The sequence below is a fragment of the Nostoc sp. 'Peltigera membranacea cyanobiont' 210A genome (assembly GCF_002246015.1).
GTDB lineage: Bacteria > Cyanobacteriota > Cyanobacteriia > Cyanobacteriales > Nostocaceae > Nostoc.
In genome coordinates this window covers 354,602-412,272 of sequence record NZ_NOLJ01000001.1, presented here as the reverse complement: position 1 = coordinate 412,272, position 57,671 = coordinate 354,602, and the positions used below count along the sequence as shown (strand labels likewise).

Annotated in this window: 48 protein-coding genes and 1 pseudogene (1 of these 49 cut by a window edge); 26 read left to right on the top strand and 23 right to left on the bottom strand. The window is 42.5% G+C overall.

Going from position 1 to position 57,671, the window contains the following annotated elements:
• Both CDG76_RS01745 and CDG76_RS01740 read left to right on the top strand, forming a co-directional pair.
• A protein-coding gene (locus CDG76_RS01745; protein WP_094347383.1) for an amidase crosses the window boundary here: on the top strand, nucleotides 1-1,158 show its 3' portion. The gene continues 246 nt to the left of window position 1, outside the view; the window shows 1,158 of its 1,404 coding nt (coding positions 247-1,404); the start codon falls outside the window, past its left edge; the stop codon is at nucleotides 1,156-1,158.
• 2 nt (nucleotides 1,159-1,160) lie between these two features.
• Nucleotides 1,161-1,859: a Crp/Fnr family transcriptional regulator gene (locus tag CDG76_RS01740; RefSeq protein WP_094347382.1), complete on the top strand. Its 699-nt coding sequence runs from the start codon at nucleotides 1,161-1,163 to the stop codon at nucleotides 1,857-1,859.
• Nucleotides 1,860-2,099: 240 nt separating this feature from the next.
• On the opposite strand, the gene CDG76_RS01735 is transcribed toward CDG76_RS01740, so the two are convergent.
• The 6 genes from CDG76_RS01735 to CDG76_RS01715 all read right to left on the bottom strand — a co-directional run bounded on the left by CDG76_RS01735 (nucleotide 2,100) and on the right by CDG76_RS01715 (nucleotide 5,671).
• Nucleotides 2,100-2,591 carry a hypothetical protein gene (locus CDG76_RS01735; protein ID WP_094347381.1) on the bottom strand — a complete coding sequence of 164 codons (492 nt, stop codon included), beginning with the start codon at nucleotides 2,589-2,591 and terminating at the stop codon, nucleotides 2,100-2,102.
• A gap of 21 nt (nucleotides 2,592-2,612) precedes the next feature.
• The gene (locus CDG76_RS01730; protein ID WP_094347380.1) at nucleotides 2,613-2,957 is read right to left on the bottom strand and encodes a cupin domain-containing protein; all 345 of its coding nucleotides are present in this window, start codon (nucleotides 2,955-2,957) and stop codon (nucleotides 2,613-2,615) included.
• A 92-nt stretch (nucleotides 2,958-3,049) separates the two neighbouring features.
• The gene (locus tag CDG76_RS01725; protein WP_094347379.1) at nucleotides 3,050-3,826 is read right to left on the bottom strand and encodes an SAM-dependent methyltransferase; all 777 of its coding nucleotides are present in this window, start codon (nucleotides 3,824-3,826) and stop codon (nucleotides 3,050-3,052) included.
• Between the two features lie 83 nt (nucleotides 3,827-3,909).
• The gene (locus CDG76_RS35725) at nucleotides 3,910-4,059 is read right to left on the bottom strand and encodes a GNAT family N-acetyltransferase (protein WP_143854003.1); all 150 of its coding nucleotides are present in this window, start codon (nucleotides 4,057-4,059) and stop codon (nucleotides 3,910-3,912) included.
• A gap of 122 nt (nucleotides 4,060-4,181) precedes the next feature.
• Nucleotides 4,182-5,048 (bottom strand): aldo/keto reductase, encoded by an 867-nt coding sequence (locus CDG76_RS01720; protein ID WP_094347378.1) that lies wholly within the window; start codon nucleotides 5,046-5,048, stop codon nucleotides 4,182-4,184.
• A gap of 422 nt (nucleotides 5,049-5,470) precedes the next feature.
• Complete coding sequence (locus CDG76_RS01715) at nucleotides 5,471-5,671, bottom strand: heavy-metal-associated domain-containing protein (RefSeq protein WP_094347377.1); 201 nt, start codon at nucleotides 5,669-5,671, stop codon at nucleotides 5,471-5,473.
• A gap of 879 nt (nucleotides 5,672-6,550) precedes the next feature.
• Here CDG76_RS01715 and CDG76_RS01710 point away from each other — a divergent pair.
• Nucleotides 6,551-6,814 (top strand): DUF3146 family protein, encoded by a 264-nt coding sequence (locus CDG76_RS01710; RefSeq protein WP_094347376.1) that lies wholly within the window; start codon nucleotides 6,551-6,553, stop codon nucleotides 6,812-6,814.
• A 40-nt stretch (nucleotides 6,815-6,854) separates the two neighbouring features.
• Here CDG76_RS01710 and CDG76_RS01705 read toward each other — a convergent pair whose 3' ends face one another.
• From CDG76_RS01705 to ntcA, 3 genes are all read right to left on the bottom strand, one after another.
• Entirely contained in the window at nucleotides 6,855-7,310 is a 456-nt protein-coding gene (locus CDG76_RS01705; RefSeq protein WP_094347375.1) for a Holliday junction resolvase RuvX, read from the bottom strand.
• A 275-nt stretch (nucleotides 7,311-7,585) separates the two neighbouring features.
• The gene (locus CDG76_RS01700; RefSeq protein WP_094347374.1) at nucleotides 7,586-9,076 is read right to left on the bottom strand and encodes a DUF3084 domain-containing protein; all 1,491 of its coding nucleotides are present in this window, start codon (nucleotides 9,074-9,076) and stop codon (nucleotides 7,586-7,588) included.
• A 168-nt stretch (nucleotides 9,077-9,244) separates the two neighbouring features.
• Nucleotides 9,245-9,916, bottom strand: coding sequence for a global nitrogen regulator NtcA (gene ntcA, locus CDG76_RS01695; protein ID WP_094347373.1), 672 nt, complete (start codon nucleotides 9,914-9,916; stop codon nucleotides 9,245-9,247).
• A 379-nt stretch (nucleotides 9,917-10,295) separates the two neighbouring features.
• Between ntcA and fabI the strand changes: the two genes are divergently transcribed.
• The gene (fabI, locus tag CDG76_RS01690) at nucleotides 10,296-11,072 is read left to right on the top strand and encodes an enoyl-ACP reductase FabI (RefSeq protein ID WP_094347372.1); all 777 of its coding nucleotides are present in this window, start codon (nucleotides 10,296-10,298) and stop codon (nucleotides 11,070-11,072) included.
• 81 nt (nucleotides 11,073-11,153) lie between these two features.
• Nucleotides 11,154-11,795 carry an imidazoleglycerol-phosphate dehydratase HisB gene (gene hisB / locus CDG76_RS01685; protein WP_094347371.1) on the top strand — a complete coding sequence of 214 codons (642 nt, stop codon included), beginning with the start codon at nucleotides 11,154-11,156 and terminating at the stop codon, nucleotides 11,793-11,795.
• A 150-nt stretch (nucleotides 11,796-11,945) separates the two neighbouring features.
• On the opposite strand, the gene dnaK is transcribed toward hisB, so the two are convergent.
• Both dnaK and grpE read right to left on the bottom strand, forming a co-directional pair.
• Entirely contained in the window at nucleotides 11,946-13,904 is a 1,959-nt protein-coding gene (dnaK, locus tag CDG76_RS01680) for a molecular chaperone DnaK (RefSeq protein WP_094347370.1), read from the bottom strand.
• Nucleotides 13,905-14,131: 227 nt separating this feature from the next.
• Complete coding sequence (gene grpE, locus CDG76_RS01675; RefSeq protein ID WP_094347369.1) at nucleotides 14,132-14,878, bottom strand: nucleotide exchange factor GrpE; 747 nt, start codon at nucleotides 14,876-14,878, stop codon at nucleotides 14,132-14,134.
• 490 nt (nucleotides 14,879-15,368) lie between these two features.
• Here grpE and CDG76_RS01670 point away from each other — a divergent pair, with 490 nt between their 5' ends.
• From CDG76_RS01670 to CDG76_RS01620, 11 genes and pseudogenes are all read left to right on the top strand, one after another.
• The gene (locus CDG76_RS01670; RefSeq protein WP_094347368.1) at nucleotides 15,369-17,372 is read left to right on the top strand and encodes a GspE/PulE family protein; all 2,004 of its coding nucleotides are present in this window, start codon (nucleotides 15,369-15,371) and stop codon (nucleotides 17,370-17,372) included.
• A gap of 119 nt (nucleotides 17,373-17,491) precedes the next feature.
• Nucleotides 17,492-18,622, top strand: a pseudogene (locus tag CDG76_RS01665) (type IV pilus twitching motility protein PilT); the annotation flags it as partial.
• A 156-nt stretch (nucleotides 18,623-18,778) separates the two neighbouring features.
• Nucleotides 18,779-20,005 (top strand): type II secretion system F family protein, encoded by a 1,227-nt coding sequence (locus CDG76_RS01660; protein ID WP_094347366.1) that lies wholly within the window; start codon nucleotides 18,779-18,781, stop codon nucleotides 20,003-20,005.
• A 121-nt stretch (nucleotides 20,006-20,126) separates the two neighbouring features.
• Complete coding sequence (locus tag CDG76_RS01655) at nucleotides 20,127-20,687, top strand: hypothetical protein (RefSeq protein WP_094347365.1); 561 nt, start codon at nucleotides 20,127-20,129, stop codon at nucleotides 20,685-20,687.
• Nucleotides 20,688-21,163: 476 nt separating this feature from the next.
• Nucleotides 21,164-22,258 (top strand): serine/threonine-protein kinase, encoded by a 1,095-nt coding sequence (locus CDG76_RS01650; RefSeq protein ID WP_094347364.1) that lies wholly within the window; start codon nucleotides 21,164-21,166, stop codon nucleotides 22,256-22,258.
• A 545-nt stretch (nucleotides 22,259-22,803) separates the two neighbouring features.
• Entirely contained in the window at nucleotides 22,804-24,831 is a 2,028-nt protein-coding gene (locus tag CDG76_RS01645; RefSeq protein ID WP_094347363.1) for a serine/threonine-protein kinase, read from the top strand.
• A 404-nt stretch (nucleotides 24,832-25,235) separates the two neighbouring features.
• Nucleotides 25,236-26,840 carry a sensor histidine kinase gene (locus tag CDG76_RS01640; RefSeq protein ID WP_094347362.1) on the top strand — a complete coding sequence of 535 codons (1,605 nt, stop codon included), beginning with the start codon at nucleotides 25,236-25,238 and terminating at the stop codon, nucleotides 26,838-26,840.
• Entirely contained in the window at nucleotides 26,818-27,486 is a 669-nt protein-coding gene (locus CDG76_RS01635) for a response regulator transcription factor (protein WP_094347361.1), read from the top strand. Before CDG76_RS01640 ends, CDG76_RS01635 begins: the two co-directional genes overlap by 23 nt.
• A gap of 34 nt (nucleotides 27,487-27,520) precedes the next feature.
• Nucleotides 27,521-27,826 (top strand): type II toxin-antitoxin system HicB family antitoxin, encoded by a 306-nt coding sequence (locus CDG76_RS01630; protein ID WP_094347360.1) that lies wholly within the window; start codon nucleotides 27,521-27,523, stop codon nucleotides 27,824-27,826.
• Nucleotides 27,826-28,242, top strand: coding sequence for a type II toxin-antitoxin system VapC family toxin (locus tag CDG76_RS01625; protein WP_094347359.1), 417 nt, complete (start codon nucleotides 27,826-27,828; stop codon nucleotides 28,240-28,242). The genes CDG76_RS01630 and CDG76_RS01625 overlap by 1 nt, the downstream gene beginning before the upstream one ends.
• A gap of 40 nt (nucleotides 28,243-28,282) precedes the next feature.
• Nucleotides 28,283-28,780, top strand: a complete 498-nt coding sequence (locus CDG76_RS01620) for a HAMP domain-containing protein (protein WP_223265098.1) — start codon at nucleotides 28,283-28,285, stop codon at nucleotides 28,778-28,780.
• 3 nt (nucleotides 28,781-28,783) lie between these two features.
• Here the strand turns inward: CDG76_RS01620 and CDG76_RS01615 are convergent, their stop codons facing one another.
• Nucleotides 28,784-29,767 carry a methyltransferase domain-containing protein gene (locus tag CDG76_RS01615; RefSeq protein WP_094347358.1) on the bottom strand — a complete coding sequence of 328 codons (984 nt, stop codon included), beginning with the start codon at nucleotides 29,765-29,767 and terminating at the stop codon, nucleotides 28,784-28,786.
• Between the two features lie 196 nt (nucleotides 29,768-29,963).
• Here CDG76_RS01615 and CDG76_RS01610 point away from each other — a divergent pair, with 196 nt between their 5' ends.
• The 3 genes from CDG76_RS01610 to CDG76_RS01600 all read left to right on the top strand — a co-directional run bounded on the left by CDG76_RS01610 (nucleotide 29,964) and on the right by CDG76_RS01600 (nucleotide 32,311).
• A complete protein-coding gene (locus CDG76_RS01610; RefSeq protein ID WP_094347357.1) occupies nucleotides 29,964-31,157 on the top strand; it encodes an NAD(P)/FAD-dependent oxidoreductase in 1,194 nt (397 codons plus the stop codon).
• Between the two features lie 157 nt (nucleotides 31,158-31,314).
• Nucleotides 31,315-31,959 (top strand): HAD-IA family hydrolase, encoded by a 645-nt coding sequence (locus CDG76_RS01605; protein WP_094347356.1) that lies wholly within the window; start codon nucleotides 31,315-31,317, stop codon nucleotides 31,957-31,959.
• A gap of 127 nt (nucleotides 31,960-32,086) precedes the next feature.
• The gene (locus CDG76_RS01600) at nucleotides 32,087-32,311 is read left to right on the top strand and encodes a hypothetical protein (protein ID WP_190240725.1); all 225 of its coding nucleotides are present in this window, start codon (nucleotides 32,087-32,089) and stop codon (nucleotides 32,309-32,311) included.
• 277 nt (nucleotides 32,312-32,588) lie between these two features.
• On the opposite strand, the gene CDG76_RS01595 is transcribed toward CDG76_RS01600, so the two are convergent.
• Complete coding sequence (locus CDG76_RS01595) at nucleotides 32,589-34,169, bottom strand: group II intron reverse transcriptase/maturase (protein WP_094347231.1); 1,581 nt, start codon at nucleotides 34,167-34,169, stop codon at nucleotides 32,589-32,591.
• 500 nt (nucleotides 34,170-34,669) lie between these two features.
• Between CDG76_RS01595 and CDG76_RS01590 the strand changes: the two genes are divergently transcribed.
• Nucleotides 34,670-34,921, top strand: coding sequence for a carbohydrate-binding module family 14 protein (locus CDG76_RS01590; RefSeq protein WP_094347355.1), 252 nt, complete (start codon nucleotides 34,670-34,672; stop codon nucleotides 34,919-34,921).
• Between the two features lie 289 nt (nucleotides 34,922-35,210).
• Nucleotides 35,211-36,071 carry a Tab2/Atab2 family RNA-binding protein gene (locus CDG76_RS01585; RefSeq protein ID WP_094347354.1) on the top strand — a complete coding sequence of 287 codons (861 nt, stop codon included), beginning with the start codon at nucleotides 35,211-35,213 and terminating at the stop codon, nucleotides 36,069-36,071.
• A 238-nt stretch (nucleotides 36,072-36,309) separates the two neighbouring features.
• On the opposite strand, the gene CDG76_RS36925 is transcribed toward CDG76_RS01585, so the two are convergent.
• Nucleotides 36,310-36,465 carry a hypothetical protein gene (locus CDG76_RS36925; RefSeq protein ID WP_190240724.1) on the bottom strand — a complete coding sequence of 52 codons (156 nt, stop codon included), beginning with the start codon at nucleotides 36,463-36,465 and terminating at the stop codon, nucleotides 36,310-36,312.
• A gap of 15 nt (nucleotides 36,466-36,480) precedes the next feature.
• On the opposite strand from CDG76_RS36925, the gene CDG76_RS01580 reads away from it, so the two are divergent.
• Nucleotides 36,481-37,794, top strand: a complete 1,314-nt coding sequence (locus CDG76_RS01580; RefSeq protein ID WP_094347353.1) for a TldD/PmbA family protein — start codon at nucleotides 36,481-36,483, stop codon at nucleotides 37,792-37,794.
• A 240-nt stretch (nucleotides 37,795-38,034) separates the two neighbouring features.
• Nucleotides 38,035-40,662 carry a chloride channel protein gene (locus CDG76_RS01575; RefSeq protein WP_094347352.1) on the top strand — a complete coding sequence of 876 codons (2,628 nt, stop codon included), beginning with the start codon at nucleotides 38,035-38,037 and terminating at the stop codon, nucleotides 40,660-40,662.
• A 24-nt stretch (nucleotides 40,663-40,686) separates the two neighbouring features.
• On the opposite strand, the gene CDG76_RS01570 is transcribed toward CDG76_RS01575, so the two are convergent.
• The 4 genes from CDG76_RS01570 to CDG76_RS01555 all read right to left on the bottom strand — a co-directional run bounded on the left by CDG76_RS01570 (nucleotide 40,687) and on the right by CDG76_RS01555 (nucleotide 45,641).
• Nucleotides 40,687-40,878, bottom strand: coding sequence for a hypothetical protein (locus tag CDG76_RS01570; protein ID WP_094347351.1), 192 nt, complete (start codon nucleotides 40,876-40,878; stop codon nucleotides 40,687-40,689).
• 29 nt (nucleotides 40,879-40,907) lie between these two features.
• On the bottom strand, nucleotides 40,908-42,053 hold the full coding sequence (locus CDG76_RS01565) for a glycosyltransferase family 4 protein (protein ID WP_094347350.1): 1,146 nt from the start codon (nucleotides 42,051-42,053) through the stop codon (nucleotides 40,908-40,910).
• Nucleotides 42,050-43,312 (bottom strand): O-antigen ligase family protein, encoded by a 1,263-nt coding sequence (locus tag CDG76_RS01560; RefSeq protein ID WP_094347349.1) that lies wholly within the window; start codon nucleotides 43,310-43,312, stop codon nucleotides 42,050-42,052. The genes CDG76_RS01565 and CDG76_RS01560 overlap by 4 nt, the downstream gene beginning before the upstream one ends.
• A 256-nt stretch (nucleotides 43,313-43,568) precedes the next feature.
• Complete coding sequence (locus CDG76_RS01555; RefSeq protein WP_094347348.1) at nucleotides 43,569-45,641, bottom strand: serine/threonine-protein kinase; 2,073 nt, start codon at nucleotides 45,639-45,641, stop codon at nucleotides 43,569-43,571.
• 650 nt (nucleotides 45,642-46,291) lie between these two features.
• On the opposite strand from CDG76_RS01555, the gene CDG76_RS01550 reads away from it, so the two are divergent.
• Complete coding sequence (locus tag CDG76_RS01550; protein ID WP_094347347.1) at nucleotides 46,292-47,533, top strand: peptidase; 1,242 nt, start codon at nucleotides 46,292-46,294, stop codon at nucleotides 47,531-47,533.
• Between the two features lie 115 nt (nucleotides 47,534-47,648).
• Here CDG76_RS01550 and CDG76_RS01545 read toward each other — a convergent pair whose 3' ends face one another.
• The 5 genes from CDG76_RS01545 to CDG76_RS01525 form a co-directional block, all read right to left on the bottom strand.
• Nucleotides 47,649-49,529, bottom strand: coding sequence for an ABC transporter ATP-binding protein (locus CDG76_RS01545; protein ID WP_094347346.1), 1,881 nt, complete (start codon nucleotides 49,527-49,529; stop codon nucleotides 47,649-47,651).
• A gap of 39 nt (nucleotides 49,530-49,568) precedes the next feature.
• On the bottom strand, nucleotides 49,569-50,555 hold the full coding sequence (locus CDG76_RS01540) for a glycosyltransferase family 2 protein (RefSeq protein WP_094347345.1): 987 nt from the start codon (nucleotides 50,553-50,555) through the stop codon (nucleotides 49,569-49,571).
• Between the two features lie 132 nt (nucleotides 50,556-50,687).
• Nucleotides 50,688-51,899: a glycosyltransferase gene (locus CDG76_RS01535; RefSeq protein WP_094347909.1), complete on the bottom strand. Its 1,212-nt coding sequence runs from the start codon at nucleotides 51,897-51,899 to the stop codon at nucleotides 50,688-50,690.
• A gap of 82 nt (nucleotides 51,900-51,981) precedes the next feature.
• Entirely contained in the window at nucleotides 51,982-53,169 is a 1,188-nt protein-coding gene (locus CDG76_RS01530) for a glycosyltransferase family protein (RefSeq protein ID WP_094347344.1), read from the bottom strand.
• Nucleotides 53,170-53,248: 79 nt separating this feature from the next.
• Nucleotides 53,249-54,496, bottom strand: coding sequence for a glycosyltransferase family protein (locus tag CDG76_RS01525; protein WP_190240723.1), 1,248 nt, complete (start codon nucleotides 54,494-54,496; stop codon nucleotides 53,249-53,251).
• Nucleotides 54,497-54,807: 311 nt separating this feature from the next.
• Here CDG76_RS01525 and CDG76_RS01520 point away from each other — a divergent pair, with 311 nt between their 5' ends.
• Nucleotides 54,808-55,431: a 4Fe-4S single cluster domain-containing protein gene (locus tag CDG76_RS01520; RefSeq protein ID WP_094347342.1), complete on the top strand. Its 624-nt coding sequence runs from the start codon at nucleotides 54,808-54,810 to the stop codon at nucleotides 55,429-55,431.
• 392 nt (nucleotides 55,432-55,823) lie between these two features.
• Nucleotides 55,824-57,413: a B12-binding domain-containing radical SAM protein gene (locus CDG76_RS01515; RefSeq protein WP_094347341.1), complete on the top strand. Its 1,590-nt coding sequence runs from the start codon at nucleotides 55,824-55,826 to the stop codon at nucleotides 57,411-57,413.
• Nucleotides 57,414-57,671 lie beyond the last annotated feature (258 nt).

Below are 57,671 nucleotides of genomic sequence, written 5' to 3'. Positions count from 1 at the left end.
GACCTGAATGCTGTAGCAGGTATTACCTGTACTTATGGAAATCCAGCATTACTGAATAATATCCCTAACTATGATGATGGGGTTGTAACGAGAATTAAGCAAGCTGGATTTACTATTCTTGGTAAAACAGCTACTTCCGAATTAGGTTCATTCCCTTACAGCGAACCTACGGGTTTTCCCCCAGCCAGAAATCCGTGGAATTTAGAATACACCCCTGGCGGTTCCAGTGGTGGCGCAGCAGCGGCGGTAGCAGCGGGATTGTGTGCGATCGCTCAAGGTTCTGATGGCGGTGGTTCAATTCGGGGGCCTGCGGCTTGTTGTGGTTTGGTGGGACTCAAACCATCCAGGGGCAGGGTAAGTAAAGCACCCGTAGGCGAACGCCTCGCTGGAATTGCCGTCAACGGGCCAATCGCCCGGACTGTTGCTGATGCTGCTGCCCTTTTGGATGCCATCTCTGGTTACATGACAGGCGATCCTTACTGGTTGCCAGATCCCGAACCATCATTTCTCGCCGCCACTAAGACAAAACTCGGTGCTTTGCGAATTGCCTTTGACACTAGTATTTCTCCTTTGGGAGAAGCTGACGCTAACTGTCAGCAAGGTGTCCGCCAAACAGTCCAGTTATTAGAAAAACTCGGACACCACGTTGAACAAAAATCCCCAGATTTTAGCGGTTTAGTTGAACCCTTTCAAATCGTTTGGCAAGCTGGAGTAGCGGCGGCGGGACTTCCTGCTGAAGCTTTGCAGCCATTGAATCGCTGGCTATTTGCACGCACAGGTTCCGTTGGAGAATACCTGCAAGCAGTTTCCCAAATGCAGGTAGTGGCACGTCAAATTGTGGCATTTTTCGATACTGTGGATGTGCTGGTATTGCCAGTTTATCTACATTCACCTATCCGCGTTGGGGAATGGGCTTCGCTGAGTCCAGAAGAGACATTCCAAAATATTATTGAGTGGGTTGCCCCTTGTCCGCCTGCGAATGCAACTGGACAACCTGCGATCGCAATTCCTGTCGGCTTTGATAGTAAGGGTTTACCCATCAGTGTGCAGCTCATTGGTAAACCTGCCGCTGAAGCCACAATCATCAGCCTAGCAGCACAATTAGAAGCGGCTAACCCTTGGATTCATCATCGTCCAGCCTTGGCAATATCGGGCTAATCATGCAGGCATCCCTGGAACAACTTTCTCAAATTATTGTGTTTGCAGGTTTAGAAACAGCAGAGAAGATCGGTTTGCAACCTTACACTCAGGTACAAGGCTATCGCAAAGGAGAGATTATTCTCCATGAAGGCGATCGCTTACCAGCAAAACTTTATGCTGTTGTCAGCGGATCGATTCAAGTTACCAAAACAGCAACAACGGGGAAAGAAACAATTCTTCGCGCGTTAGCTGCTGGGGAAATTTTTGCGGCTCCTGCTTTGTTGGGAAATGGAATTTCTCCGGCAACTGTCACTGCTGAATCTGATTGTGAAATCCTTACTGTAGAGCGGGATGCTTTATTAAAAGCTATTGGCGAAAATCCTGAAATCGCCTTACGAATGCTGATGGTTTTTAACAGTCGGATTCAGCAATTACATGAAACAGTCCACGGATTAGTTTCTGAAAGAGCGATTGTTCGCCTTGCGAGATTGATTCAATATTTTGCTGCTGAATCTGGAACTGAATCTAGTCCACAAGGCGAGTATTTAAAAGTCAAATTATCTTATTATCGGATGGCTCGAAGTAGCGGCATTACTTACGAAGAATGCGTGCGATTAATTAAAAGTCTCAAGTCAGTAATTGCTTATCGTCGGGGTGGGACGATTACGATCCTTGATGTTGATAAATTAGATGCGATCGCATCTGGAGATATAGATTAGTAGGGGCGCACATCTGTGCATTGGTGTCAACTTAACGCTAAATCCGCTTGGTAACAACGTTTTGCCCTCACCCCCAGCCCCTCTCCCCAAGGGAGAAGGGAGCAATTCCCCTTCTCCCTTGGGAGAAGGGGTTAGGGGATGAGGGCGTGAGGGATTTGCAAAATGCCTGTCCGATATAGTTTTCGGCTTAAGTTGACACCGATGCACAGCTGCGCGCCCCTACACGCGGGGGACAGCAATTTATACTGCTACAGCTACTCTATCTTGTTCGCGTGCAGCAACAACTAAAACTAGACATAGAGCCGCGATCGCTTTTTGCCATTCCTGCCGAACTTGCGCATCTTCGACACCTTCAAACATACCTATCAAGCGGGGAATAGAAGCTTCTAAAGCCGGACGAGGTACTGGACGGTGTAACTCAACTAAATGAGCTAAACTTTCTTGATTATGGACGAAACCAATTACCCATGTTGTAGTGTGATCGGGACTATCAGGAACCCGCTTGACTCCTAACTCATTTTTTAGCCAGTTATAAAAAGGTGGTAATTCCTTAGCTAAAACTCCTCCTGCTGTGGGCAAAGTTTCTTTAAGCAAATTGGTATCTAAGCTGTTTAGTTCTTGTTGCAATTCAGGCGAATTGAGAACTTCAGTTAAAGGCTGTGATAGTATTTCTTCCAACTGAGTTTCAGAAAAACTTAAATTTTGAGCAAAACTTAAAAGTAGCGATCGCATTTTTTTAGACTCCAGAATTAACTAATTTTTATCTGTGACTTTCTCAGAAAGTGTGAGCAAAAATGTCAGATTTTCTTCAGCTTTTAAGGCATGAGGTGCGTTAGCAGGTATAAAGACAAAAATACCAGGTTCAAGTGTAATATATTCTCCAGATAAACTGAGTAGACCTCTGCCTTCAATTACATTGATGGTGGCATTCCGAATAGAGGTATGCTCAGAAATATCAGTGTTAGCTGCTAGGCAAAATAGAGTGTATTGACAAGCGTTATCTTTCAGCAGTACTTTGCTGAAAACTCCCGCACTGGGATATTCAATTTGTTCTCGTAGTTGAGTAATAAAAGATGGGCTAGTTATGATTTTGGTCATAGTATTTTGGGATGATGAACCGTAAAGAAGGTTGATAATCGTTCAAGGATTATCAGTATTTATCAGGCGATGGTTTTGGTGAATAAATTATGTTACTGGGCAACAGCACACGAAATGATGTAGCCTAATTCGTGTTGGTATTTATGAAAAACTTGGTGAATTTCTAAAACCCGGTTGCGGATATCTCTCTGCGTCAAGATATTCCACAAAATTCGAGTTGTGTTAAAAAAACCTTCATCTTGAAATATCCGCCCTAAATTCAATAAATTCATTGACTCAGTTTGGCATTTCTGTACTTGCAATCCTGCTGTTGCAAAAGCCGTAATCCACTTGGATTCTGATAGTGGCGCAGAATTAACTCGAATTACTCTTGCTAAGTCAGCATGAATTTGTTCTTCTTTATCACTGGCTAACAGTTCATGGGAGAGAAATTTACCTCCCAGCTTTAATCGATTATGAATTTCAGCTAAAATCTTTGCTTTTCCTAATGGGGATTGCATTGTGAGAATAGCTTCTGCCAATACATAATCAAACTTTCCTGGGATTGCCTCTAGGTTGAAAATATTACCTTCAATAATTTCAACTTGATTTTCTAACCCAGCAGCGCATATATTAGCACGCGCAAGAGCTACACTATCAGGATTTTTTTCAATGCCTACTACTTTGACATGGTAGTTTTTTGCTAAAGCGATCGCACTATATCCAAAGCTAGAACCTAGCTCTAAAACTGTCTCTCCAGGCTGAAAGTTTGCCCACTGAAATAATTTTTCGGTGGCTATTCGTCCACCAGGACGCAAATATTTTTTACCGGCTGCTGCTAATACTTCGTGTCCTGTAGCTGTTTGGAAATCGAGGATAGTGTTGGTCATTTGTGCGACCCTCCGAACTTGTCTTATCCTCAATTTCTCAGTAATTTATCATATTGTCTCTGAGGTAGCTCATAGAAGCAATATTAGTTCGCTTTCCACTCATGCTCAAGGATAGCGTAAAGAAAGTTGTCGTACCATCTGCCTTTGATTAACTCTTTTTCCCGCAGATGACTCTCACGACGCATACCAATTTTTTCTAATAGCTTTACAGAAGCAACATTAGCCAGTGGCATGATTGGCGTTGCTAAATTCAGGTATGAAAATGATTTTGCGTGATTTCAAAATTTTTGTAAAAACGTTACATTGCAACGTCTTTATAACCAAATCCATACATTTAATTAGCAACGCCGAATAATTAAGTTGCCCGATCAATTTTTTGCACTTCTTCGTCAGATAGTTTCACGTTGATAGCACGTGTTGAGTCTTCAATACTAGAAACCTTGCTAGCACCAGGAATAGGCAAAATAGCAGGTGACTTAGAACGCAACCACGCTAGAACGATATTATACACCGACACGCCTTTTTCTTTCGCTAAATTAGCGATCGCAGGGATATCTTGCAAGTCCTGATGGCGACGCCTACCACCAAATGGACTCCAAGGTAAAAAAGTCAATCCTTGCTGTTCGCAATATTTTAATACGCCATCATTTTCTGGCTGTCGTTGCCAAGGGCTGTATTGATTCTGCACCGAGACAATATCCACCACATCGCGCGCCCGCTTAATTTGTTCAACGGAAAAGTTAGAAACTCCCACAAACCGAATTAAACCAGCTTCCGCTGCTTCTTTAACTGGCGCAAGGGATTTTTCAATAGTGTAATTAGTATCGGGAGAATGGTATTGCCAAACATCGATGGGTTTAGTACCACCCAACGCCTCAAAACTGACTCGAATTGTTTGGCGCAAATGTTCTGGGTTGCCGTTGCTTGTCCAGTTGCCATCGGGACGCATCAATCCGCCCTTAGTTGCTACAATCACTTGGCTAACATCGCCTTTGTAATTACTAAGTGCCTTGTGAATTAGCTGCTCATTGTGGTGTTTATCTGACTCATCTTTGCAGTAAGAATCGGCAGTGTCAATAAATGTAATACCCAAATCCAAGGCACGATGAATAACTTGGATTGATTGCGATTCAGGAGGACGATTAGCAATTGACATGGGCATACCACCCAAACCAATCGCACTCACAAAGATACCAGTTTTTCCTAGCTGTTTGGTTTCCATGCTTCTAGCTCTAGCTTTCTGCACCAATTATCTATCAGTTCGTTATTCATTAGAAATCCTCCCTAGTACTTAGACTTGAGGATAAGTGAATGTAATTTTTCTTTCTGCTAGGTGTGAGAATATCACATTATTTGACAGACAACCGTCGTTGCCTCTAACTTCTACCTAATAATGAGTACTAACATAAGATTTAGTGTTTAATTTTATTTAAGTCATGTTTGATTGCAGTTTTGGTGAATTTAATTCTTATTCACGCTTGCTAATATTTAGATCCGTTTGCCATCTTAGTAGAGGAGGAATAGTTACAATCGAGTAGAGTACTTATTCATATTTACGCCCTGAAAACGGACGTAAATATCATTAAGTTATTCTGCTGGCTAATTTATTCTCTCTAAATTTTCTAATAAATTTAGAGAAAATAATTAATAGCCCTCTATAGTATAACCAGCAGATTGAACCATCTGTTTAATTGACTCTTCAGAAGCCGCAGCATCTACAGTTACAATTTTAGTATCAACATTTACATCTACTTTGGCATCAGATTCCATAGTCAGAATAGATTTAGTTATTTTTTTGGCACACTCATCACCTTTAATATCTGGAACTTTCAATTGAATTGCCATTACTTACCTCATTACGTAAACTGAAAATTACCTTTAATAAATATAATATCGATTTTAAGAGTGAGCGCACATCTTACTTGAGTTAGGGAATTGAACATCACAAAAATAGTAACAACTAATAGTTATATCTAAATCATTATTGACAAATTATTTAGGCAGCAAAACCAAAATAAAATACCAAAATATATAAAGTTATTTATGAAAATGCACTTAGTGCTACTAACTTATAAAAAGCCGCTCGTTTAGTTTCTTCTGAAGACTCCATCAGACATTCCCTCTGTTTTTCTAGGCGTTACTGTTCGACGTAGTTGTTCTTATAGGATTGCCCGATCGTACAAGCGTCTATGCGTAATTCACGAAACCTTTTTATCTGTAGTTTTTAATTTATTGTATGCCTCAGGTACTTTTGCCCAACATTGGGAGTACATATTAATTCAAAAAACAGCTATCTTGGGGCATAAATATACTGTGGGTTCCCAATAAAGACTTTCAGCGACACAATTATGATAAGAATGTTAGACACTGCTAATTTGGGTATTTAAGCTAGAGAACGATTCCTGAAATGTACCAGTAGTTGAAATGCGATCGCTAGAAGCAACGAAAAAATTAGCATTTCTCGTTTGATTTATTTTCCAATCTTTATGACGAACTATGATCCTCGAAGTAAAACTCGCTAACGCAACTCTTGGAGACGCTACGCGTAGCTTGCTTACGCTATCGGTGGCACAACTTCAGGATGCTGAAGTAATCTTACTCATCAACACAACCTAGTAAACTACAAATACCCACTTTGTCAGTTTGTCTAATTAAGCTATGTTTGGTAAATAAAGTAAGTAGCCTAAATAATCGGCTGTTATTCCACACTTGACATAAAGCATTGTGAGTGCAAAACGTCTGCCAGAAACCACTGCCCATGTCAGAATTACCCGCCAATCCTGGCAACACGGCTTCCTAGAAGGCGAAGTGAATGCGGGTGAGTTTGAGTGGCATTTCCAGTGGCATTTTCGCCGGGGAGAACTTGCCGTCAAGCCTTCCCAAGGCCGCGCCTTAATCAAAGAACCCCTCGGTCGATTTTTGGAGCAACAAGATTATCAGCTAGAGCCTGGAGGAGACTATGCTTTTACGATTCGGGCGGAACTTTAAAAGTTTGGAGTTAGGAGTTTGGAGTTAACGATCTAATTCCTCACTCCTGACTGCTTAGTGTTGATTCCGTGAGGCGATTTAAGTATCTTTCGATTAAGAGGATGGCAACGATGTCATCTATGGGTCTTGGAGGCTGTCGTAGACCCTGTGGCAATAGCTTGATTAGCCCTTTGGGCGGGAACATTTGCCAATAGCGATCGCGTGCTTCTAAGGTTGTGTAGCGCTCATCCACTAAAATAATACTCAGGGGTTCTGTCAATTCTTGATATAATCTCTGTCTCCACTGTTTGGCTGTAGTTTGGTCGCCCATGACCATCAAAGAGATCGGAAACCTTTGACGCAGTGTCTCAATGGTAGCGATCGCCTCTTTTGCTAGCACGACTTGATGATAATACAGTTGCCGATCGAGTCCCATCACCGCTAAACCACACTTATCTCGACCTGGATCAAACCCCAATATGACTGGTTGCGTTGCTGAAAATTCACGGAAATTCATAATAAATTAAAAATTAAAAATTAGAAATGTACCCTTACACGGATCTTGCTACACGTAGTGTCTGCTAAATAAAAATGCAGCTACAGCAACTATTCTGGCTGCTGTTCAATAGACCTCTTGCATAAATCAAAAATAAGAAAGAACCCCACCCCGCCAAAGCTATGCTTTGTCTCCCCTCCCGAAGAGCGGGGAGGGGTTGGGGGTGGGGTGTTAGGGACTTTTGCAAGAGGTCTAATATGTTTAAATCTTACTAATAACAGCGTGCAAATAATTTTTTAAGTACTAAAAATAATTTTTCCGTTAACTATTGCCACCAATTTTACTCTCAATGGCCCGGCTGTATAAGTATCCTCTGCTGCGATCGCTTTGATCTCCAAGGGTTGATTATACTGTCTTAGTTGGCTGACAAAGCGCAGAAAAGTCCCCTCTACTTGCACATTTTCGACAATTCCGGCATTACGGGCACGAAATTGGGAAGCAGAAATTAGTATTTCTAGCCGTTGCTGTAACTGATAAGATGTCATGGTTTTGGAATCAGCAGTAGTTGTGGCTAGCACCGCGCCTCCCGAAAAAACTAGTTGATTCTGGGCTGTATCCGCGAAAAATTCTATCTGCTTTTCTCCCCTGACGTAATTACCAGCAGAGAAAATTCGCACGACGTATTCTTTACCATCCTCAATCTGCTTGCTTAATTGATCGACCCTATCCTGGGTTACGCGCAGTAACTCTACATTTGCCGGATTTGCACCAGGCTCGCTTAATTCTAGGTTGGCGTTGCGATTGGCTTCTTGTAAAAGTTGTCCCACTGCCTGACGAGCAGCAGCAGGTTGAGTAACACGAATTACAGCAGCAGACAGAACTTGACCACGAACTAAGGCCAGCTTACCCAAACGCAGGTCGCGGTAGGACTGATAATATTTTTCCAGTCTGGCAACTTCCTGTTCTAGTTGCTCCTGTTGTGCTTCCAACTCTTTGAGGCGAGATTCCCGCTTGGCAATCACTTGCTCTCGTGCTGCAACTTCTACATTACGTTTTTGAATTAGTTGATCCAGTTGGGAAATTTTTTGATCGCGCACTTCTATAGCTTCTTGACGATTAGCAAGTTCGCGATCGCGTTTTTCAATTGCTGTTTTGGCTTCGTCAATGGCTTTTTTCGCTTCCGCGTAAAGTCGTTGGCGTTCTGTCTTCAGTAGTTCAACTGCCGCCTGTAGCTCCTTTCTCTGATTGGAAACGCTTTGCAACTCAGCTATGGCTTTTTGGTACTGAGTTACAACTTGTCCTAGCTGTCCTTGAGTGCGTTGGAGTTGAGTTTGAGTTTGGGCTTGTTGACTAATGGTGCGGTTTAACTGAGCTTGTGTTTGCCTCTGTTTGGCATTTGCCGCCTGCAAGGATTGATTAATTGCCTGCAAATCTTGTTGTGCCTTTGCTTGGGCAATTCTTGCTTGGTTTAGCTCACCTTCTACCTGACTTTTCTGAGTTTCTGCGGTTTTTAGCTGTTCCCGCTTCTGTCTGAGGTCTGTTTGAATATCTTCTAACTCAAAGACTCCTTTTCGCAAGCCTTCGTCAGCAGCGAATAAAATCCCTAAAGTTGATGCTGAAATTAAACCACCAGTAAAAATTGTTACTAGTACGGCAGTGTTTTTCGGACGAAGCTTAAAAAGTGAGAGGCGGGCTTTGCCAACTCGTGTGCCGATGCGATCGCCAACGGTGGCAATTACGCCTCCCAGAATCAAAATTGCTGCGATGAGGATGTATCCGGTGGTCATCTTTAGCTACCGAAATCCTTCCAGATACAGCCTACTACTTTTAAGCATTGTCTGTGGAGAAGTGGAAATTGGCAATAGCTGAAATTATTCAATTTTAGATTTACCTCTAGCTATTAGTGTCATCTTTCAAAATACAACACGCGCCGACTCCCCTTTCTCCAATTGTTTTTATGTGAATTGCCTACTTAAGGTAACAGGTTTATGCACAGTAATCTTCTTTTTGTGAATAGAAATCATCTTTTTCTCACGCAAATCTCCCAGTAGCCTGGTGACGGTAACACGAGTTGAACCAATTGCTTCTGCGATCGCTTGATGAGATAACTTCAGATCAATTGTGATCCCATCTGCACAAGGAACGCCAAAATCTCGACAAAGAATTAACAAAAAACTCACCAACCTAGAACCCATATCTCGGTGGGCGAGAGTTTCAATCATCATCTCTGTTTGTAAAATTCGCGAAGACAGACCTCGCAGCATTAACATTGATAATTCGGGATTTTCCTTGAGTGCTAGCTCCACCTGTTCAATTGGTGCCGACAGTAATTCTACAGGAGTAAATGCAACCGCATGGTAAAACCGATCCGACTTATTTCCTGTCAGCAATGACAATACACCAAAAACACTATTTTCCCGCAGCAACGCTACCGTTATTTCCTCTCCTGCCTCGTACACCCTGGAAAGTTTTACAGCACCTTTCAAAAGAAAATAAACTCGTTCGGCAGGATCGCCAGGAAAAAAGATCGTTTTATTGCGTTCAAACGTTTCCACAACTGGCGGAAACGCCCCGGTCGCCATCTGACGAAAAACATTTGCTAGGGCTTTATCTTGTGTCACGATCATCTCCCTTCCCCTACCCAATGCCGGAAAAACAAAAACTGATTACCTAAGAATACACCCGAAAAATGAATAAAGCACCGTCAACCTTTCTGTACTTTCCTATACTCAAACTAATCTCTTCATAACTCTTTGTTTATAATGATACATAATTGTTGATCCTTTCAGCTACTAATTGTTGATAAGTAGTTCCAATAGCTATATTCAAAAGGTTTTTTGAAGAACAAATAAAGATATCTTGCGAATATCTTTATAAAAAATCAAGATTTTTGTCACTGCAAACACCCTTAGCAATATTCATTTTTGTCAACCCTGTATAAAACAAAGACTAAACGTGCCTCAGATTCTAGTATGCTCCTAATGATCGATCGCATTAACAATTTTTATGCTAAATCTGACTGGAAAAAATGCCCTTGTTACAGGTATTGCCAATAACCGCTCGATCGCCTGGGGCATCGCCCAACAGCTGCACAAAGCCGGAGCAAACCTGGGTATTACCTACCTGCCGGATGAACGCGGCAAGATGGAGAAAAAAGTTGCGGAGTTGGTAGAACCTCTAAACCCCAGCTTATTTCTTCCCTGTAATGTCCAAGATGAAGACCAAATTAAATCTACCTTTGAGACAATCCGCGAACAATGGGGAAAGCTAGATATCCTCATCCATTGTCTAGCCTTTGCCAGCAAAGACGATTTAACTGGAGATTTTAGCCAAACCTCTCGTTCTGGCTTCAACACCGCCTTAGAAATTAGTACCTACTCGCTGGTGCAGTTAAGTGGTGCAGCCAAACCTTTGATGACAGAGGGAGGTAGCATCGTCACCCTGACATATTTAGGTGGTGTTAGGGCAATCCCCAACTACAACGTTATGGGAATTGCCAAAGCGGGGTTAGAAATGAGTGTGCGTTACCTAGCTGCTGAACTAGGTCCACAAAATATTCGCGTGAATGCCATCTCCGCAGGCCCCATCCGTACTTTGGCATCTTCAGCAGTGGGTGGGATTTTGGATATGATTCATCATGTAGAAGAAGTAGCTCCCCTACGACGCACCGTCACTCAGTTAGAAGTAGGCAACGCTGCGGCTTTCTTGTGTAGTGATTTGTCCAGTGGGATTACCGGACAAATTCTCTATGTAGATGCAGGATATGAAATTATGGGAATGTGACGCGATAAAGTTAAGAGTTAGGAGTTATGAGTTATGAATTTTTAACTCCTAACTTCTAACTCCTAACTCTTTCCACTCCCCATGCAAACAACCAATCGCCAAGTTAATTCAAACTACGATCGCTTAACCGAAACCCCTCGCATTGCCACTGTTCACCGCAGCACTGGTGAAACTAATGTGCAAGTTACCATCAACCTGGATGGTAGAGGAACTTGTACAGCAGCAACAGGTGTTCCGTTTTTGGATCACATGTTGCATCAAATTGCCTCCCACGGCCTGATTGATATAGATGTCCAAGCCAAGGGAGACTGGGAAATTGACGATCATCACACTAATGAAGATGTAGGCATTACTTTAGGGCAAGCTTTCAACCAAGCATTAGGTGACAGAAAAGGTATTGTCCGCTTTGGTAATTTTCTTGCACCACTGGATGAAGCCTTAGTTCAGGTAGCGCTAGACTTTTCTGGACGGCCTCACCTCAGCTACGGCTTGCAAATTCCTACTCAGCGGGTAGGAACCTATGACACCCAACTAGTGCGAGAATTTTTTGTGGCTTTGGTAAACCATAGCCAGATGACATTGCACATTCGGCAACTGGATGGCATTAATTCCCATCACATTATTGAAGCGACATTTAAAGCCTTTGCAAGAGCAACACGGCTGGCAGTGGAAATTGACCCCCGACGTGCTGGCTTAATTCCCAGTTCTAAGGGAGTTCTATGAAAGGAGTCAAATTTGGGATTTGGGATTTGGGGGCTGGGTACGGGGTCTGAAGAGTTACAGGTGTAGAGGAGGAAAGGGTTCAGAGAAGAGGAATTTTCGCTCTGCGTCCCTAGTCCCTAGTCCCCAGTCCCCAGTCCCCAGTCCCAACCCCTAATCTATCGCCTCATAATCAGCCTGAGCGGTACTTTCTTCGTCAAAATCAAAGTTGAATTGTGGTATCAGCGTGCCATTCATTGGTGAGTCTACTTCTGGGGTAAAGTGACCAGATGAACCCCCCTCAATCTCATCAGTTTGGTTGTTCGCTCGATTGTAAACATCAGCACCAATTGCAAACAAGGTTTGTTGGAAGTCGTCTAAGCGCTGCTTAAATTCCACTGTGGAAATGTTGGAGTCAATCATTGCCGCTTGGAGTTGTTCAACTTTTTCACTGGCCAAGGTTTTCATCTGGTCGCCGATAAAGTTGCTATTATCCTTGATCGTAGATTCATAACTGAACAACAAATTATCTGCTTGGTTTTTGAGTTCAACCAGTTCTTTACGTCTTTTATCTTCTTCGGAAAACAGTTCCGCCTCTTGGCGCATCCGTTCGACTTCGTTGCTACTCAAACCACCTGTATTGGTAATCCTGATACTCTGTTCTCTACCTGTACCTTTGTCTTGAGCAGAAACCTTCAGGATGCCGTTGACATCGATTTCAAAGGAGACTTCAATTTGCGGTACACCACGGGGAGATGGGGGAATCCCTGCTAGCAAAAACTTGCCGAGACTCTTGTTATCCCGTGACATCGCCCGTTCACCTTGGAGGATGTGAATTTCCACTGAGGTTTGCCCATCAACTGCGGTGGAAAAAACTTGTGACCGACTCGTAGGAATTGTGGTGTTGCGTTCAATAATTTTGGTGAACACTTCACCCAAAGTTTCAATTCCCAAGGACAGAGGGGTGACATCCAATAGTAAGAGATTATCGACTTCACCACCTAACACACCTGCTTGAATAGCCGCTCCCAATGCTACGGCTTCGTCAGGGTTGATGGAGCGATCGGGAGCTTTGCCGTTGAAAAACTTAATTAGGGCGTTTTGGACTGCCGGAATACGGGTAGAACCACCTACCAAAATAATCCGATCTATGACTTCTGGTTTGAGATCCGCATCTTTGAGCGATTGGATCAGTGGTTCGATGGTCGCTTCAATTAATTTCGCGGCCAGTTCTTCAAATTTAGAGCGGCTGAGTTCCATCTCCAGATGCTTTGGCCCGGTGTCATCCGCTGTGATAAAGGGCAAGTTGACAGAGGTATTCATCATACTGGAGAGTTCAATTTTTGCCTTTTCCGCAGCTTCCCGCAGGCGTTGCAACGCCATCTTGTCTTTGGAAAGGTCGATTTTCTCTTGTTCTTGGAAACGTTCCATCATCCAAAGGACGATCGCATTATCAAAGTCGTCTCCACCCAAGTGGTTATTACCACAAGTCGCCTTCACTTCAAAAACGCCATCCCCAAGTTGCAGGATTGATACGTCGAAGGTACCGCCTCCCAAGTCAAATACTAAAATTAGCTGCTCTTGGTCTTGCTTTTCTAATCCGAAAGCTAAAGCCGCAGCTGTTGGTTCATTGATGATTCGCAGGACTTCTAAACCTGCAATTGTGCCAGCATCTTTAGTTGCTTGTCTTTGGGCATCGGTGAAATATGCTGGTACGGTGATCACTGCTTGAGTAACCTCCTCACCCAAAAAGTTTTCCGCATCCTGCTTCAGCTTTTGCAGGATCATCGCAGATAATTCTTGTGGCGTATAGTTTTTTGAGCGAATTTGGACATCAACGGTTTCGTCTCGACCTTTGACACAGTTGTAGGGGACGCGATCGCGTTCTACTTCAGTGTCTTCCCAACGCCGCCCGATGAATCGTTTAATACTGTAAATTGTGTTTTCAGCATTGGTTACGGCTTGGCGTTTTGCCAATTGACCAACCAAGCGATCGCCACTCTTCCCAAATCCCACAATACTTGGAGTAGTTCGTCCACCTTCAGAATTGGAGATCACAAGTGGTTGACCACCCTCCAAAACTGCGACGCAACTGTTAGTAGTGCCTAAGTCGATCCCAATAACTTTTCCCATATTTGCCAGTATTTTTACTGAATATTTCTGCTGTAATATGTCGCGGACTAACTTGTTTGCTAAGAACAAAGGCTAGCGGATAACTTCTGTGCAACCCCTGTTGCTGGTAGCAAGAAAGAAGTTGAAACACAGAGAGTTATCCAAAGCCTTGTCCAAGTTTTAGGTACGCGATGCTCGTCCTTGTTATAACCCAGGCACTTGAGGTCAGCGAGGCGAGCGACTACAGCTTAACTGCTGGCTGAACTCGACTGATCTTCTGGTGCAAAAGGTGTATCTTCCTTGGCAGCAGCTACTTTGACCATTGCATGGCGTAGCACGCGATCGCCCAAGTAATATCCGCGCACTAACTCTTCTAACACTGTTCCTTCAGGATGTTCATCCGTAGGTTCCCGCATTACTGCTTCGTGCAGGTTAGGATCGAATTCTTGACCTTCGGGACGCATTGGTGATACACCCAGGCGCTTCAGACTATCTACTAATTGTTTGTAAACGCCTTGGTAACTTTTGTGCATGGTCATTTCGCCATCAGACTGTGGTTTGAGGTGCGATCGCGCCCGCTCAAAATTATCGACTATTGGCAGCAATTCCAAAATCGTATTCCGCTTCACCTGCAACTCTAGGTCTTCTTTTTCTTTGCTAGTGCGTTTCCGGTAATTCTCAAAATCAGCGGCAATCCGCATATATTGAGTACTACGCTCTTCTAGTTGCGTTTTGACGGACTCGATTTGTTGATTCAGTTCTGCCAAAGCTGCTGTTTCCACTCCAATTTTCTCAGTTGCAGCGACGCTATTTTCTGGATTGACAGCAGTATCGCCTGATATATTTGTTTGGGCCGCCACTTGCTCTGTCACCTCGCTGCCAGATTCATTGAAATTAGTTTGGGCTGGGAAGTCACTCTTCATTGCTTGCTTTACCTCTGTTGGTTCACCCAATTGCTGGCTTGTATTGTTTATTTGTTTATTTTCATCGATCATTGTCTATTCATTCCAGATCCTATTTATGGCAGTGTATCTCTACAGCTTGCAACCGTCGTCATCCACGACTTGCAACTGAGGCTGATTTTATTGCCGACAAGTTCCTGGAAGTGATATAACCGTCCTCTTATTGTGACAAATGGTGAACACGTTAGCCCAGACGCTACTAAGGTGGGAACCCGAACGAGTAAGACTGGGGACTGGGGACTGGGGACTAGGTATTAGGGACTGGGAAATTGGTAAATAGATCCGCGCTGTAGGGGTTTAGTAAAAGGGCGGTTAGAAACCGCCTCTACACGAGGCAAAACCCACCTCCGTGGGTTTAAAACACTCAATTTTTCTTTAGTTTGCGCAGGCGGACTTTGTTTGTGTAGCCGCGTTCACGCAGTGTGCCGCAGGCAATTCTATTCGCTTTTTTGGAAAATGAGAATTCTATCTCCCAGGCTGGGAATACTTTAAGCAGAGGTTCCCCCTACTCATTCGCTCATTTATGAACTCGTCACCACAACGGCGCAGTACCGCTCTAACTACCAGAACAGAGTTTTCGCCCTTCGGCAACAAGCTAGTACAATCTGGCTATGTCAATACCGAACAGATGAGGCAGGCATTAATTGAAAGCCGCAAATCTGGCAGACCCTTAACGGAAGTATTAGAGTCAATTACTGGGCAACAACTATCGCCTGAGTTGCTCAGGCAATACAAAAAACAGCAGCTATTTGAACTGAAAATACTATACGGAGTTGAATTCCTCGATCCAGAAGTCAATTCCGTTGGCAACACGATGATGGGGAACCTGATTGAAACCCTCATCCCAGTGGATATCTGCCGTCGCCATCGTTTAGTACCACTGTCGAAACACGAAGACCAAACCCCGCCCTCAGTTTTAGTGGCGATGGTTGCTCCAGATAATCTAGAAGCTTCCGATGACCTGAACCGCATATTGCGCCCCCAAGGTTTGGCCTTGCAGCGCATGGTGATTACCCAGGAAGATTACCAGCAGCTAATCAACCAATATTTGGATGAAATGGCTGTTAAGCAGAAGCACCTGGAACAAGAAAAGTTTACAGATATTAATCAGGATTTAGAAAACCTCGGAAATCTTGATCTTTCGGATGCTCCTGAAGAAATGGAGGCCGATCTAGGGGCAGCGATGAAGGGTGCAGAGGATGCCCCAGTCATCAACCTAGTCAATAGAATCCTGGCTAAAGCCTTGCATGAGGGCGTTTCTGATATTCATATCGAACCGCAAGAAGAAAACTTACGCATTCGCTTTCGGAAGGATGGCGTACTGAAGGAAGCTTTCGATCCCCTACCGAAAAAAATCATCCCAGCGGTGACAGCCCGATTTAAAATCATCTCCAATCTAGACATTGCTGAACGCCGTCTACCCCAAGATGGACGTATCCGCCGGATGTTTGAGGGACGTAAGGTGGACTTCCGGGTGAATACCTTACCCAGTCGCTACGGGGAAAAGGTGGTACTGCGGATTTTGGATAACTCCTCCACCCAACTGGGATTAGATAAGTTAATTACCGATCCAGAGACTTTACATATTGTCCAGGATATGGTTAGCCGTCCCTTTGGGCTAATTTTGGTAACTGGGCCAACTGGTTCTGGGAAAACAACCTCGCTGTATTCTGCACTCTCTGAAAAGAACGATCCCGGAATTAATATCAGTACCGTAGAAGACCCAATTGAGTACAGTCTTCCAGGAATTACTCAAGTACAGGTGATTCGGGAAAAAGGGCTAGATTTTGCTACTGCGTTGCGGGCTTTCTTGCGACAAGATCCAGATGTGCTACTGGTGGGTGAAACGCGGGACAAGGAAACGGCAAAAACAGCTATTGAGGCTGCCTTGACCGGTCACTTAGTATTAACTACCTTACATACCAATGATGCCCCAGGTGCGATCGCTCGTTTGGGAGAAATGGGGATTGAGCCTTTCATGGTTTCTAGTTCCCTAATTGGTGTTCTAGCTCAACGTTTGGTGCGGCGGGTATGTTCTGAATGTCGTATTCCCTACACTCCCACAACTGAGGAACTGGCTCGTTATGGTCTATCAGCTTCCTCTGATGTGGGAGTCACCTTCTATAAAGCTAACACCTTGACATTAGATGCGATCGCAGATGCCAAAGCCAAAAATCACCTTTGCCCAAAATGTAATGGCAACGGCTACAAAGGGCGTTGTGGTGTTTATGAAGTTATGCGAGTCACCGAAAACCTGCAAACTCTCATTAACGAAGATGCACCCACAGAACGCATCAAGGAAGTGGCAATAGAAGAAGGGATGAAAACCTTGCTGGCTTACAGTTTAGACTTAGTGCGCGAAGGTTCCACCACTTTAGAAGAAGTAGAACGAGTGACGTTTACTGATACTGGTTTGGAAGCAGAGTTAAAAGCCAAACGCAAGATTGGTCTTACCTGTAGGAGTTGCGATGCCACATTAAAACAAGAATGGCTGGATTGTCCTTACTGTATGACAGCTCGGTTTTAAGACTAGTCATTAGTCATTAGTCATTAGTTATTGGTCATTGGTCATTGGTCATTAAACAACTGACAAATGACAACGGACAAATGACAAATGACAAATAAAAAACATTAAAAGGAAGCAGAACTATGGAAATGATGATTGAAGATTTGATGGAGCAATTGATTGAATTGGGTGGCTCGGATATGCATTTATCCGCAGGTTTGCCTCCCTATTTCCGCATCAGTGGCAAACTTACGCCTATAGGTGAGCATGTATTGACAGCCGATCAATGTCAAAGGCTGATTTTTAGTATGCTCAACAACACCCAGCGTAAAACCTTAGAGCAGAACTGGGAGTTGGATTGTTCTTATGGTGTTAAGGGTTTGGCTCGCTTTCGGGTCAATGTTTATAAAGAACGTGGTTCTTATGCTGCTTGTTTACGAGCATTAAGTTCTAAGATTCCTAACTTTGAAAAGTTAGGTTTGCCAGATATCGTGCGGGAAATGACAGATAAGCCCAGAGGGCTAATTCTGGTGACAGGTCCTACAGGTTCCGGCAAGACAACGACCCTAGCGGCAATGATTGACTTGATTAACCGCACCAAGGCAGAGCATATTTTGACGGTGGAAGACCCAATTGAATTTGTCTACGAACCAATTAAAAGTTTGGTTCACCAACGGCAACTAGGTGAAGATACTAAGAGCTTTGCTAATGCTTTGAAAGCAGCTTTGCGGGAAGATCCAGATATTGTTCTGGTAGGGGAAATGCGCGATTTAGAAACGATTTCCTTGGCGATTTCCGCAGCAGAAACAGGACACTTGGTATTTGGTACGCTACACACCAGTTCCGCTGCACAAACGGTTGACCGGATTATTGACGTTTTCCCCCATGAAAGACAAACCCAGGTGCGGGTGCAACTGTCTAACTCGTTAGTGGCGGTATTTAGCCAAACCTTAGTGTCCAAGAAAAGCCCCAAACCTGGTGAGTATGGTCGGGTAATGGCTCAAGAAATTCTGATTGTCACTCCCGCTATTTCTAACTTGATTCGAGAAGGCAAAACATCTCAAATTTACTCAGCTATTCAAACTGGTGGCAAATTGGGGATGCAAACTCTAGAGAAGGTTTTAGCCGATTTTTACAAAAATGGAACCATTTCCTTTGAAGCGGCCATGTCTAAGACTTCTAAGCCAGATGAAATCCAACGTCTCATCGGTACTTCTGTGCCACCACAGGCAGCAGGTGCGAAACCTGGTGCGGCTGCCAAAGCGCATTAAAGGAACTGGGGATGATAAGGGAGTGTGGGGAGATGAGGGAGTGTGGGGAGTGTGGGGAGATGATGAATTTTGCTTCCCTCTCCTCCCACACCCCCCACACCTCCCAATGCCCCATACCCCATGCCCAATTAATAACAACTATTTTGAATTTATTTTATGCCAAACTTCGTTGCCCGTGTTCGGGATTCGCAAGGAAAATCTCGAACCGAAAAAATTGTTGCCGAATCCTTGATACAAGCTCGGACTAATCTCAGAGATCAAGGTTTTGTAATCCAAGAACTCAAGCAATCTCAGGGATTTCAGCCAGATGTTGCCTTCAAAAATTTCCAGAATTCCTTAGTTAAGGTTTCTGTGAAAGACAAAGCCGTTTTTTCGCGTCAATTTGCCGTTTTGATGAATGCGGGAGTTGCGATCGTTAGAAGTCTGGGGGTGCTTTCTGAACAGTGTAGTAATACTAAATTGAAACAAGCCCTTGTGGACATTAGCACCGATGTTCAAAGCGGAATGAATCTTTCAGAGGCAATGCGGAAGCATCCTGACTGTTTTGATGGATTATATGTGAGTATGATTCAAGCTGGCGAAGTTGGTGGTGTTCTAGACGAAGTATTGAATCGTTTAGCTAAGTTGTTAGAAGATGTTGCTCGTCTACAAAACCAAATTAAATCAGCAATGTCTTATCCAACGGTAGTGGGTTTTATCGCAGTTGCGATCTTTCTTGGCATGACTATTTTTCTGATTCCGATTTTCGCCACGATTTTTACACAAATTGGAATCTCATTACCACCTCTAACGCAATTTTTGATGGATGCTAGTAAATTTTTGAGAAGTTGGAATGCTTTGATCCTTCTCGCTGCTCTTATAGGACTAAAAATTGCCTTTACACAATACTCTAAAACTCCTGTTGGTCGCATCACAATTGATCGTCTTTCCCTCAAGATGCCATTGTTTGGTGACTTAATTCAAAAATCTTCAGTTGCCCGCTTTAGCAGGACTTTTGGTTCTTTGACTCGTTCAGGTGTACCAATTTTAACTTGCTTAGAAATTGTCCGAGATACATCAGGAAACCAAGTAATTGCTAATGCCATAGATGCAGCCCGTATGGAGATTCAACAAGGAGGTATGATTAGCATTGCTTTACAACAAAGTGATGGCGTTTTTCCGGCTATGGCAATTCAGATGATTAGTATCGGAGAAGAAACTGGAGAATTAGATGCAATGTTGATGAAAGTTGCTGATTTCTATGAAGATGAAGTTGAGCAAGCAGTAAAAGCAATGACTAGTATTTTAGAACCGGTGATGATTGTAGTTCTAGGGGGAATGGTGGGAACCATTTTGCTAGCGATGTATCTGCCGATGTTTGCGGTATTTGAAAAGCTGGGATAAAGGATTAATAGTTAAGAGTTAAAAGTTAGGAGTTAGGAATAGAAACATTTTATTTCTAACTTTTAACTTCTAACTGATTAATTTTATTCTTAACTGCTAACTACTCACTATTTAATAAACTATGACTGTGCAAAAATCTCAGTACGAAGCGAGTTTGGCAGAGTACAGCAATCATCTAGCTGCGATCGCCTTACTAAAGCAATATCGGCCATACTTGGAGATGATTCCCAGTCTGCGCCGTCCAGATGAAAGTGTCATTACTATACCTTTGCCAATTGTCCGGCTTCGGAATACTGCTACAACAGCCCCACAAACGATTTGCTTACCCTGTGATGTGGCAATTTTGATGTGCGATCCAGAGTGGAAAATCAAAACTGGAGCAGAAATTTTAGTCTTTATTCATCGCGCTCACGAAGATTTTTCTGATTTATTAGGACGTTGGCGACAAACCCAAGTTTGCCTAGACAATGATTATGAGTGGTTGATGCCTCTCCGTCACAGTCATATTTTGAGTGAGGGAGCTAATGCTATATATCCTCTGTTTATCGTTTTTAGTGAGACTTTAGAACGCATCCAAAGAGGTCTTGTGGGAGCCGAACTCCCATTTATTATGCAAACACCAGATTTGCTGGTTGAGGAGAATCTCACAGATATTTTCTCTTCACAAAGTCCACCAGCTTAGGTACTTACAGCAGAATTCAGAATTCAAGAGTAAAATACGCATAATACCTGGCTAACAGACGAATCGTTGTGTACCTCATTAACTTGAAATCTGCTGTATAGTCAAAAAAACATCCCATCCCTGCGGGACGCTCCGCGACGAACGTCAGAATGCAAGTCCTTGCATCTCTATAAATATACTAAGCGTGAAACTACATATTTTTACCCCCGGCTATGCCGTCCCCCTTTTGCTAAACTAGAGGGGTTTTATTATTGCATCTTCATACAAAATTGTTATAAGTACCCACGCAACAGACTTTCACCTCTAACAAACTACAAATTAGCTTGTGACACATCCGTAAAAGGGCCAGTTCTACAAAAATTTATTTTTACTTTTTGAAGAGTAATGAGGATTTAGCAAAGATTCAGTAATCTTACTGTTGCCAATAAATAATTGTCATAGAATTAGAGACATTTAAAAGCAGATACTTTATACTAATGAATCGTTTTTCTCAAAAAACAACGAATTATCAAGAGAGCATTTCACAACAAACTCAGTTGAGTCAGATGTGTGGTTCCAAACGGCTATTTCGCGATCGCTATGAAATACTGCAAGTTTTAGGTAGAGGTGGTTTTGGTGTAACATTTTTAGCCAAAAATGCCGTATTACCTGGGAATCCACTGTGTGTTATTAAACAGCTTTGTCCAAAAGTCACTAGTCCCCAAAGTTGGCAAAGGGCGTGTATGCGCTTTGAAAAAGAAGCAAGAACTTTGGGGCAACTCGGTAGTCATTCGCAAATTCCCATGCTTTTAGACTACTTTCAGGCGAATGGGGAGTTCTTTTTAATTCAAGAATATGTGCCGGGTTTGACTTTGGCGCGAGAAGTGCGGCAAACTGGGCCCAAAAGTGAATCCTCGGTTAAGCAGTTCTTAAAGGAGTTATTACCTGTATTACAGTATCTTCATAAACATCATGTGATTCATCGGGATATTAAGCCTCAGAATTTATTGCGGTGTGAATATGATGGGCGCATAGTGCTGATTGATTTTGGTGCAGTGAAAGAGAAATTAGTTGACGCTTGTGAAAACTCAATCAATCAAGCTGCAAATACAAACTTTATCGGGACTAGGGGATTTGCACCACCAGAACAGTTTTCTCTACGTCCAGTTTATGCCAGCGATATTTATGCACTGGGTGTAACTTGTATTTATATGTTGACTGCTAAAAGTCCTTTAGAATTGGACTACGACCCAAATACTGGTGAAATATCTTGGCAAAAACAGGTAAATGTCAGCAACAGTTTCGCCCAGATTTTAGGAAAAATGGTGAAAATCACCTTAGAGGATCGGTTTAAGACTGCCGATGATGTGATGAAAGCTTTAAGTAGTGAAAGTTATTTGCCTACTTTGGCTAACTGTCTAACTAACCAAAAATTAAATAATAAAAGTATTACACAACACGAAATTACACAAGAAAAAATTACACAACATGAAATTATACAACACGAAAATTATGATGTATATATGCCACCTGTAGCTAGAACTGCTAGTGCCATTCGGAAATGGAGAGCAAGATTCAAGGAAACAAGATAACATATAGCAGAATTCAGAATGGGCTACGCCCCGCTGCGCTAACAGGATTAAAACACCTTTTATACCTGGGTAACAGACTTAGCTTGTATATCGCACCAACTTGAAATCTGCTGTAAGTTGCAGCCTTTTTACCTGAAGTATCAAATGAATAATTAATTATGGGCAATTTAAAATACCCAAAACAAATTTAGTAAGCATTTTAACTATATTTCATAGTCAGTAATGATTCATTAATCAGGGTTTATCTTCAATACTTAGTCAGATGTCGCTTGCCAAGATACAAGCAAAATTACTAGGTTTAAAAGTTCCAAAAAATATTTTTATTCAGATTATTATATAATCGATAGAATAATTAATCTTATGGCTCTCGTAGTTTTCCACAGATGAGGAAGACTGACTATTATTTACAAAAGCTAACTATATAAGTAATTCCCCAATCCCCAGAACAGGGTTTATCTACCACAAGTAAGCGAGAGTCAATTATCTTAAGGGAAAGTTCGGGGCAAACTTAGCCTAAGTTGTCATGCAGTCGCGCCTGTCAGATCATGATCTGCTGCTTAAATCCCGATTGCTCAAATCCCCTGAATCCTAATGGAAAGAAGTTTTGCCAAAGTTGTAGCACCCCGCTGGTGTCACTTTTAAGAAATCGCTTTCGTGTCATCCGAGTCCTTTCAGATGAGGGGGGATTTGGCAGAACCTATCTATCAGAAGACGTAGATAAACTCTATGAACGCTGTGTTATCAAGCAATTAGCTCCAAAATTCCAAGGAACTTGGTCGCAAAAAAAGGCGATGGAGTTGTTTGCCCAAGAAGCGCAGCGACTACAAGACCTTGGGGAACATCCTCAAATTCCGACTTTGATAGCTTACTTTGAGCAAGACGGCTGCCTATATTTGGTGCAGCAGTTTATTAATGGAGATAATTTGTTAAAGGAGTTGCAAGAGCGCAAGGCTTATAACGCTAGAGACATTCAATCTATTTTGCTAGATTTACTACCCATCCTAAAATTTATCCACGATCGCAAAGTTATTCATCGAGACATCAAGCCAGAAAATATTATCCGCAATAAAAATGATGGGCGATTATGCCTGATTGATTTTGGCTCCTCAAAGCAATTTACCGCCAAAGTTCAGCAGAAATCTGGCACATCCATTGGTTCGCATGGTTATTCTCCCCTAGAACAAATTAGAGATGGGAAAGCTTTCCCCGCCAGCGACTTGTTCGGTGTGGGGGCTACCTGCTTTCATCTGCTAACGGGAAATTCGCCATTTCAGTTGTGGATGGAATCTGGATACGCCTGGGTAAGTAATTGGCGAGAATATTTGCGGAGTCCGATAAATCCTGAGTTGGATTTTGTCATCGACAAGCTTTTAAAAAAAGATATCCAGGAACGTTACCAGTCAGCCGAAGAAGTCCTGAGAGACTTGACTCCCAAACAACTCCTCGCCCTGCCCCCGGCGGGTAAATCATCTGGAAAATTACCACCAACTAAAGCACCAGCTTTACCAAAAAGTTATCCCTTACTGAGAATTTTAATCTTGGTAAGTGCTTTCATTCTGTTATTTGGATTCAGCGAATCTTGGTATAAAAATTTTCGCCGGATTCAAACCAGTTTGGTCTCTAGGTTGATTCAACAAAATAGTCCTAGTAAAAATGATGCGATTTTGAGTCAGATTAGCTTGGGTAAGGTTTCCTTGGATAACACCCTCCAAGGACACGAAAACTCAGTTTTATCTGTCGCCATCAGCCCTGATGGTAAAACCATAGCTAGCAGTGGCGACGATCGCACAATCAAACTTTGGAATCTGGCAACCGGAAAACTAATCTCTTCACTCAACGGGCATTCTCAGCAGGTGAATGTCGTAGTAATTAGTCCAGATGGCAAACTTCTAGTTAGTGCCAGTGATGACAACACGATTAAAATCTGGAATTTGGCAACGCGCAAACAAATTCGCACTCTTATAGGGCATTCTGACTCAGTTCATGCCTTAGCCATCAGTGCTGATAGCGAGACTTTAGTTACTGGCAGTGATGACAACACGATAAAAATCTGGGATTTGGCAACAGGAGAGCAAATTCGGACACTAGCAGGGCATACATTCTGGGTGCGATCAGTGGCTATTAGTCCTAATGGTGTGATTCTGGCCAGTGGCAGTTTTGACAAAACGATCAAAATCTGGAATCTAGCAAAAGGATACCCAATCCGCACACTAGAAGGAAATTCTCAAACAGTGACAACTGTGGCTATTAGCCCAAATGGTAAAACTTTAGCCAGTGCTAGCCGCGATCGCACCATCAAACTTTGGAATTTAGCTACCGGAAGAGAACTTCGCACCCTAGCGGGACATGGCAACACTGTCACATCCGTAGCCTTCAGTGCCGATGGTAAAATTATTGCTAGTGGTAGCCGCGATCGCACTATTAAACTGTGGAATACAGCTACAGGAGAAGAAATTCTCACATTAGCGGGGCACACCAACACCGTCACATCTGTTACCTTCACTCCCGATGGCAAAACCCTTGTTAGCGGTAGTGAAGATAACACGATTAAGATTTGGCGGTTGTCTCAGTGAGTGGGGATTAATAAACCTCTTGCAAGAAGTCCCCTAACACNCCACCCCCAACCCCTCCCCGCAGGCGGGGAGGGGAGAATTTGATGTAAGTCAAATGCGGGGTGGGGTTCTTTTTTGGATTTATGCAAGAAGTCTAAGGATTAAAGCAATACGGTTCAGTTAAGGCTACTGGCAAAAATTTTGGGTTTTTGAGACGCGATAAATCGCCGTCTCTACAAGTGTTTTGGGCTTATCTGAACTGTATTGAGGATTAAAGGAGAGTTAGAATCTCGTTCATCCACCTTTGAACTGGATGAATCCACCTCAGAACTCCGTTCATCCACCTTTTAATCTCAAACCATTCCCCAGTCTCCAGTACCCGATCCCCAATTGCGATAAACTGTCTCAAATGGGGAGGGGTAATAATGAGCAGCATCACCAACCATCGCCGCGATCGCAGGTTTGGAATTAAAATAACAAAGCTGTTTTCGGGTTGGCAGCAAGTATTTGGAGAAGCACGCACCCGGATTTTGCTCTGGTACTTGCTGATTTTGGGGATAACATTTCTCATCGCCATTCCCGCCTTTCGCTATAAGCTCTACCACCGCATTGATGAGCGAGTTCGTCAAGATATGGTAGAAGATATGGCGGCTTTTAATGCCTTAATTAAAGGTGAAACCTTTGCTACAGAGGATGCACTGACTGAGGACGATCCAGAAGACATAGTAATTGGCCCAGAGCAATTGAAATGGTTGCTGGCCGGAAAAAAACAAATCACTCCTCCCACTTCCAAAGAAGATTTGATTAAGCTTTTCAGAGCTTATCTGTTATATCGACTACCAGAGGATGATTCTTATTTCATCACCTTTGTTGATGGTGAATTTTATAAATCTAGCCCTAGAGCGCGTCCCAAACCACTTGCCAAGGACTCACAACTCATGGAACGGTGGGCAAAACAAACTAAACCAGAACAGGGAGAAAAAGAATTTTCTGACCCGGATCTCAGTAAAATCCTTTATATGGTGGAACCGATTAAAATTAATGGAAAAACGCGAGGTGTCTTTGTTGTTGCCCATAATACAGATGGTGAGCGAGCAGAGACACTAGAAGCAGTTTCTGTAATTATTGAAGTTTCTAGTTTTGTGTTTGTGGTGTCGTTCATTCTGGCGTGGTTGGCGGCGGGACGGGTGCTAGCTCCCCTACGGACAATTACTACCACTGCCCATGCAATTAGTGAGTCAGATTTAACCCAGCGCTTACCTGCACGAGGTAAGGGAGAACTGGCAGAACTAGCAACGACATTCAACGAAATGATGGACAGACTAGAGGCAGCTTTTGCCACCCAGCGAGAATTTGTCAACGATGCGGGGCATGAACTCAGGACTCCCATTACCATAATTCGCGGACATTTGGAACTGATGGGAGATGACCCTCAAGAGCAACAGGAAACCTTGGCACTAGTTATCGGAGAATTAGACCGGATGAGTCGTCTGGTGGATGACATGATTTTGCTGGCAAAGGCAGAACGCTTAGATTTTTTGCAGTTGGCGACGGTGAATGTAGCAGAATTAACCCAAGAGTTATTTATTAAAGCCCAGACTCTGGCAGAGCGAGATTGGCAAATAGATGCGGTGGCAAAGGGTCAGATTATAGTCGATCGCCAGAGAATTACTGAGGCTGTAATGAATTTAGCCCAGAATGCGACTCAGCATACTGGAAAGAATGATACTATTTCCATAGGTTCTGCGATCGCTAAAGGAAAAGTGCGTTTCTGGGTACGCGATACAGGCGAAGGTATTCCGCTTATCGATCAAAAACGGATTTTTGAACGTTTTGCTCGAACTCATAACAGTCGTCGTCGTTCCGAGGGTGCGGGATTGGGGCTGTCAATTGTCCGAGCGATCGCACAGGCGCATGGTGGACAGGTATTGCTTCGGAGTCAACTAGAAAAAGGTTCGATGTTTAGTATCGTTTTACCCCTCGATCCCCCGCAAGAAATGAGTGCTTATGCCCAACATTCTCATCGCTGAAGATGAACCCCGCATTGCCTCATTTATTGAGAAAGGATTGCGATCGCAAGGTTTTACAACGACAACAGTTGCCGACGGACTGTATGTGGTGGATGTTGTTCACAGTGGAGTTTTTGACTTACTAATTTTGGATTTGGGATTACCTGGAAAAGATGGATTTCAGGTATTAGAAGAACTGCGGGGACAGGGAGAAGATTTGCCTGTAATTATTCTCTCGGCTCGGAATGACATTCACGATAAAGTCGCTGGACTAGAAGGAGGCGCGGATGATTATGTCACCAAACCTTTCCGATTTGAAGAACTTCTGGCGCGGGTAAAGTTGCGTTTGCGATCTGCTAGGCCAGTGAGAGATACCCAAGAGTTTATCCTCACAGCGGGTAATGTGGTACTCGATTTGCGGACTCGACGGGTAAAAGTAGGCGATCGCTTTATAGAATTACCTGCTCGTGAATTTACAATGGCAGAAATGTTTTGTCGTCATCCCGGACAAGTTATTAGTCGAGAACAGCTACTAGATTACGTTTGGGGCTACGACTATAATCCAGGTTCTAATATTGTTGATGTCTATGTTGGTTATCTCCGCAAGAAACTAGGCAGCAACCTCATTGAAACCGTTAGAGGGATGGGTTATTGCTTGCGAATATAATACCATTTTGGATAAAACATACAGATAGACAATTATGCAGTACCAAATTTTTGTTCAAACTCAAAAAGATAATTTTGTGGCATCAGTAGTTGGGATGCCAAATGTAATGGTTGAGGCTAATACAGAAGAGGAAGCAATCTCAAAGGTTAAATCTGCGCTACAAGCGCAATTAGCGACAGGTAAGTTTGTGACGATTGAAGTTAATCCAAAAGAAATTCCTCATCAACAAATAACTCAGATGAAGTATGCAGGAATATTTGCTAACGACCCAACATTTGACGATTTCATGGAGAAACTATCTGTTATCCGCAAAGAATTAAATGCAACTAAAGATGAGTAATGGCGATTTATATTTTAGATACAGACCACTTGAGTCTTTATGGACGAAATCACCCCATCCTCATTGCAAAGCTATTAGCAGCTAATATACAACTAACAACAACTGCGATTAATGTTGAAGAACAATTAAGAGGTCCTTTGGCTCAAGTTGCTGAAGCAAAAGAGGGAGTTTTACAATCAAATACTTATCAGCGACTGGTTGAAACAGTTATGCTACTGTCTGAATTTAATATTCTTCACTATGATGAAAAATCCCAAGAGATTTATCAAAAATTCAGAAATCAACGCATTTGCATCGGGACTCAAGATTTACGCATTGCGTCGATAGTCCTTGCTAATAAAGGAATCCTGTTAACGAGAAATATGCGAGATTTTGAGAAAGTTCGAGGACTTACTATCCAAGATTGGTCAACTTAAGCTTTTTATCTAATTTTATGCATGGCTCGTCGGTTTTTTGATGGATGACTTTCTCAATGACATCAGCAAGCTTGTGAAAGTTACAGCCGAGGAGTATCAGCAAGCAAAACAGGAACTACAAACGGCGGAAAAATTACGCTTATACATTATCGTTGGTAGCCTGTCACTATCAATTGCGATCGCCACATTACTAGCAATTTACACCAGCCGCGCTATTGCTCGTCCCATTCAAGCTGTTACCCATATTGCCCAACAGGTTACAGAAGAATCTAACTTCGATTTACAAGCACCCGTCACGACTAATGATGAAGTTGGCATCTTAGCTACTTCCCTCAATCGTCTTATCCAGGAAGTTCAGCAACTCATAAAAGCTCAAAAGGATAGTAACGAACAGCTAGAAGTATATAGCCAGATTCTAGAAAAGAAAGTGCGTGAACGGACGCAGGAGTTAGATGAAAAAAATCAACGCTTAGAATTAGCGTTAGCGGAACTGCGTCACACCCAGGCACAAATCGTAGAAAATGAACAGGGTAAGTAGGGATTACCCGCTAATCAAACTATACTGTTTAGTTGATTTCTGCAACGAGTTAGCTCTGATTGCGCGAAACATCCCGAATCGGCACAGACCCGCGCTGAATGCTAGCCGCATCAGTAGGAGGGTAGGTACTTCTCGCAGAGATTTAATAAAACCAGATAGACCAAAACGCACCAATCCCTCTGGTCGAGTCACTCCTTGCCAGATGGAATCTAGCCAAGAAGGAAGTGTTTGTTTCGTCCAGTCTGTCGTTATCACTTCCCCCTCGACTAATCCCGTGGCTGCCAAAAGCTCGGAAAAGCCTTCAATACTGGAAAAAGCCGGATGCGACCACTGATCTAATAGTTGCCGCATTACCCGTTTCTCCCAAAAATTGAGTGGTTTTTGGCGATCGTCTCTCTGATTCCAGTCGGCTAAAACCATCACTCCACCGGGTTTTAGCACCCGTATCAACTCTCTGGCAAAAATGGCTTTATCTGGCATATGTGGCCCAGCTTCAATCGACCAAACTACATCAAAACTGGCATCTGGGAAAGAAAGTGCCATCGCATCATCCACAAGAAACCGCACATTAAGATCCTCTTGGGTTAACTGCTGGGCGCGTTGGACTTGTTGGGGACTAATGGTAATACCTGTGACTGCAAAACCGTAATCTCGTGCCAAGATGCGACTGCTACCTCCAATTCCACAGCCAACATCTAAGACAGTGGTGCCAGGGGGTAATTTATCTAAACCACCCCAACGTACCATTTCATGCACAAAGTCAGATTTAGCAGTGAGAAAATCCTTTCGTTGTGGTGGCGAACCATAATGACCTAAGTGGATATGTTCACCCCAGTAGAATTCCAAAATACCGTCTTCAGTCCATTCGTCATAGGAATTGGCTACGGAGTTAGATGATTGATAAGGTCTGGCAGTAATTAGATACAACGCTAGCAAGAGCGTCATTAGTGCCAAGAAAACTCCCAGCGTCGAAAAAAACCAACTCATAGAAATAAAACCTTAATCTTTTCTAACAAGTTTATCCAATTGTTAGACTGCAAGCTGTCCAATTTTCTCACCGAAGCAGTGCTGAGTTAGCGATGTTAAAACCATTCATACAAATGGAGGGTTTTGAAACCTAAACTTTCAGTTACCCTAAAGTTAGTTGCCTAATTAATATTGATTGTTCCATAACATAGAATAGATGACTGAACAAACTTCTAGAATTTGTATCCTTGGTGGAGGCTTTGGTGGTCTCTACACAGCCCTGCGGTTAAGCCAATTACCTTGGGAATCTACGCAAAAACCCGAAATTGTTCTAGTAGATCAAAGCGATCGCTTCCTATTCTCTCCTTTACTTTACGAATTACTCACTGGCGAACTGCAAACGTGGGAAATTGCCCCACCCTTTGAAGAACTTTTACAAGGCACAGGGGTGCGTTTTTATCAAGGGGTTGTGTCTGGAATTGATATCGACCAGCAACGGGTAAATATCCAAGAAGGGCCAGAAATCCCTTACGACCGATTAGTGCTGGCGCTAGGAGGTGAGACACCGCTAGATTTAGTCCCTGGTGCGGCAGCCTACGCCTACACATTCCGCACCATCTCTGATGCCTATCGTTTAGAAGAACGCCTGCGATTTTTAGAAGAATCGGATGCTGATAAAATTCGGGTAGCGATCGTTGGGGCTGGCTACAGTGGTGTAGAGTTAGCTTGTAAATTAGCCGACAGACTAGGCGAAAGAGGACGCTTTCGGATCGTTGAAATCGCCGACCAAATTTTGCGAACTTCCCCAGAGTTTAATCGGGAAGCAGCAAAGAAAGCAATAGATGCGCGTGGTGTGTTTCTTGACTTAGAAACCAAAATCGAATCAATCGAGCAAAATAGCATTTCCCTAGAGTACAAAAACCAGTTAGACACGATTCCGGTGGATTTGGTAATTTGGACTGTGGGAACTAGGGTTGCGCCTGTAGTAAATTCTCTTCCTCTCAAGCAAAATCAGCGCGGTCAAATCACCACTACATCCAATCTGCAAGTCCTCGATCATCCAGAAATCTTTGCCTTGGGAGATTTAGCAGACTGTCATGATGCTGAAGGACAGCAAGTCCCCGCTACCGCACAAGCGGCTTTTCAACAAGCTGATTATACTGCCTGGAATATCTGGGCAACTTTGACTAATCGCCCCCTCCTTCCCTTCCACTACCAACAGTTAGGAGAAATGATGGCACTAGGAATAGACAACGCCACTCTCACTGGTTTGGGAATTAAACTAGATGGCCCCTTGGCATACGTCGCTCGTCGTGCTGCTTATTTATATAGATTGCCAACTTTAGACCATCAGTTGAAAGTTGGTTTTAATTGGCTATTCCGTCCGATTATAGAAACACTTTCTCGGTAACTTTCAACGTTGGGAATTGGGCATTGGTAAAAAACCAATACATTTACGATGATTTGTTTAATTTCCGCCAATCTACTTAGCAGATGCTAGACTCTACCCACAGAAGCTCTTAACAAGCCAAAATCTAAAATTCAACATTCAAAATTTTCAAACTTTAATGGAACAACCGAAAGTTATTTTTTTAGATGCTGTGGGTACACTCTTCGATGTCAAAGGTAGTGTGGGCGAAGTTTATAGTCAGATAGCCCAGGAATTTGGCGTTACAGTTTCAGGCGAAACATTGAATACAGCTTTCATACAAAGCTTTAAAACAGCGCCGCCGCCGATATTTCCAGATGCAGAACTGCAAGATATTCCCCAGCGCGAGTTTGATTGGTGGCGGATAATTGCTCTGAACACTTTTGAAAGGGCAGGTGTTCTCAAGGAATTTTCTGACTTTTCGGCTTTTTTTAGCGAACTTTACATTCACTTTGGTACTGGCGAACCGTGGTTTGTCTATCCCGATGTTTTACCAGCTTTAATTAACTGGCGGCGATTGGGAGTTAGCCTGGGGGTGCTGTCTAATTTTGATTCTCGGATTTACTCAGTATTGCAAAGTTTGGGATTGAGAGAGTTTTTTACCTCCGTCACCATTTCTACGCAGGTACGTGCAGCTAAACCCGACCCGCAAATTTTTGCCATTGCCTTAGACAAACATAAATGTTCGCCAGAGGCGGCATGGCATATCGGCGATAGCATTGTAGAAGACTATCACGGAGCTAAAGCCGCTGGACTCAGAGGCGTTTGGATTAACCGTCAGTAGCTCGCAAACTTTCATAAACCTGCTGAAAAATCATGGTTTCAGCCCACGTGCATCATAAGGCTAACAGGGTTTGTTAAGAGCGATGCCTGGGTTAGGCTGGGTCTACGCCCCAAAACGCAAATAGCACTTGGTAAGACATTTGCGATGGGATGCTATTTCATTTTTAGATGAGGAGATTTTTATTACCCGCAAAAAACGCAGTAATAGGAGTGTTCACCCGTTGCCTGTGGATGAAATCGAGGCATTGAAACAATTAAAAGAATTAATTATTGATGGTAATTACGTTTTTGTTGGGGAAAGGGTAGAGAAATTAACTTCTCTAAACCTAAAAAGTTTATTAAATATCTCTTAAATCTCTTAACTGTCTTAACTGTCCTTGCATCTTGAACAGCGCTCGTCAGACAATACTGAAGCTTTAGCCAAAAAATCAATTTCATGAAAAAACTACTCATTCGTGCTTTTATAGCAATCGTACTAACTATAGGACTAGTAACAAGTAGTATAAGTATCGCCAACGCAGAGGAAAAAGCAACAGCAACAATTGGTTGAGTCGATGGGGGATATTATTCCCCGCACCTCTCAGTTAGATCCGTGCGTACCCGTTTCCGTGTACACGGCTCCCGATGTTCTTAGCTTGCGCTTTTGCTCATGTGTTTGTAATCGTGGCAACTCTCGTGAATTGCTTCAAGATTACTTTTCTTCCAGTTGGCATGATTTCCGTCGATGTGGTGCAGGTGTACCTTTTCTTCATCAATGAATTTCAAACCGCAGGAGGCACATTTATGGTTTTGCTTCTTAAGAGCTTTAGAGGTTTCGCCATCGTAGAGCTTGCTTCTGCGTTCGCTCCAGTAGGCTATATTTCCGTCATAGGGGGATTTTATTCCTTGAACCATGACGTGTTTATTTTCGGAGTAGGGAACTGCTGGGAGTGCTTTGTCTAGTAGTTTCTTACTAGAGTAGCGGTTTTGCTTGGTTTCCTTGTTGAATACCGTGTAAGCTCTTTTTTGGATGTGGTATAACGAGTTTCTAGACCCGTCCATCTTGCAGAACTTATGGTAATTTCTCCAACCTCTTACTACTGGGGCTAATTTCTCAGCCTTTGTGGTAGCACCATAATTCGAGTTGTTGATGATGTGTTTTACTTTCTTACGAAAAGCTTTAAAGTTGTCCACTGAGGGAATACTTCTGAACTTTCCGTTTTTCTGGACTTTAAAGTGCCAGCCGAGGAAATCAAACCCATCTGTCGCGGCGGTAACTTTGGTTTTCTTTTGGCTTACATTCATTCCGCGTTTGCGGAGGAACTCGCTGATTCTTTCAAGTATCTCTATCGCATCGTCTTCGGGTCGAAGTATAATAACCATGTCATCCGCGTATCGGACTGATGGTTCGACAATTTTCTCGGACGAGGTTTTCGGTGTGATACTTCTACTGTTTTTGTATTCGGCGTGGTATCTGTGAATACTCTCAATCCCGTTGAGCGCGATGTTAGCTAGTAACGGACTGACCACTCCCCCTTGAGGTGTTCCTTGTTCGGGGAATTCTGGGTTTACTCCTGCCTTAAGGCATCGGAAGATACCGAGTTTTAAGCCTTTGGGGGCAATGAGTTCGTCCATTATTGCTGAGTGGTTAATCCTGTCGAAGCATTTTTCGATATCGAGTTCAATAACTCGTTTTTCTATTCCTTTGCAGGAGGAACGTAGGTTATTGTAGATGTATTTTTGAGCATCATGGGCAGAGCGCCCAGTTCTAAACCCGTAGCTCCTGGCGTGGAACGTTGCTTCGTGTGCTGCTTCTAGTGCATATTTTGCGAGGCATTGCCAAGCTCTATCCGCGATGGTTGGTATTTTAAGCATTCTGGTAGTCCCGTCCTTTTTAGGGATGGGGATTTCCCGTAGTCCTTGATGCTTCCAGTTTCCACTATTCATTTTCAGTAGTTCTTCAAGATTGAAGCGTTCTTCAAATGAGAGGGATTTCTTACCATCAATACCAGCCGTCTTTTTACCAGCATTTAGCTGAGATACAAGTCTAATTGCAAGAAATCGAGCCGAGGTGGATTTTAGAATAAGCTTTTGGAGTGACCTAGCTTTCCGTTTGTCTCCAACTTGAACGGCTTTGTACACGCGCTTTTGAAGGCGGAAAAGGTTACGGCGGAACTTCTTCCACGGTAAAGCTTTCCAAGATTCACTGGTTTTACAACTGTGTCTAATCATTTTCTCTTCTAGAGTTTGTGTATTCTGAACACCTCAGACCAATTACGGTCTGTCCTACCCGACTTGCGAGGATTCCGCTTCTCGTCTAGCCTACCTGGGGTTCGACTGCCCCAAGACCCGCAACTCGTTTTTATTCGTTCCCTCGGAGAGATTGATAGTTCCTTTTAGATGTAGCCAATTCAACTACTGGATTCCCTGGACTCTTGCCTGTTACTTCAGAATATTTTGGCGGGAATGAATCTCCAGTGAGGTCAGGGATTTTGTGTTGCGCCCTGCCTTGCAGTAAGTCGCTTTTATAGGCTCTGTTTCATCGTGGGAACTCCCTATTAGCGCCAGTGTCAACCCGCAACGGTCGTCTGATTGCGCCCTGTTCCCAGCTTCACTCTACAAGAACCGAGCTTGTTCGGTGTGGGCAGATAAGGAGTCAATTCTGAGTCTGAATGGTAGGGCTTTCACCTACATCTGACCGAGAGTTCAGCCTTTAGTGACAGTAATCTGCTGTGGGCTGGATTAGTTATTTACGGACTGATTACCGTGATTCACTAATCAACGAATCGCACCCAGAATATGCATGTGGCCCTGAAGATGTTGACACCTTGTACCCAGACCCAAACAATCGTTCAAGCTTTTATCAATGTGCGCCTTATGGACTTGTGCTACAGTCATGTCCGAATGGTCTAGTATTTGATGAAAACGTGGGTCGTTGTGAGTGGGATTCACAACCAGCAAAAGAAACAGAAGCCAAAAACTAACATTGCTCCTACCAGCCATCCATCTCCCCGACCTCTGCCGGGGATTTTTATTTAGCCACTCCAAAAATTTCCTACATTCTGCTCAAACGATTATGGATAAAGGGGGACAGGGAAAAGTTAGAACTTAATGTATTAATTTCAAAGACTTGTTCATCCACCTTTGAACTGGATTCATCTGAAATCTCAATTCCCAATGCCCAATGCCCCATTCTCAATGCCCAATGCTGCCCCAACACTCGTATGATCAACATATCAGGAAAACATAACAGCCAGATTTTTACCGCAAAACATGGGCAGTATTTGGGAAATCGATTTTTACTCTCGTCCGATTTTGGACGCTAATCAAAAAAAAGTTTGGGAAGTCTTAGTCTGCGAAAGCCCCTTGGATATTGGCGCAAAAGCAGACTCTTTGTTTCGCTATGCTCAATATTGTCCCAGTACCCAGGTAAATTCGGGCTGGTTGCGGACAGCATTGCAGGAGGCTATTGACCAAGCCGGAAAAGCGCCAATTAAAATCCGCTTTTTCCGCCGCCAAATGAACAATATGATTACTAAAGCCTGCCAAGATATAGGCATTCCCGCCCAGCCTAGCCGCCGTACTTTGGTTCTCAATCAATGGTTAGAACAGCGGATGGAAGAAGTGTATCCTCAAGAGGCAGGATATCAAGGGGGAACTAATCCCTCAGTCCGTTTGGAGAAACCTTTGCCGCAACGTTTACCAGATGCTTTGGAAGGACAGCAGTGGGTATTTGTTACTTTAGATGCTGCGGATTTTGCTGATATGCCAGAGTGGGAAATTGGTTTTGGTGAAGCTTTCCCTTTAGAGTTGGCGAAAGTTTCACCCGAAGCTCGTATTCCTGGTATTTTGATTTTCTCATCGAGAGCGTTGCCCTTGGCTGGCTGGATGTCTGGTTTGGAGTTGGCTTTTTTAAGATTTGACACCAGCGAGGAGGCGAGATTGCTTTTAGAAACTGGTGTAACTGAAAGTTGGATTGTGGCAAATATCAAAAAACCTCAAATCTTAGCAGAAGCTAAAGGTTTTGAAGCAGCCAAGCAAAAAGCGAATGGAGTACATTTTATCGGTGTACAGTCCGATCCCAAAGCAGAATCTTTTGCTGGTTTTTGGCTGTTGCAAGAGGTTAATCTGTGAAAATGGGCAGGGGGGCAACACTTCTTTACGTTCGCGCAGCGTGTCGTAGACAGACGCTGCGCGTAGCTTGCTTCCCCGGAGGAGTACGGCTACGCTCTGTTACCGAGGAAAAGTTACAGTACCTTTTTCCCCTCTGCCCCTCTGTATTTTGTGCCCAATGACAAATGACAAATGACAAATGACAAATGACTAGATCCGTTGAGACATGACAATGATTTGGGATAATTAACTGCGTCCATCAGTGTTGATCTGCGGTTTCCAATCGTAACTGTAAAGAAACACTGATGATTTTTGGATAGTTATCTGCGTTCATCACTGGAAAGTGCGTAGGCGTAGCCCGTCGTAGACATCGCACTTCTGTTGAGACAGCGTTGATATGCGGTTCAAAATCCACAATTCACTAAGGGTCATGGGTTCTGAAAATTTGTCACAAGATACACTAGCCGAACAGTTGCTGGAACTAGCTATAAAATCTGGAGCAGAAGCTGCTGAGGTGTATCAGTCGCGATCGCTTTCTCGCCCAGTGTTTTTTGAGGCAAACCGACTCAAACAGCTAGAAACTAACCAATCTGAAGGTACAGCACTACGGCTTTGGCGAAATGGGCGTCCGGGACTGACGGTGGCTTACGGTTCTGTCTTAGCCGAAGTAATGGTGGAAAAAGCTCTGGCTCTAAGTCAACTAAATCAACCGGAAACTGTAGAATTAGGCTCTAACTCTCAGCCCTCCTACCCCGATTTAGGAGAAAGTTTCCCAATAGAGGTTTTGGTGGACTGGGGCAAAGAAGCGATCGCACTCATCCGTGATGCCTATCCCGATGTTGTATGCAATGGTGACTGGGAATGTGATATTGAAACCACCAGACTAGTCAACACCAAAGGTTTAGATTGTCACTATACTGATACTACCCTCAGCTGCTATATATCAGCTGAATGGGTGCGTGGTGATGATTTTTTAAGTGTTGCTGATGGTCAAACCAAGCGGGGGGAACTCGACCCAGAGAGATTAGCTAACCAAATTTTACAACGGTTAATTTGGTCTAGAGAAAATATCTCACCTCCTACTGGTCGTGTCCCAATTTTGTTCACTTCTAAAGCCGCCGATATGCTTTGGGGTACTGTACAAGCCGCTTTGAATGGCAAGCGAGTTTTAGAAGCAGCTTCACCTTGGGCGGAACGTTTGGGTAAGGAAGTAGTTGCACCTAGTCTCACCATCTACCAAGATCCAGAAGCTGGCCCTTATAGTTGTCCTTTTGATGATGAAGGCACTCCGACTCAATCTCTGGTATTTATCCAAAACGGGACTTTACAGCATTTCTATAGCGATCGCACCACCGGCTCCCAACTGGGTACTAACAGCACGGGAAATGGTTTTCGCCCTGGTTTAGGTAGCTATCCCACCCCTGGTTTATTTAATTTTCTCATCCAGCCAGGTTCGGCATCGCTACCAGATTTGATTCAACAACTAGATCATGGCTTGATTGTCGATCAAATGTTGGGTGGTGGCGGCAGTATTTCGGGAGATTTTTCGATCAACGTCGATTTAGGCTACCGCGTCCAAAATGGTCAAGTAATTGGGCGCGTTAAGGATACGATGGTTGCAGGTAATGTTTACACAGCCCTGAAGCAATTGGTTACACTAGGCAACGATGTTGATTGGAATGGTTCTTGTTATACTCCGTCTCTGATAGTAGAAGGGCTATCCACCACGGGAAGAAGCAATTAAGTAATTCGTAATTCGTAATGACGCTCGTGGACTCGCTACCGCTACGCTAACGTAATTCGTAATTGGGGAGAGTGCTTTTGTATAGCGATCCTAAATTATTTGTGAATAACAATATCCCCGACTTATTTAAGAAGTCGGGGATATGAGCCTTGATATAGACTTTTAAACCATCCTCTAAGATTCCACTAAACAGCTTTTTAGGAAAGATTTGTAATCCAAAATCTAAAATCCAAAACTGGTATGAATCAGCGTTTTCGCACCTGGTGGAAGCCTAGAAGAGGTTTAGCGATCGCCGAAGCCTGTATTATCGGTCTGGTTGCTGCTCTATCTGCGGTATTCCTGAAAGTAGGATCGGGATGGCTGGGGACATGGCGAGTGCATACTACCCACCTTTTACCGGCATGGCTGGTACTACCTGCAATTGGTCTTGTCCTGGGATTTCTGGCTGGATGGTTGGTGGATAGATTAGCACCAGAGGCTGCTGGTAGCGGTATTCCGCAAGTTAAAGCTTCTCTGGCCAATGTGCCTGTGAATCTATCTTGGCGGGTAGCAGGTGTGAAGTTACTCAGTGCAATTATCGCCATCGGTTCTGGCATGACTCTGGGACGGCAAGGCCCTACTGTCCAAGTGGGGGCAGGTTTGGCAGCAGGGATGAGTCGTTGGGTTCCCACTTCCCCAGATCATCGACGGCAGATGATTGCCGCTGGTGCGGGTGCGGGTTTAGCTGCTGCTTTCAATGCCCCGATCGCAGGTGTATTATTTATCGTTGAAGAGTTACTCCAAGATTTATCAGGATTGACTCTCGGAACTGCCATTATCGCCTCCTTTATTGGTGGCGTGATCTCCCGACTTTTGGGTGGTGGCTCTCTTGACCTTAACCTGCAATTGGTAAAATCTTCCAGCCAATTCTCCATCCCAGAAATTCCCTTTTTCATCCTGTTAGGTATTTTGGCAGGCTTGTTTGGTGCATTGTTTAATCGCGGCTTAATATTTAGTATTAAATTTTACAGTCGATTACACATCAGCTTACCGTTGCGGGTGGGTTTAGCTGGATTTATCTCTGGTGTTGTCGTGGCTATGCTTCCCCCATCCTTCCGTGATAATACGGGATTGCGGGAGTCATTAATTACCGGAGGTTCCCATCCTAGCGTCGCCGCGATCGCCTTTGCGGCCCAGTTTATCCTCACACTGATTGCATTTGGTTCGGGAGCGCCGGGGGGATTATTCGCTCCCAGTCTGATTTTGGGTTCTTGTTTAGGACACATCATCGGTGTATCTGAGTTATATATCACCGGAGTTGGTTCTCCTACGACTTACGCCCTAGCGGGTATGGGTGGATTTTTTAGCGCCGTTTCCAAAGTGCCAATCACAGCCATTGTGATTGTCTTTGAGATGACTACAGATTTCAACCTGGTGCTACCTTTGATGATTGTTTCTGTCGCAGCTTACCTGGTTGCGGATAAGGTAGTGCCTGGTTCGCTTTATGAGAAACTTTTGGAGTTAAAAGGTATTACTCTCACCAAAGAAGTTGCGATGGAAGGAGCATTAAGCAAGTTAACTGCAAAAGATGTCATGCAAGAACGGGTAGAAACTCTAGATGCAGAGATGAGCTTGGAAGAAGCAATGCAAGCTTTTGCTCATTCCCATCATCGCGGTTTCCCTGTGGTAGAAGATAACAAGTTAGTGGGGATTGTAACGCAATCAGATTTGTTAAAAATTCGCGAGAGTACAAACCACACACTTCGCGATCGCAATCTAGCCGATATTTTCTTAAAAGAAATTATGACATCTGTCCCGATGACAGTATCACCAATTCACACCCTCAGTAATGTACTATATTTACTCGATCGCTATCAAATCAGTCGCTTACCGGTGGTAGATAGACGAAAACTGATTGGGATTATTACCCGTGCAGATATTATTCGAGCGGAAGCAGATCATCTCAATTGTGAAAATGCGACACCAAAACTGCGACCAGAACCTTCATACATAGTTTACCAGACGCGATCGCCCAGCACTGGTAGAGGTAGATTATTAGTACCCGTAGCAAATCCCGAAACAGCAGGTGTTTTATTACAAATGGCAGCAGCTATTGCCCGCGATCGCCATTATGAAATAGATTGCGTGCAAGTGATGCTGATACCCCGCCACAGTTCCCCATCAGAAACACAGGTAAGAACGGCAAAAAGTCGCCGCTTGCTAAGACAGGCAGAAGTCTTAGCAAAAAAATGGAAAATTCCCTTGCACACGCAGATTCGAGTTACCCACGATGTGGCGCAGGCAATTTTGGAGACAATCAACGAACAACACATCGACCTAATTTTAATGGGATGGAAAGGTAACACATCTACCCCTGGTCGGATTTTTGGCAGCGTTGTTGACACCATAATTCGCCAAGCCACCTGCGAGGTCGTATTAGTAAAATTAGGCACTACTTCTCACTCCTCACTCCCCACTCAGCACTCATTTAACAGTTGGCTAGTTCCAGTGGCTGGTGGCCCCAATTCCCCACTGGCAATTAAATTGCTACCGGCTTTAATTACATTGGGAAACGATCCGAAAATTCGCCTGACACAGGTGTTTAAACCATCTGAACTCAAGCCAGATATGTCAATTTCAGAACAAGCCATCCGCCATTTGATGCGTCGCCGCAAATTGTCCAGTACTGTAGTTGCTCTCCCAGTGCAAGCTAATTCAGTCGCCGAAGGTGTGATTAACCTAGTGCAAACCGAAGGTTACGACGTTGTAGTTTTGGGAGCTTCCCGCGAGGGATTGCTACAGCAAGCGATTCAAGGTAATATTCCCGAAGCGATCGCTTCTGGTGTCGAAAGTACAGTGATTTTGGTTAGAGGTGCGATGCAAAAGTAAAAAACATAGATTTTAGTGATTTTTTTAATGATAAAATACACCAATAATTAGAGTAAAAATTATTGGTATTAAGATTGGAATAGCAACTATAAGTCCCCACTTACCAAACTTAATTTCCTCACCCTCAGATTTGAGAAACGCAATCCAACCGACAACTCCCATCAAAACCCAAATAAATCCAAAGGCAAGAAATATAACAAATACTGAATCGTCCATTTGTTTTACCAAATTTCTTTAAATTGTAACTAATTACTACTAATTAACTTTGCTAAACTTGCGCGAAACTGGCTAAAATCAAAAGCTTCAATAGTTTTTTGTTGTAAGTATTTGGGTTGGTAAATTACTGGATTAGAGCAATCACCTTGCAGGATTTGAATTAGATTATTGGCAATTTCTTCAACGTTATCAGGATCGACCAAACATCCCAACTTCCCGTCAGCCAAAGGATCTATAGAACCATCTTGATTACCCGCCAATACAGGTTTACCACAAGCTAAAGCTTCTAGAAAAACAATTCCAAATCCTTCTCCTTTACTAGGCAGAGCAAAAACATCGCAGAGATTGTAATGATCGCACAATTCTTTATCTGGAATAAATCCGGCAATTGTCACACAATCTTGTAGATTTAAGTTGCTAACTAAAGTTTTAATTCGAGGTATATCATCTCCTTTACCTGCAAGAATGAAGTGAATATTAGGGAGATACAAACGCACTTTCACTAAAGCATGAAGGATTTGGTCATAACCCTTGTATTTTGCCGTGCTTCCTAGCCGCGTTACTGTTAAAATTACAGGCTGTTCATCTGTTAAATTATATCGATTGAGTAAGTAGGTAGGTTTAGAATTTATTGGAAACTTACTAGCATCGAATGTATTAGGTAAAATAACTATTTTTTTTGAATCAATATTTGGATCTTGAAGCAAGCGCTGGCGAGTGTAATTACTAACACTAATGATTTTATCTGCTTTTTCTAAAGCGAATTTTGTTGCCTTGTTTTCGATATCCCAAACTTCTAAGCCATGAGCAACTACCCAGTAAGGAGTTCCAGTAAAAAATTTGAGAATATAACAAACAATCGCATAGTTAACATGAGTGGAAATGACTATAACGGGATGTTGAAGAATAGCTAAAATAATTATTTTTGTGGCAAATAAAATTGGTTGCAATAATTTTGGTAAATCTCCAAAATAATGAAATATTGTTGAACTTAAAAACTGCAAATTATCTGGCTGCTTTAAACTATACTTATCATATTTGAGAAACACATCATAATCGGCTTCAGGATATATATCTTGTAAAGCTTGCAGCAAAAACTTTGAGTAAACTTGAATACCTCCCTTGAAATCAAATATATTCGGAAATATTAAGTAAAGACGAGGTTTAACACTCATAGTTTTTTGGCATTTTCAATAATTTCAGGTTTTAATTGGGTGACAACATCTTTTCGAGAGTTGATAGCCGCTGCTATAAAATAAAACTCAAGAGTTGTAAAAGTATAGTCTTCAGTAAAAACATCTGGAATTTGAGACACTAAAAACATAATAATCGGAACAGTAATTAAAGGATTAGTATATTTAACTTTCAATGCTATTTTCGTTAAAAAATTAGTAAATAGCAATAATCCAGGAATTCCTTGTTCTGCTGACACATTTAAAAATATATTATGTGCGTGATAACTTCTTTTTCCCCAAACTTTCACTCCTATCTGGTCTGGAAAAACTCCTATGCCGATACCAGTAAATGGTCTTTTAATAGTTTCATTAATAGCTGCCTGCCACATTTCAAACCTTGTAGTCCCTGTTCCTACAAGAGTAATAATCTTTTTTCCATGTGGATTTAATAAATTTGAATTTTCTGTAAATACATTAGTTAATGGAAATATTTTACTATCTCCCAAACCAATTCTCCGTGTAGAAACTGGTGCGGTTACAATGAATAAAAACAACAGGCTTATTAGATAAATCATTTTTCTAAAACTAATAATTTTATATATCAGCAAAAGAAAGATCCCCATTAAAAAAATTACCCAACCGTTCCCACTGGCAGACAAAGCTAAGGGAATTATAAAAATTAATTCGCTTATATTTGATTCAATTTTAGAAATTTTATTCTGTTTTTCTAAAATCAGACTTAAACATAATCCAATGGCGACTATAACCCCAAACTGATTAGGGTTTTGCATAATTGAACCAATCTCAGGATAAAAGCTAGGGAACTTTAATAATTTAAAAATCCAGTTGTTAGGAAGTAAAACCTCTAAAAAACCCAAACCTGCAATTATCTGTAGCAAGTGCAATATGCAACGATAATAAAATGTTAAAGATTGCCTTGTTATATTCTTAAAGGTTAATACTAAAAAAGCAAAAAATAATATGTAATAAGTTGAGTATTTTAGACTATAAGTAATAGCAATATTTGAAAACTCGCTCATTAATGAGGAAAGCCACATCCACAAATACATGAGACTTATCGATATCAAAATTATTTTATGTTTCTTAACAACTTCTGGTATAGATTTTAATGATAAACTAATGATTCCAAAACTAAATGCCGGAAGTAATAAATAATGAATACCAATATTTATTCCTGGAAATTTAATTCGACCTAAAAGTGAAGAAAATAGTATGAGTATAAAAAATATATTAATCATAAACTTTTATTTAAAGATATTTTTTTAACAAAATAAAACCTATATAAACCCAATTTTGCAGGGTTATGGATAGATTTTGATATTTTTTTCAAGCTATAATCCTGAACACGTAGAGAATATTACCATAATACAGTCTTCGCCAATATCATCTTTTGAAGCTATGATTAGTTTGATGTTTTTGCACAGCTAAATATTCTTTCTGAGGTAGAACCCAAAAAAGTCGCAATCTATTCCGAATGTACACTATCAGATATTTTTAATTAATCATCTGCCAAATTTTGAGAATGTTCTCACCACTTCCACCACCAGCAATGGTTTGTCCATCTGGGCTAATGGCAACGGCATAAATATATCCAGAACCTGTCTCTAAAGTGCGGATTTCCTTTCCTGTGATTGGGTTCCAAAGTTTGATTGTCTTGTCACTACTGCCACTTACAAGGGTGATACCATTTGAACCTACGCTTGGCAAAAAGGCGACAGAATTAACCTTATCATTATGTCCTTTTAAGGTGTGGATTAACTTTCCTGTTTTTAGATTCCACAATTTAATTGTCTTGTCTTTACTACCACTGGCAAGGATGACGCCATTGGGAGCAAAAGCGACTGAAAGAATCGATTCTGGATTTCCCTCTAAGGTGCGGATTAACTTTCCTGTTCCCAGATTCCACAATTTAATTGTTTTATCCCAGCTACCGCTGGCAAGGGTTTTACCATCAGGACTGAAAACTACAGATGCAACACCACTGGTATGTCCCTCTAAGGTGCGGATTAACTTTCCTGTCTCCAGATTCCATAGTTTGATTTTCGTATCCTTACTAGCATTGCCACTCGCAAGGGTTTTGCCATCAGGACTGAAAGCTACGGAAGTAACTCCGTCGTTATTTCCCTGTAAGGTGCGGATTAACTTTCCTGTCTCCAGATTCCACAGTTTGATTGTCTTGTCCGCACTGCCACTAGCGAGGATTTTGCTATCAGGACTGAAAGCTATAGTCCAAATCCAATTGGAATGTCCTTCTAAAGTGCGGATTTCCTGTCCACCCGTCAGATTCCATAGCTTGATTGTCTTATCATCACTGGCACTACCAAGGGTTGTACCATCAGGACTGAAAGCTACGGAATTCACGTCACTAGAATGCCCCTTGAAGGGTTTGGGTAGATAAGAATTTTCTGAGACGTTTTTTTGGGGCTGAATAGGCTGAGAAATAGGCTGAGAAATAGGTTCAGGAACCTCGCTGACTGTCTGGGGACGAGACTGAAAATACCAAACTCCCCCTAATCCCAACACCAAAATGCTAGAAACTAACAGCAGTTGACTTTTCAGATTGTTACTTGATTTTGATGAAACTGCCCGCTTGTTTGTTGGGGTAGCTGCAAATGTTGGTGTAAGTATAGTTGGGGGCACTGATGAAAATGGTGGTATTTGAGGTGTCAAGTCAGTGATGACTTCATCAGCCGATTGATAACGCTTTTGGATGTCTAGTTGCAACAGCTTATCCAAAACTTCACCCAACTCCATAGATATAGAAATCCCTTCCCTACCTGAACTGGTTAAATGTTGCCGCCAAGATGCAACCCAACCATAACCCTGGTATATCCATAGTTGAGATGGGCGAACTCCAGTTAGGAGATGAAAACAAGTAGCCCCCAAACTGAATAAATCACTGGCTGGGTAAGCTTTTCCATCTTGCATCTGTTCAAGTGCAGTGTAACCGTGTGAGCCAATCACAGTGCCCATTTTAGTCTGCACTGTTGCTGTCAACAGCTTGGAAGCTCCAAAATCAATAAGGATTAATCGCCCGTCACTTTGACGACGAATAATATTCTGTGGCTTGATATCCCGGTGAATCACTCCCCGCAGATGGATAAACTTCAGTACCGGCAGTAAATCTAGCAAAAGTTGGCGAATCTCCGTTTCGTTATAGTTTCCTCGCGTTTCCGATTCTTTGAGCAAGTTTTGCCCATCGATAAACTGCTGCACCAAAAAGAGATAGCTATTTTGCTCAAAATAAGCCAATAAAGTTGGAATTTGCGGATGTTCTGCCAGTTCTTGCAGTCGGCTCGCTTCTTGTTTAAATAATTCAACGGCCTTTGTTAGTGGGCCAGTTCCCTGAAGTTTTGGCGCGAATTGCTTAACAACACAGCATTCATTCAGTTTGTGTACATCTTTGGCCAGATAGGTTCTACCAAATCCGCCTTCGTCTGATAAAACCTGAGTGGGACGATAGCGACCTCCTAGCAGGGGTATCAATTCCGCTCTACAACTGTGGCAATAGTTGTTTTTATCAGGATTTAAGGGTTTTTGGCAATCGGGATTCACACAACAGAGCATACTGGGAATCCATTTCATTTGGGGTATATATTCATCTTAAGTCATGCAGTATAATCTCTCTTGTTAGTAAATATCACTGAGACACCATACAAATCCCCAATTTCCTTACCTCATCAGGTATTGAACAATTTAAATAAATTGCAAAAAATTGTGTTTGAGCGATGCCTTTTGACGAATTGATGGGTGTTACGTTTGCTTGTGTATTACATCTGTGTGAGCCATTTAGTCAGGTTTACAAAAATATCTGGGCAAAATTCCGAAAAGCAGCAATTTAAGTTTGTAGCTCAGTATATACCTACGAAATTGAGATTTTCTCTAGTAGTGTAAATTGAAAATACAATTTTTCCGATTTGATTGTGACAAACATTTGGGTATGTAGGATGTAGCGGTTCTCAGTTGAGTGAGGTACAAGAACCCCACCCCCAACCCCCTCCCCGCTCTTCGAGAGGGGACTATGATCTACCTCGTGTGATTAATAAACGCTATATAGGAATTCATTTGATTACAGGCGATGCCTTTAGCAAGTCGCTAAGGTATATACGCTAAATTCCCCTTTCAATTTAAATCACTGCTGTGGCTAAAACAGCAACTAGTATTAATTTTGTCTTTCAGAAAGAGACAAAATTATCAGCAAAATTAGGAGCGTAATTATGCTATTAGACAACAAAAACTATCGTCGCAAATTAAGTCATGTTTTAATTGGTTGCGTGAGTAGTAGTTTGTTAATTACAAGTAATGTGCTGCCTATAAGTGCTTTGGTGAAATCTCAAAGTTCTCAAGACTTCATAATTGCTAAATCACCAGATGAGAGACAACCAGAAGCAGTCAAAAAAGGAATTGAGCAAATTCCTGCTTCTCAGGCATCAATATCTCCAAGACGGAAGATTTCTATTGAGTCACCAATACAGCAGACTCCTCGTGCATCGTCTAATAGAGAAACTTCTCAGCGACGAACTTCCAGCGTTTCAGATAATAGCTCTACTCCTAGATCATCTAGACGTAGGAATTCTAACTCAAATTCTAATCGTTCCAATAGTGGTGGTGCATCTAGATCCTCTGGAACTAGAACTGCAAATTCAAATGCCAATCGTTCTAATGGTGGCTCCGGGAGAGTTCGCAAGCCAAGTTCTAATGTAGCTACAACTGGGAACCAAAATTTCGATAATTCAGCGATTTCTTCACCTGCAACACCAACTTACAAAGAGATTAACTTTGTAGATGTTGCATTAGGGATTTTAAGTAAGAGTGACTTTCAATCTGAAGGTAGATATTTTCATTTCTATGAGTTTGAGGGTAGAGAAAATCAATTAGTTCAAATTAGACTGATTGGCAGTAATGATACACGTAGATCGAATAACTTGAGTTTAAAACCCTTGTTGTTTCTGCACGATCCTGATAACAATATTATTGTCAAAAAAGGCGCTTTGGATAAAAGCAGTGGTGGCGATGATGCATTCATTTTTGCGCGACTGCCTAAGAATGGTATTTACAAGATTGCTGTTACTAGTCAAGATCCTGGAGATACAGGTCGCTATAGTTTGGCTCTGAGGAATGATAGAGCGAGCTATACTTTAGATGAATCAGACCAACTAACTGCCAAAAGCTCAACCCTGAAACAAAATGGAGGCGCTTACAATGTTTCTAATTTTCAAGGTAAAAAAAATCAGCTGATAAGTATTCGTGTAGATAGTGTTGATGAAGAGTTTTCTCCTTATGTAGCTTTGCTAAATTCTAAAGGACAGGCGATCGCGATCGATAAAGACAAAGACAAAAGTGGTGTCTACAGTGCTTTAATTGACCGGGCGAGGCTGCCTGAAGATGATACATACTATATAGTTATTACTTCCAAAAATCCACAGGAACGCGGTAAATATAGATTGACTATTTTCTGAAGTAATTACCGATTCTGGTATTGAGACTATTGCTATGAGTAGGATATAGCCCGGAATGTTTTTTTATTTACCGTAATAGTCTCGATGCCATTGTACAAGGTTCAGTTAAGGGTTATTAGTGTAGATAATTGGTCTTTAAAGACGCGATAAATCGCGTCTCTACATGAGGACTCTCATGGGAATTTCCCGCAGATTTCAGGGCATACATTGCGCTGTAACGTCCACTTAAGTGCAGTAATTCTTGATGCGTACCTTGCTCTAAAATCTGTCCGTCTTCGATGTAGAGAATTAAATCGGCTTGTTTAACGGCTCTAAGATTATGAGAAACTACAAAGGTAGTGCATTTTTGAGTCAAGCGATCGAGTGCTTCATTGACGGCGTGTTCGTTTTCGTTGTCTAAACCAGTGGTCGGCTCATCTAAAATTGCAATCGCAGCTTGACGAATAGCAGCACGAGCAATAGAAATTCTTTGCCGTTGTCCTCCCGAAAGTGTCGCCCCTCTCTCACCTAAAATAGTCTCGTAGCCTTCGGGTAGCTCCATGATAAAATCGTGGGCATTTGCTAAACGCGCAGCTTGTTCAATTGCTTGGTCTGAAGCCCCCAAACACCCGTAGGCAATATTATCTCTGACGCTGGCAGCGAATAAAATGCTGTCTTGTAACACCACGCTAATTTGTTGGCGGATAGATTGTACCTTGTATTCGCGCAGGTCGTGACCATCAACTAAAATCCGCCCTTCTAAGGGGTCATAAAGTCGCAACAACAAACTTACTAAGGTGGATTTACCGCCACCAGACGGCCCCACTAAGGCGACGTGTTGACCAGGTTGCACCTCAAAGTTGATGTTGTGTAAAGTTCTCTTGGTCGGTTCGTAGGCAAAGGTGACATTTTCAAACCGTACACCTCCCAATAAAGGCGGTGCATCCATTGCTCCCCGCGAATCGCGGATTTCGGGTACTGTATCCAGCACATCTAGGATGCGCTCCCCGGAAGCGGCAGCTTTAGCGATTTGTCCGGTGTATTTGGCAAGTTGTCGCATCGGCTTAAAAGCAATCCTGAGATAGTTGACAAATACGAGCAAATCCCCAGGTGTAATTGCCTTTGCCAATACCAATTGCACACCCCGCCACAACACTAAAGCTGTAGCAATTCCTACCAGCAGTTCCACCATTCGTTCTAAACCGGCTGCAAGTTTTTGCGCCTTGGCACTTTCTTTTAAACTTTGGCGATTATGACCGGAAAAGTTACTCTCCAGCATATTTTGCAGAGAGAGAGCTTGCACAACTTTGATTGCCCCGATGGATTCCGCCGCCGTTGCCGCCATTGCCCCTTCGCGTTGACGTTGCGATCGCACTACTTGGCGGATGCGTTTTGTCAAGCGCGTGGTGAAGAAAATAAATAAGGGAAACACGGCGACGGCAATCAGCGCTAGTTCCCAATTCAGCCAGAACATGACAAAAATCATCCCGGCTAAGGTGAGGGAATGGGCAATTAGGGGTAATACTGCCATCACTGTCACCTCCCGCAGTCGTTCAATATCGGAGGTAACGCGGGTAATTAAATCGCCGCTCTTGGCTTTGTGGTGAAATGATAAAGAGAGATTTTGGAGATGACTGTAAAGTTCAGAGCGAATCTCAGTTAATACATTACTAGCTGCCAGTGCCATGCCCACCACACTGAAGTAAGCAGCAGTAGCACGAAGTAAAGCGATCGCTACTAACCCCAACGTCAAGCCTGTTAATAGGGCAAACGGGCTAAGTTTTGAAAGTAGGGGAATACCCAAAGACTCAGGCCGAAAACCAGCTACAAGGATGTAATCAAAAATAAACTTTAGCGGCCAGGGTTCCAGCAGGTGTAAGAAAATCTCAGCCATCAGTGCCACAAAGGAGACGATTAGCAGCGCCTTTTGTTTGCTCAATTGGGGCGAAAACCGCTGCAAAATCCGCATAATTCCTGGTAAAGCAGCCGTCAGACTTTTGGGATCTCGATGCGCCATATCATACCAACCAGTTCTCCAAAACCTTACGAATTACAATTACGAATTATGAGTATAGCGATCGCTAATATAGTAATTTAATTTTCTTTCAAGAGCGATCGCTATTTTCTCCAGCCACAGGGGATTTTGCCCAAAGGTGAGACGACTTAGCAACGGTTTCAAAAATCCCTGATGGCGACGATGCCCCATTCGCTTATAGCGCTTCTTGAAATACTTGTCATTCATTGTCAAATTCCACTTTTGAGAAAAGTGTTCTAAACTGGCAATTTCCCAAGCATTACTCCAGCGCAACATAAAGAATGCTAGTTCTGACAATTCAAACTTTAGCCCTGGTACATAAGTAACTACCGAAGTCGGTTCACAGTAAAATTTACCTCCGGCTTCAGCCACTTTTAGACAAAAATCGATGTGTTCTCGCGTACTTAGAAATCCCTCGTCTAACAGCCCGATTTGCTCAAAAATATCGGTGCGAACTAACATACAGTGAAACTCGGCAAATTCGCATTGTTGGCGATGAAGTTGATGCTGCACTTCAGCAACTTTCCGATTTACAAAGTAATGTTTTTCATGCACCCGTCGCTTGATTCCAGTCTCTTGTGGCTCGACAAGAATATGAGCTTCACCACCTGCTAAATGTACTATTTCCCCCAAAGGCTTGCCTATGCAAGTAAGCGGACAGACTACAGCCGCTTTTGTTTCTTTAGCGCATTCGAGTAAGGAATTTAACCAACCTGGACTGACAATTACATCGTTGTCAATAAATACTAAATATTCGCTATTAACTTGTTGTAAACCAAAGTTACGCGCTTGGTTGGGTGAAAGGTAATGTTCTTTGCGGATTAATTGGAATCCTTTTGCTGCGGCTTGTTCTTGGAGGTAGCGCTGGATATGCTGAGGTGAACCGCCATCGATATAAATTAGGGAGAAAGGTAATTGAGTGTGTTCGTAAATGCTTTCTAAAGATTCGCGAGTGTAACTGAATCGCTCACGCGGCGAAACAATTATGGTTATTTCTGCTTTATTCATGGTTCAAATTCTGTTTTTACAAAATGAATTCCTCTCTTCTCTCTGTGTTCTCTGCGCCTCTGCGGTTAAATAAATAATTAACCGCAGAGACACAGAGGGCGCAGAGAGAGAAAAAAAGAGTTTTGACGTTTTCTATACGAGATATATTTCGCCTAACAAAACTGCATCAGATATCCCTAAGACTCGTTGGTAAACATTTATCCAGTTTTGATATTCTATTGATGGGGCAAGCTGTTGAGTTACTTTTGTCTTCGCGGCTGCACCCAACTTTTGCCGCAGTTCTGGTTGTGTTGCCAAATATCGGATTGCAGCAATTAATTCTTCTGTACTGCCGGGGTTGATAAGTAAACCATCTACACCATCTTCTATGATTTCTGCGATCGCATCTACACGAGTGCCAATTATTGCTCGACTCGCCAACATTGCTTCCAACAGCGTATTCGGGCAACCATCATGCAGTGAAGGAATTGCAAAAATATCTAGATGTGGTAAATAAGCTAAAGCTTCTTGGCGGCTGGTAATTCCAGTAATATGGAGGCGATGACCAATTTCACTTTGTTGTATTTGTTGCTGCCAATACTTTCCTTCTTTCTCAACAAAATCACCTATCAGTAAAAGTGTTAAATCTAACTCTTTACCCAAATCGGCGCAGGCATCGAGGAGAAATTCAATCCCCTTCTTATCTCGGAATCTACCCGATGAACCGATAACAATACCTGGCAATTCTTTAACTAAAGACGGGGTGGGGAATTCCTCAAAGTCGATAGGTGCGATGGAATTCCAGAAAGCTGATGATTTTAACTTGACATTTGGAGTAATAACACTAGCTCTTTTGAGCAAGTCACGGCTGACAAATGTCACCCAATCAGAATTCTCTAAAATCCATGCTATCTGAGCATGATTTTTAGGATTAAAAATATGTTTGTGCAAGTCGCTACCGCGAACACTATTGATTACTGGAACATCATTTTCTTTTGCTAAAAGCGTCGTTACATAACCTGTTTCATTCAGAAAAAAGGCGTGAAATAAGTCAAAATTATGTTTTTGATGCAGACATTTGAGTTGAAAGTAAACGTCGCTAAAAAAGTCTTGAATTTCTGTCGTCTGAGTACGAACGGCTGACTTAATGCGATGCACAAACACACCATCTTGAAGCGTTGAGATGCAACTTGTTCGTCTGCGGCTTCCATCAGAAACTAGCCGTTGTTTCGAGCGAAACACTGCAATGTGAACTTCATAGCCTCTGTCAATTAGCATCTTTGCAATCCGATGCACCGACTCACCAACCCCGCCAACATCGGGTGGATATTCAAGCGTAGTAATACAAATTTTTGTTTTATCCATGATTGGATTTTCTGCGATTTTATCTACTATTATTTTTTGTATTTTGGATAAAAAATCAATATACCCTACTCCCTTTATCAAACTAGGCAAATTTTTGCTTGACTGCTAAAGCTTTTAAGATGGTTGCAGTTTTTTCAACTCCTCCAGAATCAAAGCTAATTTTATTAGGCTGCTCTTTGAGGTAATTAATAATATTAATTGCCAGATAATCAGGTTGCAAATAATTATGATTAATAAATTTAACAATTCCTAAATTGCTTAACTTTTCGGCTCTAATTGTTTGTTCTCGATCCTGATTGCCTGTAAAGGGAAGAATCATCGCTCGTACACCTGTGGTTAAAATATTCATTGTGGTGTTATAGCCAGACATATTGATCGAAAGCTCTGCTTTTTTCATGTAATTTAGCAAGTAAGGAGTATAGCGTCGAATATAGATGTTTTTACTAAATTTTGCCATTTGTTGCAGTTCCTTAAATTTTGAATTTGGGATGAATGGGCCAGTAAAAACCTGAATTTGATGTGGCAATAATTTCTCTAAGAAAGGGGCTGTATTAACTACACATTCAAGCAACTCATGACCAAATCTCCCACCTCCGACGCTAGCTAAAATTAGGGGTTTGTCTGATTTAATAATTTCCCGATCTTGATCGGTTAAAATAGGATTTCTTGGTGGCTCTTGCACGACATATCCAGTGTAATATACTTGACATTTGAGGTCATTTACTCTAGAAAAGGTTGCTTCTAGTGGGACTAATTCTGGGTCGCTGTGAACTAACAGCATATCAAAATATTTGTTGATTAACTTACATACTTTTTCTTCATGTTTTACTTGTTTTTCCGGTTTAACAGCTACAATGTCTCGCAAGCTAGAAACTATTTTAGTTGACCCTTTTTTTGACTTTGCCAATTCTAATAATGGAATTAATTCAAAAGAAAAACGTCTTCTTCCAAAAGGAAATAACTCAACAATCAAAATATCAGGCTGGAATTGCTGAAAGATTTCCAAAAGTCGATTTTTTCTAATTTCTTGGACTTCATTAAGACTAAAGGCATCATCTACTACTTGTAGTTCAGCAAATTCTGGATCAGTTTTAATTGCAGGCAGATTGATGACTTCCACACCAGCAGGAATTTCAAATCCTTGAATTATTTCACCACCATTAATAAAACAAACTTGGAAGTCTTTGGTTAAACCTCGCACAATTTCCCGGCTGCGAACCAGATGCCCCATACCTAAAATATGTTGGCAGTAAAACATAATACGTTTCATGAAAGTTTCACCTCTGTCAGTTTGGATGGTTGAAATAAGGCAAACGAAAGATAAAACAAATACTCTTCTGACTTTTTACTTAAACAATTTTGGCAATCATCGCCAATTTCGGTAATTGTACAGATGGGTTGTAGCAAAATGGAATCACGCTCTTTTTTTTTGCTAGTAAGGTAGAGATATATTGGCTAATTTTGGGCAAACCATTGAGATTAATTGCTGTTTGGGAAATCTGCGGAGTTTGGAGTTGTTGTAACAGCGATCGCAGTAATATATCTGGAGTCAGATCGTTTGGATGAATCGCTACTAAAACCCCCAAATTTGCCAAATTTTCTGCACGAATGCACTGTTCTCGTGATGGCTTAATTCTGGGTACTACTACTGCCGGCTTACCCACTGAGAGAATCTCGCAAGTTGTGTTGTAGCCACCCATTGCGACTACGGCATCTGCGGCGGCGATGTAACTCATTAAATCATCGGTAAATTCGTCTATCTGCACTTGGGGATATACAGCAGCTTTCAGTTTCAGTGCAGCTTGGTGTTTTAGGGGCATTTCTGGGCCACATATAATTAAACTTCGTAATTTATGGGACGCTGGTAACAATACCAAACTCGATAAATATGTGTCAATTAACCTGTAACCATCTTCGCCACCACCCGGCGTAACTAAAATGAGTTGTTCTTCTGGATTTAATCGCAACTCACTACGGATGAGATTTGGACTTTTACGCCCTAGTTGTTTGCGGATGTAGCCACAAAACTGCACCTTACGGGCAACCATTGGCGGTAGTTGATATTCTTGGCAAATGTCGAAAATTTCGGGATTACCAACAACAAGCACGCGATCGTAAAATTTTTGTATTGCTTTGTAGTAACTATGCTTTTGCCATTCTGGGATTGTCACATCTGGATGATCTAAAATGTCGCGCAGCAGGAGAATTAGGGAAGTTTCCGGCAACTTTATTTTGAGATATTCGATAGCCGCTTTTAATTCATTACGGATACCATAAGGCTTTTTGTCTACTAGAAATATATCGGGTTTAAAATTAGCGATCGCAGATAAAATTAACTCTGAGCGTAATTTCACTGTTTCATTAATTTCTGTCTCCAGATACTTGACAAATATTTCACCTAATAAATCCCGATTTAAGCAGGGTAATTTAATATAATCGAGTCTTTTCGGAATCCGAAAGCTGTGCAACATCGGCGAACCAGAAACAACTAAAATAGAAAGTCCTGGAATTGAATCAAGTAAGTGAGTGCAGATTGCCAGCATTCTGCGAATATTACCGAGACCGAAGCCATCGTGGGAATATACCATCAGTCTCATGGTTAAATGTCCCTAACGTTATTCAGTGAATGGATGCCATACTAACTTAAGTAGCTTCCCAAGGTTACATGAGTCTTTTATGAAACTTTGATGAGAAAATTCTCATCATTTATTTTTGTAGTAATTGTGTAATAAATTTGACAAAAACCCTAAAAAATTCAGTCTAGTAAGTTAAAGCGGACTTTTCCAAAGCGCCAAAATTTTTGAGAGATTAATCATTAATTAAATCTCCAGTTATATAACCATTGTCACGGTTATCTAACTGGAGATTCGCTATATTTAACAGTTAACGACTAAAAGGAGTTAAAGAGATGGAAATTAAGCCAACTGACCCATCGCTAGCACTCATGGAAATTCCCCCAGGCTATCTCAATATTATGGGTTACGTCGATCAGTCAGAAGTTAATGGCCCTGGTTGTCGTGCAGTCGTCTGGGTACAAGGTTGTCTGCGTGAGTGTCCTGGCTGCTTTAATACTAACTCTTGGTCTTTTGAGGCTAACCAATTAATTGCTGTTGATGCTCTTGCCGAAAATATTCTCAGCAATTCCCGCAACACGGGTGTAACATTCTCTGGTGGAGAACCGTTTTGGCAAGCGGCTGCACTGGCATCTTTAGCCCGGAAGGTAAAAGCTGCTGGTTTAAATGTAATGTCTTTTACTGGGTTCACTCTTAAGCAGCTACAATCCCAATCTGCACCGCCAGGTTCCCAAGCATTGTTAGAACAACTCGATATTTTGATTGACGGGCCTTTTGTACAATCTCTGGCAATTAATTCTCCAAATTCTCCAGTTTCTTCTAGCAATCAACGGGTTCGGGTGTTAAACCCAGCTTTCCAAGACCAGATTACTTGGGCTAGCGACCAGATAGAAATCCACATCCTCAAGGATGGTGGCCGCATTGTCACTGGCTATCAAGGTGGACTGGAACTAACATAAGGGCACAGGTTTAACAATTCAAAATTCAAAATTCAAACATTTTAGACATTTCAGACGGGGATTTAAACCCCGACTGAAACTGGCGCTACCTGTAGAGGTAGGGGTCTTATATCATGTCCGCATAATTAGTTATACTAACCACAGTCATTGCACCCCACCCCGCCAAAGCTGCGCTTTGTCTCCCCNAGAAATCCAAGGGGTGTGGGAGGTGTGGGAGGTGTGGGAGGATGGGGAAGAAGTCTTACCCCCCACACTCCCCACACTCCCCACACTCCTCTTCCCCTGAAGCCTACACTATGCGTGAGAAATCCGGGTCTAATGTGTCATCACCACTGGTTTAGTTTGACATAAACTCAATCAGCAGCAAAAATCAAGGTTTATAAGCATCAAATATGAACGTTTTACTTCTATACCCCCGTTTTCCAAAAAGTTTTTGGTCTTTTGAAAAAACACTCGCTTTATTAGATCGTAAAGCAATGCTACCGCCTTTAGGCTTGGTAACTGTAGCGGCGATTTTACCGCAAGAATGGAATTTCAAGTTAGTAGATCGAAATGTTCGCGTCTGTACAGAGGCAGAATGGGCTTGGGCAGATTTGGTTATTATGTCGGCGATGATTGTGCAAAAAGAGGATTTGCTCTCTCAGATATTAGAAGCAAAACAGAGAGGTAAACTAGTCGCTGTGGGTGGGCCCTTCCCGACAGCGCTACCGAATGAAATGACATCCGCAGGAGCTGACTATTTGATCTTAGACGAAGGGGAAATTACCCTACCCTTATTTGTAGCAGCGATCGCACGGGGCGATCGCACAGGCATCTTTCGTTCTGGCGGGGAAAAACCAGATGTCACCAACACTCCAACTCCTCGCTTTGATTTGCTAGAGTTTGAAGCTTATGCAGAGATGTCGGTGCAATTTTCCCGTGGATGCCCCTTTCAATGTGAATTCTGCGACATTATTGTGCTATACGGTCGCAAACCCCGCACCAAAAATCCAGAGCAACTCTTAGCAGAACTTGATTATCTCTACAAACTGGGTTGGCGGCGCAGTATTTTTATGGTAGATGACAACTTCATCGGCAATAAGCGGAATGTGAAATTATTTTTGAAATCTCTTCTGCCCTGGATGGTAGAACATAACTATCCCTTTTCCTTTGCCACAGAGGCTTCAGTTGATTTAGCCCAAGATCAAGAACTGATGGATTTGATGGTAGCGTGTAATTTTGGAGCCGTTTTTCTGGGAATTGAAACCCCCGATGAAGAAAGTCTCACTTTCACGCAGAAATACCAGAATACGCGAGACTCACTCAGTGAGGCGGTGAATAAGATTACCCGCTCAGGGTTGCGAGTCATGGCAGGCTTTATCATTGGGTTTGATGGCGAGAAAGTAGGAGCCGGCGCCCGAATTGTCAAGTTTGTCGAGCAAACAGCAATTCCCACAGCCTTATTTAGTATGTTGCAAGCCCTTCCAGATACAGCCCTCTGGCATAGATTAGAAAAGGAAGGACGACTCCGCAATAAATCTGCCAACATCAACCAAACCACGTTGATGAATTTTGTGCCAACTCGACCGTTAGAAGACATCGCTCGTGAATATGTGCAGGCGTTCTGTGATTTGTATGAGCCAGAGCGGTTTTTGGAGCGTACATACAAACACTTCCGGCTTTTGGGCGAAGCAACCTACCCGAAAAAGGGGAAAGCTGCCAAGAAACCATTGAACTGGAAAGTACTCCGGGCGTTTCTGATTATTTGCTGGCGTCAAGGTGTACGTCGTCAGACACGCTGGCAATTCTGGCGCAACTTGTGGAATATGTATCAGCATAATCCGGGTGGGGTGAGTAGCTATTTAGCTGTTTGTGCCCAAATTGAGCATTTCTTGGAATATCGCCAAATTGTCCGGGATGAAATTGAGGCGCAAGTGGCTGATTTTCTGGAAGCAGAAGCTAGGGTAAAACCGGAAGCAGAAGTGATGGAAGTATACTCATAGCATTTAGAGTAAGAGTTTAAGACCTCCACTAAATGCCTCTTTCAGCCTTCCCAATCACACCAGGAGATAATCATTAGACATCTCCAGAAATTAAATATGCGTTAACCAGAATCCTTGTAGAGACGTAGCACTGCTACATCTCTACATTCTTTTTCGGAGATGTCTATTATGTATAGCAACGGACAAGGAGGTTAGGACATTAACTGATGATAAAATCTATATACAAAGAGACTTTCAACCCAGTCCCCAGTCCCCAGT

Coding starts and splice junctions, on each gene's coding strand:
- CDG76_RS01645 (WP_094347363.1), top strand. CDS start 22,804: ATGATCTGCTGCTTAAATCCCGATTGCTCAAATCCCCTGAATCCTAAT.
- CDG76_RS01735 (WP_094347381.1), bottom strand. CDS start 2,591: ATGCGATCGCTACTTTTAAGTTTTGCTCAAAATTTAAGTTTTTCTGAA.
- CDG76_RS01560 (WP_094347349.1), bottom strand. CDS start 43,312: ATGATTAATATATTTTTTATACTCATACTATTTTCTTCACTTTTAGGT.
- CDG76_RS01660 (WP_094347366.1), top strand. CDS start 18,779: ATGCCAAACTTCGTTGCCCGTGTTCGGGATTCGCAAGGAAAATCTCGA.
- CDG76_RS01725 (WP_094347379.1), bottom strand. CDS start 3,826: ATGACCAACACTATCCTCGATTTCCAAACAGCTACAGGACACGAAGTA.
- CDG76_RS01705 (WP_094347375.1), bottom strand. CDS start 7,310: ATGAATTTCCGTGAATTTTCAGCAACGCAACCAGTCATATTGGGGTTT.
- CDG76_RS01715 (WP_094347377.1), bottom strand. CDS start 5,671: ATGGCAATTCAATTGAAAGTTCCAGATATTAAAGGTGATGAGTGTGCC.
- CDG76_RS01545 (WP_094347346.1), bottom strand. CDS start 49,529: ATGGCGCATCGAGATCCCAAAAGTCTGACGGCTGCTTTACCAGGAATT.
- CDG76_RS01565 (WP_094347350.1), bottom strand. CDS start 42,053: ATGAGTGTTAAACCTCGTCTTTACTTAATATTTCCGAATATATTTGAT.
- CDG76_RS01700 (WP_094347374.1), bottom strand. CDS start 9,076: ATGACCACCGGATACATCCTCATCGCAGCAATTTTGATTCTGGGAGGC.
- CDG76_RS01670 (WP_094347368.1), top strand. CDS start 15,369: ATGAACTCGTCACCACAACGGCGCAGTACCGCTCTAACTACCAGAACA.
- CDG76_RS01620 (WP_223265098.1), top strand. CDS start 28,283: ATGGATGACTTTCTCAATGACATCAGCAAGCTTGTGAAAGTTACAGCC.
- CDG76_RS01555 (WP_094347348.1), bottom strand. CDS start 45,641: ATGCTCTGTTGTGTGAATCCCGATTGCCAAAAACCCTTAAATCCTGAT.
- CDG76_RS01605 (WP_094347356.1), top strand. CDS start 31,315: ATGGAACAACCGAAAGTTATTTTTTTAGATGCTGTGGGTACACTCTTC.
- CDG76_RS01630 (WP_094347360.1), top strand. CDS start 27,521: ATGCAGTACCAAATTTTTGTTCAAACTCAAAAAGATAATTTTGTGGCA.
- CDG76_RS01585 (WP_094347354.1), top strand. CDS start 35,211: ATGGGCAGTATTTGGGAAATCGATTTTTACTCTCGTCCGATTTTGGAC.
- CDG76_RS01520 (WP_094347342.1), top strand. CDS start 54,808: ATGGAAATTAAGCCAACTGACCCATCGCTAGCACTCATGGAAATTCCC.
- CDG76_RS01540 (WP_094347345.1), bottom strand. CDS start 50,555: ATGAATAAAGCAGAAATAACCATAATTGTTTCGCCGCGTGAGCGATTC.
- CDG76_RS01595 (WP_094347231.1), bottom strand. CDS start 34,169: ATGATTAGACACAGTTGTAAAACCAGTGAATCTTGGAAAGCTTTACCG.
- CDG76_RS01635 (WP_094347361.1), top strand. CDS start 26,818: ATGCCCAACATTCTCATCGCTGAAGATGAACCCCGCATTGCCTCATTT.
- ntcA (WP_094347373.1), bottom strand. CDS start 9,916: ATGATCGTGACACAAGATAAAGCCCTAGCAAATGTTTTTCGTCAGATG.
- CDG76_RS01650 (WP_094347364.1), top strand. CDS start 21,164: ATGAATCGTTTTTCTCAAAAAACAACGAATTATCAAGAGAGCATTTCA.
- CDG76_RS01655 (WP_094347365.1), top strand. CDS start 20,127: ATGACTGTGCAAAAATCTCAGTACGAAGCGAGTTTGGCAGAGTACAGC.
- CDG76_RS01720 (WP_094347378.1), bottom strand. CDS start 5,048: ATGGAAACCAAACAGCTAGGAAAAACTGGTATCTTTGTGAGTGCGATT.
- CDG76_RS01625 (WP_094347359.1), top strand. CDS start 27,826: ATGGCGATTTATATTTTAGATACAGACCACTTGAGTCTTTATGGACGA.
- CDG76_RS01550 (WP_094347347.1), top strand. CDS start 46,292: ATGCTATTAGACAACAAAAACTATCGTCGCAAATTAAGTCATGTTTTA.
- fabI (WP_094347372.1), top strand. CDS start 10,296: ATGCTAAATCTGACTGGAAAAAATGCCCTTGTTACAGGTATTGCCAAT.
- CDG76_RS01740 (WP_094347382.1), top strand. CDS start 1,161: ATGCAGGCATCCCTGGAACAACTTTCTCAAATTATTGTGTTTGCAGGT.
- hisB (WP_094347371.1), top strand. CDS start 11,154: ATGCAAACAACCAATCGCCAAGTTAATTCAAACTACGATCGCTTAACC.
- CDG76_RS01535 (WP_094347909.1), bottom strand. CDS start 51,899: ATGGATAAAACAAAAATTTGTATTACTACGCTTGAATATCCACCCGAT.
- CDG76_RS01615 (WP_094347358.1), bottom strand. CDS start 29,767: ATGAGTTGGTTTTTTTCGACGCTGGGAGTTTTCTTGGCACTAATGACG.
- CDG76_RS01515 (WP_094347341.1), top strand. CDS start 55,824: ATGAACGTTTTACTTCTATACCCCCGTTTTCCAAAAAGTTTTTGGTCT.
- dnaK (WP_094347370.1), bottom strand. CDS start 13,904: ATGGGAAAAGTTATTGGGATCGACTTAGGCACTACTAACAGTTGCGTC.
- CDG76_RS01530 (WP_094347344.1), bottom strand. CDS start 53,169: ATGAAACGTATTATGTTTTACTGCCAACATATTTTAGGTATGGGGCAT.
- CDG76_RS01570 (WP_094347351.1), bottom strand. CDS start 40,878: ATGGACGATTCAGTATTTGTTATATTTCTTGCCTTTGGATTTATTTGG.
- grpE (WP_094347369.1), bottom strand. CDS start 14,878: ATGATCGATGAAAATAAACAAATAAACAATACAAGCCAGCAATTGGGT.
- CDG76_RS01610 (WP_094347357.1), top strand. CDS start 29,964: ATGACTGAACAAACTTCTAGAATTTGTATCCTTGGTGGAGGCTTTGGT.
- CDG76_RS01575 (WP_094347352.1), top strand. CDS start 38,035: ATGAATCAGCGTTTTCGCACCTGGTGGAAGCCTAGAAGAGGTTTAGCG.
- CDG76_RS01580 (WP_094347353.1), top strand. CDS start 36,481: ATGGGTTCTGAAAATTTGTCACAAGATACACTAGCCGAACAGTTGCTG.
- CDG76_RS01640 (WP_094347362.1), top strand. CDS start 25,236: ATGAGCAGCATCACCAACCATCGCCGCGATCGCAGGTTTGGAATTAAA.
- CDG76_RS01730 (WP_094347380.1), bottom strand. CDS start 2,957: ATGACCAAAATCATAACTAGCCCATCTTTTATTACTCAACTACGAGAA.
- CDG76_RS01525 (WP_190240723.1), bottom strand. CDS start 54,496: ATGAGACTGATGGTATATTCCCACGATGGCTTCGGTCTCGGTAATATT.
- CDG76_RS35725 (WP_143854003.1), bottom strand. CDS start 4,059: ATGCCACTGGCTAATGTTGCTTCTGTAAAGCTATTAGAAAAAATTGGT.